The 42334-nt window shown below is 71.2% G+C and carries 36 protein-coding genes (1 of these 36 only partly in view); 11 read left to right on the top strand and 25 right to left on the bottom strand.

Annotated elements, in window-relative coordinates; all coding sequences use genetic code 11:
- On the top strand, window positions 1-535 hold a 535-nt coding region (locus tag ACWGSR_RS17185), incomplete at its 5' end, for an ADP-ribosylglycohydrolase family protein (protein WP_453567219.1).
- A gap of 108 nt (window positions 536-643) precedes the next feature.
- Here the strand turns inward: ACWGSR_RS17185 and ACWGSR_RS17180 are convergent.
- The 12 genes from ACWGSR_RS17180 to ACWGSR_RS17125 form a co-directional block, all read right to left on the bottom strand.
- Window positions 644-2104: a cytochrome P450 gene (locus ACWGSR_RS17180; RefSeq protein ID WP_453567217.1), complete on the bottom strand. Its 1461-nt coding sequence runs from the start codon at window positions 2102-2104 to the stop codon at window positions 644-646.
- A 184-nt stretch (window positions 2105-2288) separates the two neighbouring features.
- Window positions 2289-5117, bottom strand: a complete 2829-nt coding sequence (locus ACWGSR_RS17175) for a DEAD/DEAH box helicase (protein ID WP_453567215.1) — start codon at window positions 5115-5117, stop codon at window positions 2289-2291.
- Window positions 5118-5369: 252 nt separating this feature from the next.
- The gene (gene tatC, locus ACWGSR_RS17170) at window positions 5370-6269 is read right to left on the bottom strand and encodes a twin-arginine translocase subunit TatC (protein WP_376242656.1); all 900 of its coding nucleotides are present in this window, start codon (window positions 6267-6269) and stop codon (window positions 5370-5372) included.
- 105 nt (window positions 6270-6374) lie between these two features.
- Complete coding sequence (tatA, locus tag ACWGSR_RS17165; protein WP_376242619.1) at window positions 6375-6668, bottom strand: Sec-independent protein translocase subunit TatA; 294 nt, start codon at window positions 6666-6668, stop codon at window positions 6375-6377.
- A 184-nt stretch (window positions 6669-6852) separates the two neighbouring features.
- Window positions 6853-7050 carry a hypothetical protein gene (locus tag ACWGSR_RS17160; RefSeq protein WP_453567212.1) on the bottom strand — a complete coding sequence of 66 codons (198 nt, stop codon included), beginning with the start codon at window positions 7048-7050 and terminating at the stop codon, window positions 6853-6855.
- 32 nt (window positions 7051-7082) lie between these two features.
- The gene (locus tag ACWGSR_RS17155) at window positions 7083-7346 is read right to left on the bottom strand and encodes a CpXC domain-containing protein (protein WP_125659056.1); all 264 of its coding nucleotides are present in this window, start codon (window positions 7344-7346) and stop codon (window positions 7083-7085) included.
- Window positions 7347-7515: 169 nt separating this feature from the next.
- Entirely contained in the window at window positions 7516-8469 is a 954-nt protein-coding gene (locus ACWGSR_RS17150; RefSeq protein WP_366377507.1) for a helix-turn-helix transcriptional regulator, read from the bottom strand.
- Between the two features lie 15 nt (window positions 8470-8484).
- Entirely contained in the window at window positions 8485-9441 is a 957-nt protein-coding gene (locus tag ACWGSR_RS17145; protein WP_376242622.1) for a helix-turn-helix transcriptional regulator, read from the bottom strand.
- A gap of 152 nt (window positions 9442-9593) precedes the next feature.
- Window positions 9594-9974, bottom strand: a complete 381-nt coding sequence (locus ACWGSR_RS17140) for an FKBP-type peptidyl-prolyl cis-trans isomerase (protein WP_376242624.1) — start codon at window positions 9972-9974, stop codon at window positions 9594-9596.
- Window positions 9975-10042: 68 nt separating this feature from the next.
- Window positions 10043-11026: an FKBP-type peptidyl-prolyl cis-trans isomerase gene (locus tag ACWGSR_RS17135; protein WP_453567209.1), complete on the bottom strand. Its 984-nt coding sequence runs from the start codon at window positions 11024-11026 to the stop codon at window positions 10043-10045.
- Between the two features lie 194 nt (window positions 11027-11220).
- On the bottom strand, window positions 11221-12582 hold the full coding sequence (gene pafA, locus ACWGSR_RS17130; RefSeq protein WP_376242628.1) for a Pup--protein ligase: 1362 nt from the start codon (window positions 12580-12582) through the stop codon (window positions 11221-11223).
- A 69-nt stretch (window positions 12583-12651) separates the two neighbouring features.
- Window positions 12652-13932 (bottom strand): MFS transporter, encoded by a 1281-nt coding sequence (locus ACWGSR_RS17125; RefSeq protein WP_376242630.1) that lies wholly within the window; start codon window positions 13930-13932, stop codon window positions 12652-12654.
- A gap of 123 nt (window positions 13933-14055) precedes the next feature.
- On the opposite strand from ACWGSR_RS17125, the gene ACWGSR_RS17120 reads away from it, so the two are divergent.
- Window positions 14056-15075, top strand: coding sequence for a LacI family DNA-binding transcriptional regulator (locus tag ACWGSR_RS17120; protein ID WP_376242632.1), 1020 nt, complete (start codon window positions 14056-14058; stop codon window positions 15073-15075).
- 82 nt (window positions 15076-15157) lie between these two features.
- Here ACWGSR_RS17120 and prcA read toward each other — a convergent pair whose 3' ends face one another.
- The 5 genes from prcA to arc all read right to left on the bottom strand — a co-directional run bounded on the left by prcA (window position 15158) and on the right by arc (window position 20790).
- Window positions 15158-15910: a proteasome subunit alpha gene (gene prcA / locus ACWGSR_RS17115; protein WP_376242634.1), complete on the bottom strand. Its 753-nt coding sequence runs from the start codon at window positions 15908-15910 to the stop codon at window positions 15158-15160.
- 44 nt (window positions 15911-15954) lie between these two features.
- Window positions 15955-16794 carry a proteasome subunit beta gene (gene prcB, locus ACWGSR_RS17110; protein WP_376242636.1) on the bottom strand — a complete coding sequence of 280 codons (840 nt, stop codon included), beginning with the start codon at window positions 16792-16794 and terminating at the stop codon, window positions 15955-15957.
- Between the two features lie 161 nt (window positions 16795-16955).
- Window positions 16956-17168 carry a ubiquitin-like protein Pup gene (locus ACWGSR_RS17105; RefSeq protein ID WP_030213091.1) on the bottom strand — a complete coding sequence of 71 codons (213 nt, stop codon included), beginning with the start codon at window positions 17166-17168 and terminating at the stop codon, window positions 16956-16958.
- Between the two features lie 160 nt (window positions 17169-17328).
- Window positions 17329-18840, bottom strand: coding sequence for a depupylase/deamidase Dop (gene dop, locus ACWGSR_RS17100; RefSeq protein WP_453567205.1), 1512 nt, complete (start codon window positions 18838-18840; stop codon window positions 17329-17331).
- 183 nt (window positions 18841-19023) lie between these two features.
- Entirely contained in the window at window positions 19024-20790 is a 1767-nt protein-coding gene (gene arc / locus ACWGSR_RS17095) for a proteasome ATPase (RefSeq protein WP_121828662.1), read from the bottom strand.
- 240 nt (window positions 20791-21030) lie between these two features.
- On the opposite strand from arc, the gene ACWGSR_RS17090 reads away from it, so the two are divergent.
- Complete coding sequence (locus ACWGSR_RS17090) at window positions 21031-21342, top strand: ferredoxin (RefSeq protein ID WP_053640233.1); 312 nt, start codon at window positions 21031-21033, stop codon at window positions 21340-21342.
- A 4-nt stretch (window positions 21343-21346) separates the two neighbouring features.
- Here ACWGSR_RS17090 and ACWGSR_RS17085 read toward each other — a convergent pair whose 3' ends face one another.
- The 3 genes from ACWGSR_RS17085 to ACWGSR_RS17075 form a co-directional block, all read right to left on the bottom strand.
- Window positions 21347-21928 carry a hypothetical protein gene (locus tag ACWGSR_RS17085; RefSeq protein ID WP_376242642.1) on the bottom strand — a complete coding sequence of 194 codons (582 nt, stop codon included), beginning with the start codon at window positions 21926-21928 and terminating at the stop codon, window positions 21347-21349.
- A gap of 264 nt (window positions 21929-22192) precedes the next feature.
- Complete coding sequence (locus ACWGSR_RS17080) at window positions 22193-23080, bottom strand: tRNA (adenine-N1)-methyltransferase (RefSeq protein ID WP_015032448.1); 888 nt, start codon at window positions 23078-23080, stop codon at window positions 22193-22195.
- A gap of 48 nt (window positions 23081-23128) precedes the next feature.
- Entirely contained in the window at window positions 23129-24262 is a 1134-nt protein-coding gene (locus ACWGSR_RS17075; RefSeq protein WP_376242658.1) for a site-2 protease family protein, read from the bottom strand.
- Between the two features lie 181 nt (window positions 24263-24443).
- Between ACWGSR_RS17075 and ACWGSR_RS17070 the strand changes: the two genes are divergently transcribed.
- Complete coding sequence (locus ACWGSR_RS17070; RefSeq protein WP_376242644.1) at window positions 24444-25346, top strand: RecB family exonuclease; 903 nt, start codon at window positions 24444-24446, stop codon at window positions 25344-25346.
- A gap of 83 nt (window positions 25347-25429) precedes the next feature.
- Window positions 25430-26104, top strand: coding sequence for a response regulator (locus tag ACWGSR_RS17065; protein WP_030213079.1), 675 nt, complete (start codon window positions 25430-25432; stop codon window positions 26102-26104).
- A 76-nt stretch (window positions 26105-26180) separates the two neighbouring features.
- On the opposite strand, the gene ACWGSR_RS17060 is transcribed toward ACWGSR_RS17065, so the two are convergent.
- The 4 genes from ACWGSR_RS17060 to metH all read right to left on the bottom strand — a co-directional run bounded on the left by ACWGSR_RS17060 (window position 26181) and on the right by metH (window position 34236).
- On the bottom strand, window positions 26181-27764 hold the full coding sequence (locus ACWGSR_RS17060) for an ABC transporter substrate-binding protein (RefSeq protein WP_453567201.1): 1584 nt from the start codon (window positions 27762-27764) through the stop codon (window positions 26181-26183).
- 65 nt (window positions 27765-27829) lie between these two features.
- Complete coding sequence (locus tag ACWGSR_RS17055; RefSeq protein ID WP_376242649.1) at window positions 27830-29419, bottom strand: ABC transporter substrate-binding protein; 1590 nt, start codon at window positions 29417-29419, stop codon at window positions 27830-27832.
- A 443-nt stretch (window positions 29420-29862) separates the two neighbouring features.
- Window positions 29863-30561, bottom strand: coding sequence for an HAD family hydrolase (locus tag ACWGSR_RS17050; RefSeq protein WP_453567199.1), 699 nt, complete (start codon window positions 30559-30561; stop codon window positions 29863-29865).
- A gap of 147 nt (window positions 30562-30708) precedes the next feature.
- Window positions 30709-34236, bottom strand: coding sequence for a methionine synthase (metH, locus tag ACWGSR_RS17045; protein ID WP_453567197.1), 3528 nt, complete (start codon window positions 34234-34236; stop codon window positions 30709-30711).
- Window positions 34237-34479: 243 nt separating this feature from the next.
- Between metH and ACWGSR_RS17040 the strand changes: the two genes are divergently transcribed.
- The 6 genes from ACWGSR_RS17040 (at window position 34480) to ACWGSR_RS17015 (ending at window position 42192) form a co-directional block, all read left to right on the top strand.
- The gene (locus ACWGSR_RS17040; RefSeq protein ID WP_376244998.1) at window positions 34480-35244 is read left to right on the top strand and encodes an IclR family transcriptional regulator; all 765 of its coding nucleotides are present in this window, start codon (window positions 34480-34482) and stop codon (window positions 35242-35244) included.
- A gap of 425 nt (window positions 35245-35669) precedes the next feature.
- Complete coding sequence (locus ACWGSR_RS17035; RefSeq protein WP_376244995.1) at window positions 35670-36428, top strand: MIP/aquaporin family protein; 759 nt, start codon at window positions 35670-35672, stop codon at window positions 36426-36428.
- Between the two features lie 35 nt (window positions 36429-36463).
- Window positions 36464-37999, top strand: coding sequence for a glycerol kinase GlpK (gene glpK / locus ACWGSR_RS17030; protein ID WP_376244993.1), 1536 nt, complete (start codon window positions 36464-36466; stop codon window positions 37997-37999).
- 27 nt (window positions 38000-38026) lie between these two features.
- Entirely contained in the window at window positions 38027-39631 is a 1605-nt protein-coding gene (locus ACWGSR_RS17025; protein ID WP_376244990.1) for a glycerol-3-phosphate dehydrogenase/oxidase, read from the top strand.
- A 119-nt stretch (window positions 39632-39750) separates the two neighbouring features.
- Window positions 39751-40812 carry an LLM class flavin-dependent oxidoreductase gene (locus tag ACWGSR_RS17020; protein WP_376244987.1) on the top strand — a complete coding sequence of 354 codons (1062 nt, stop codon included), beginning with the start codon at window positions 39751-39753 and terminating at the stop codon, window positions 40810-40812.
- Window positions 40813-40953: 141 nt separating this feature from the next.
- Window positions 40954-42192, top strand: coding sequence for a PAC2 family protein (locus ACWGSR_RS17015; protein ID WP_453567193.1), 1239 nt, complete (start codon window positions 40954-40956; stop codon window positions 42190-42192).
- Window positions 42193-42278: 86 nt separating this feature from the next.
- On the opposite strand, the gene mshC is transcribed toward ACWGSR_RS17015, so the two are convergent.
- Window positions 42279-42334, bottom strand: partial view of a cysteine--1-D-myo-inosityl 2-amino-2-deoxy-alpha-D-glucopyranoside ligase gene (mshC, locus tag ACWGSR_RS17010; RefSeq protein ID WP_376244981.1) — the end only. 1174 nt of this gene lie beyond the right edge of the window; the window shows 56 of its 1230 coding nt (coding positions 1175-1230); the start codon falls outside the window, past its right edge; it ends in the stop codon at window positions 42279-42281.

Below are 42334 nucleotides of genomic sequence, written 5' to 3'. Positions count from 1 at the left end.
TTTTTTTGTGTGGGGTGGGGGGGGGGGGGGGGGGGGGGCCCCCTGGGCCCCCCCCCGCCGCATCGCCGCCCTGACGCACGGCGACGGCGCGGCCTGGGAGGGCACGGCGGTCCTCCACGAGCTGGTCCGGGTCGCCCTCCTCGGCGAGGACCCGCTCGCCGCCCTGTCCGCCACCCTCGCCGAAGTGGACCCCGCCCACCGGGAACGGTGGGCGAAGGTGCTCGCCCCGGACTGGCACCCGGACGACGCGACCGAGTTCAACGGCGCGGTCTGGCCCTGCCTCGGCTCGGCGGTGTGGGCGCTGCGCACCACCCGCTCCTTCGAGGAGGCCCTCGCCGCGGCCGTCGACCTGGGCGGCGACACCGACACGGTGGCGGCGGTGACCGGCGCGCTCGCGGGCGCGGTGTACGGCTCCGCCGCCGTCCCCGCCCGCTGGCTGCCGGCCCTCCACGTCCCCCTTCCCGGCTTCGGCGGCCGCGTCCTGCGCGCCGACGACCTGCGGGACCTGGCGAGGGCCCTGGCCTCGGCCGGCTGAAGACATCCGGCGGCCCCGACCCAGTCCCGGTCCCGGTCCCGACCCCAGTCCCGACCCAGTCCCGGTCCCGGTCCCGACCCGGTCCCGACCCCGTTCTCCGGCCCTGCCTCAGCCTCTGGAGTCTCTGGCGCGGACCGTCGCCAGGACGTCGCGGTCCGGCTGGAGGGTGAGGCTGGGGACCGGGCGTATTCCGTCGGCGGTGACGTCCAGGTGGAAGCGGCGGGCGAGGACCGCGAGGACGAGGACCGCCTCGACGAGGGCGAAGCGGGTGCCGAGGCACACGCGGGGACCGCCCCCGAACGGGAACCAGGCGTACTCGGGTATTTCCTCGGCCGTCCCGTCGGCCGTCCCCTCGGCCGGTTCTCCATCCTTCCTCCCCTCCTGCTCTCCGGTCAGCCAGCGTTCGGGCCGGAAGGCCTCGGGGTCGCCGTACCAGCGGGGGTCGCGGTGGGTGGCCCACTGGCTTGACCAGACGCGGGTGCCGACGGGGACGGATGTGCCTCCGATGGTGGCGCCCTCCTTCGCGAGGCCGGTGATGAGCCAGATGGTGGGGTAGAGCCGGAGGGTCTCCTTGACGACGGCCTGGGTGTAGGTGAGGGCGGCGTAGTCGTCGTATCCCGGTTCGTGGTCGGCGAGGACCCGGTCGAGTTCTTCGGTGAGGGCGTCCCGGACCCGGGGGTTGCGGGAGAGCAGGTGCCAGGCCCAGACGAGGGTGGAGCTGGTGGTCTCGTGGCCGCCGATGTAGAGGGTGACCGTCTCGTCGCGTATCTCCCGGTCGGAGAGGCGGGCGCCGGTCTCGTCCCGGGCGGCGAGGAGCCGACTGAGCAGGTCGGGGCGTTCGGTGTCGCCGTCGCGGTGGCGGGAGACGATCCGGGAGACCTCGGCGTCGATGACGGCCGTGGCGCGTTTGATGCGGGCGCGTCCGGGGGTGGGGATCCAGTCGGGCAGCAGGGCTCCGATGCCGCTGAACTCGGCTCCGATCTCCTTCTGCGCGACGTCCATCGCCCGGCCGATGGACTCGGCGTCGGCGGCCGTGTCGACGCCGAAGATGGTGCGGACGGCGATGAGCTGGGTGAGGGCGGCCATCTCCTTCTTGATGTCGATCCGTTGTCCGTCGGTCCACCGGTCGGCGAGGCCGACGGCGCATTCGGCCATGGTCGCCGCGTAGGAGCGGACCTGTTTGGGGCGGACGGAGGGCTGGACGAGGGAGCGCTTGCGCCGCCAGTCGGCGCCCTTGGCGACGACGACGCCGTTGCCGAGGAGGGTGCGGAAGGCGATGCCGAGGTCGGGCTGGTCGAAGGTGCGCTCGACCTCCGTGAGGAGTTCGCCGATGTTGTCGGGGTGGGCGATGAAGAGGGCGCGGCTGCGGCCGAAGCGCCAGCGGACGAAGTCTCCCCGGTCCCGGAGCTGTTCGAAGAAGGCGAGGGGGTCCTTGCCGAAGGCGGGCAGGTTGCCGAGGAGGGGCACGCCCCGTGGTCCTTCCACGAAGGCCACCGGCCCCCGGAGCGGCGTTCCCGTCGGTCGCTCCTCGTCGCGCGTCCCGGCATCCGGACCGGTGTGCATGGTCATCCGTTTCCCCTCCCCAACTGCCCTTCCCTGCATGTGAGTCCATGCAAGCGGAAGGGCCGGGCTCCGCGCCACCCCTGTGGACGACGGCCTGTGGACAACGGCGGTGAGAACACGACAAAGGCCGGGGCCCATGGCGTGATCGCCATGGGCCCCGGCCGGAACTCACCCGATGGGGTGAGGAAGGTCAGCCCACCGAGCTGTAGGCGACGACGCCCCGCAGCAGCGAGTCGACCGCCTTGCGCGCGTTCTTGGCGACGGTGCTGTCCTCCCTGGGCGCGGCGGCGGCGATCTGTCCGAGGACGTCGATCACCTGCTTGCACCAGCGGACGAAGTCGCCGGCGGGCATCTCCGCCTCGCGGAGCACCTGGTCGAGGCTCTTGTCGGAGGCCCACTGGTAGGCGGCCCAGGCGAATCCGAGGTCGGGCTCGCGCTGGCCCACCCCCTCCGCCTGGTTGATCTTGAACTCCTCTTCGAGGGCGTCGAGGCGTCCCCAGATCCGGACCATCTCGCCGAGCGCCGCCTTGGCGTTGCCGGTGGGCAGCTTGGGCGCGACGGCGTCGTCGGCCTGGCGGGACTCGTACACGAGCGCGGAGACGCAGGCGGCGAGTTCGGGCGGGGTGAGGCCCTCCCAGACCCGGTCGCGGAGGCATTCGCTGGCCAGCAGGTCGAGTTCGCCGTAGAGCCGGGCGAGCCGCTTGCCGTTGTCCGTGACCTCGTCGCCGCGCAGGTAGTCGAGCTCGGTGAGGAGCGCGACGATCCGGTCGAAGGTGCGGGCGATGGTGTTGGTGCGGCCCTCGATGCGCCGCTCCAGCTGCCGGGTGTCGCGCTGGAGGCGGTGGTAGCGCTCGGCCCAGCGAGCGTGGTCCTCGCGCTCGTCGCAGCCGTGGCAGGGGTGCGCGCGGATCGCGGTGCGCAGCCGGGCGATCTCGCGGTCGTCGGCTGCGGCGGAGCGGTTCTTGCCGTGCCGCTCGGGGTTGATGTGGCCGGCCTTGCTGCGCAGTGCGGAGGCGAGGTCGCGGCGGGACTGCGGGGAGCGCGGGTTGAAGGACTTGGGGATCCTCATGCGCTCCAGCGCCTCGACCGGGACGGGGAAGTCGATGGAGGCGAGCCTCTTGACCTGCCGCTCGGCGGTGAGGACGAGCGGGCGGGGCCCGTCGTGGTGCTCGAAGCCGCGGTGTCCGTTGGTGCGGCCCGCCGGGATGCCGGGGTCGAGGACGAGGGCGAGGCCGGCGAACTTGCCGGTGGGGACGTGGATGACGTCGCCGGGCTTCAGCTTCTCCAGGGAGTTCGCCGCCTGGGCGCGGCGCTGGGCGGCGCCCTGCCGGGCCAGTTCCGTCTCGCGGTCCTTGAGGTCGCGGCGGAGCAGCGCGTACTCCTCGAAGTCCCCGAGGTGGCAGGTCATGCCCTCGCGGTAGCCCTCCAGGCCCTCTTCGTTCTTCTGGACCTGGCGGGAGATCCCGACGACGGAGCGGTCGGCCTGGAACTGCGCGAACGAGGTTTCGAGGAGTTCGCGGGACCGGTGCCGGCCGAACTGGTCGACGAGGTTGACCGCCATGTTGTACGAGGGCTTGAAGCTGGAGCGCAGCGGGTACGTGCGCGTGCCGGCGAGTCCGGCGAGGTGGCCGGGGTCGAGGCCGCGCTGCCAGAGGACGACGGCGTGTCCCTCGACGTCGATGCCGCGGCGTCCGGCGCGGCCGGTGAGCTGCGTGTACTCGCCGGGGGTGATGTCGGCGTGCTGCTCGCCGTTCCACTTGACCAGCTTTTCGAGCACGACGGACCGGGCGGGCATGTTGATGCCGAGGGCGAGGGTCTCGGTGGCGAAGACCGCCTTGACGAGGCCGCGGACGAACAGCTCCTCGACGACCTCCTTGAAGGTCGGGAGCATGCCGGCGTGGTGGGCGGCGATGCCCCGCTCCAGGGCTTCGAGCCACTCGTAGTAGCCGAGGACGTGGAGGTCCTCGGCGGGGATGGAGGCGGTGCGCGCCTCGACGATCTCGCGGACCCGCTGGCGGGCCTCGTCGTCGTTGAGGCGGAGTCCCGCGTAGAGGCACTGCTGGACGGCGGCCTCGCAGCCGGCGCGGCTGAAGATGAAGGTGATGGCGGGCAGGAGCCCCTCGGCGTCGAGGCGGTCGATGACCTCGGGCCGGCCGGGGGTCCAGATGCGGGAGCGCTGGCGGCGCTCGCGCTCGCGGTCGGCCTCGCGGACCATCTTGCCGCGCCGCCGGTCGCGCGGGTTGTACGTGCGCGTGTTCTCGGTGCGGGCGAGGCGGAGGAGGTCGGGGTTGACCTCGCGGCGGGAGGCGCCGCGGCCGCCGTGGTCGGTCTCCTCCTCGAAGAGGTCGTACATCCGGCGTCCGGCGAGGACGTGCTGCCAGAGCGGCACGGGGCGGCTCTCGGAGACGATGACCTCGGTGTCGCCGCGGACGGTGTCGAGCCAGTCGCCGAACTCCTCGGCGTTGGAGACGGTCGCGGAGAGTGAGACGAGGGTGACGGACTCGGGGAGGTGGATGATCACTTCCTCCCAGACGGCGCCGCGGAAGCGGTCCGAGAGGTAGTGCACCTCGTCCATGACGACGTAGCCGAGGCCGGAGAGGGCCTGGGAGCCAGCGTAGAGCATGTTGCGGAGGACTTCGGTGGTCATGACGACGATCGGGGCGTCGCCGTTGACGCTGTTGTCCCCGGTGAGCAGGCCGACCTTGTCGGCCCCGTACCGCTTGACGAGGTCGGCGTACTTCTGGTTCGACAGCGCCTTGATGGGGGTCGTGTAGAAGCACTTGCGGCCCTGGGTGAGGGCGAGGTGGACGGCGAACTCGCCGACGATGGTCTTGCCGGAGCCCGTGGGCGCGGCGACCAGTACCCCCTTGCCCGCTTCGAGGGCCTTGCACGCCTCGATCTGGAAGGGGTCCAGGTCGAAGTCGTACATCTCGCGGAAGGGGTGCAGCGCGGTGGCCCGCTCGGCGTTGCGGGCGCGGGCGGCCGCGTACGCCTCGGCTGGTGTGAGGTCCTCTGTCATCTTGTTGTCGAGCCTACCCGCCACCTCTGACGGTGACGCGATCTTTATCGCGCGATGTGGACCGCGGGAGCGGGTCGTCCGGAGTGGATCAGCGGGGCGGGACGGGGGCGTCCGGTGCGAGGACGCGCAGGGCTCCGGGTGTGCGCTCCACGGCGAGGGGCGGCGGGCCGCGCGCCCCGGCCCGCGGCGGGTGACGAAGAGGGTGATGCCGCTGGTCGTGAGGGCCCCCGGACGAGTCCGGGGGCCTACGAGTCAGGTGATGTCGTCGTAACCGTTGAGGCGCCGCACTCCGGTGCCGGGCTCCCCGGTGGCCTGCTCGGGCAGGGCGCGGGGGGCGCTCACGGACTCGACGGCGCCGACCGTCTCGGGGGTGAGGTCGAGCACGGAGGCCTCGTCGTCGTCGAGCTCGGCGTCGGGGTTGCCGCGCCGGCGCCGCCGGTCGTTGAGGAGGGAGAAGCCGACGGCCCCGAAGTACAGGACGGTGATGGGCCCGGCGAGGGCGATCATGCCGATGGGGTCGGTGGTGGGGGTGATGACGGCGCCGAAGACGAAGACGCCCATGATCACGCCGCGCCACCAGCCGGCCATGCGGCGGCCGGTGAGGACGCCGGTGAGGTTGAGCATCACCAGGACGAGCGGGAGCTCGAAGGCGAGGCCGAAGACGAGCACCATGCGCAGGGTGAAGTCGAGGACGTCACCGAGCGAGAGGATGTTCGCGGAGCCCTCGGGCGTGAGGCTGATGAGGACCTTCACGCTGATGGGGAGGATGAGGTACGCGAGGTAGGCGCCGGCGGCGAAGAGCGGCACGGCCGCGCCGACGAAGGCGTACGTGTACTTCTTCTCGTTCCTGTGCAGTCCGGGCGCGACGAAGGCCCACAGCTGGTACAGCCAGATCGGGCTGGCGACGACGAGGCCCGTCGTCAGCGACAGCTGGATCGTCGTGCTGAACGGGGCCATCAGCGTGTTGAAGGAGACGATCGCGCAGTTTCCGCCGTTGCTGGTGACGTCCGGTGCGCAGGTGGGCACCGATTTCGTCAGGAACTGCATCAGCTCCTCGCTGTACACGAGGGCGACGATCGTCACCGCGGCGACGGCGAGGAGACCCTTCGCCAGTCGGTTGCGGAGTTCGCGGAGGTGCTCCACGAGGGGCATCCGGCCCTCGGGATCCTTCTCCTGTTTGCGGGCAGACTTGGGCAACCCACGTCCTCATCTCGTGCGGCAGGCCGCCGCCCGGTGCGGCGGCCGCGGCGGACCGGGTCAGCGCTTGGTGGTGTCCGTGGGCTCGGTCACGGGGCGCGCGCTGGTCACGTCGCCGGGAGCGGCCTGGATGGTGCGCGGGGCGGCGGGCTGGTCCGGCGCCGCGGTTCCGGCGTGCGGCGGATCGGCGGGCGCGCTCTGCTGGTCGTCGGACTTCATCGCCTTGGCCTCGCTCTTGAGGATGCGGGCCGACTTGCCGAGCGAGCGGGCCATGTCCGGGAGCTTCTTGGCGCCGAACAGCAGGATGATGACGACGAGAATGAGGATGATCTCGGTGGGGCCGAGCCTACCCATAGCTGTTTACCTTCTTCACCGAGGCGACATGGTGTGCGTACCGGCGGGTCGGACAGGTGTCCGGCCACCGCGCTGTCTGCGATCGTAACCCGCAGGAGTAAACGGGGGGCAATGCCCGTGCGTACTCCCGATTGCGTCCCGCGTGCCCCGGCCGGGGCCGCTTCCCGCAGCGTACGGCACGGGTTCAGCGGAGCGTCTCGCCGGTTCGGGCGAGGTCGGTGGCGGCGTCCTCCAGTTCCTCGGCGGCCCGGGTGATCCGCTCCGTGGTGCGGGCCACTTGGCGGCCGAGGCTCTGGACCTCCAGGAAGACCTTGACGGCGAGGACGCCGAGGACGGCGATGCCGAGGAAGCCGAGGGCGATGGCGAGCATGGGCCAGAACATGGGGCGAGCCTAGACGGTGGGCGGCGGGGGGTTCAGACGGTGGTGTGGAGGCGCAGCGTCCGGACGCCGCCCCCGGTGAGGAGTTCGACGATGCGCTCGCCGGCGGGCTTGCGGACGGAGCTTCCGCACTCGGGGCAGGTGAAGGAGTAGAAGGTGGTGCGGCGGCTGGCCCCGATGGCGAGGCGCAGGGCGTTCGCCGAGAGTTCGAAGCGGGAACGGCAGTCGGGGCAGGCGGCCTTGAAGAGCACCGGGGCCACCGTCGCCGCAAAACCGTGCATCACGGACATTTCCCTCATCTCCCTAGACCCCGACCGTTCATCTCTCCGGTCCCTGGCGACTCGTCGCTGTCCCAGGTCGCCCGTCCCCGACGTCCTGTCCCCCGCGCTCCCGGTCCCCCGTCCCCGGCGTCCCGGCGCCCGTCGCCGCCCCGCGTCGGGGAGGACCGTGCGCGTCCGCCGGCGCGTCTCACTCGCTCTCGTACGCGGCGAGCGCGGCCGCGGCCGCCGTCCTGGCGCTGTCGGCGAGCTCGGCCGGCGCGACGATGCGCCCGTCGCTGCCGAGCCGGAGCGCGAGCCTGCGCAGCGAGGCGGGGTCCGGCGTCCGCAGGGTGATCCGCAGACCGCCGTCGGGCAGCTCGTCGGCCCTGTCGTGCGGGTAGTACTCGGCGACCCAGCGGCCGCCGGGGCCGACCTCGACCACGACCTCGGGGTCGTCGGCGGAGGGCTGGACCAGGTTCTCGGAAAGGTCCCGCAGCTCCAGCTCCGGCGGCGCGGCGGGCTCGTCGAGGAGGCGGATCTCCGCGACCCGGTCGAGCCGGAAGGTGCGGCGCGCCTCGGAGAGGCGGCACCACGCCTCCATGTAGGTGTGGCCGACGGCGAAGAGCCGGATCGGGTCGACCTCGCGCTCGGTGAGCTCGTCGCGCGCGGGCGAGTAGTAGCGCACCCAGAGCCGGCGGCGCTCGGAGATCGCCCGGTCGACCTCGGCGAACACCCCGCCCTCGGCCTCGAAGGTCACCGAGAGCCGGGAGCTGGCCCCGGCGGCCTCGCCGGCCGCGGCCTCCAGCTTGGCGGTGGCGCGGAGCAGGGCCTCCCGGTCGCTCTCGCGGAGCCCCGGCAGGGTGGCGACGGCGCGGGCGGCGACGAGCAGGGCGGTCGCCTCGTCGGCGGCGAGCCGCAGCGGGGCGGCGACGTCGTCGGGGTTGTGCCACCAGATCCGGTCGCCGTCGGTGTCGATGTCGAGGAGGTCCCCGCCCCGGAAGCTGGTGCCGCACATGGGCAGCACGTCCAGGTCGGAGATCAGCTCGTCCTCGGTGATGCCGAAGGCGCGGGCCACGTCGGCGACGTGGGCGCCGGGGCGCTCGCGGAGGTAGGTGACGAGGGAGAGCATCCGCCTCGTCTGGTCGATCGCGTTGGCAGCCATGCGTCCGTCTTCCCCTCAGCCCTTGGCCACGGCGCGCAGCCGGTCCAGCACGTCGGCCCGCAGATCGGCCGGTTCCAGTACGACGACGTCGGGGCCGAACTCGACGAGCCAGGCGTCGAGGCCGTGCCCGTACGGGATCTCCAGCTCGTCCCAGCCGTCGGCGCCCTCCCGTACGGACTGGGCGCGGGCCCGCAGCGGATAGCCGGCGCCGGCCCGGAGCCGGATGCGGGCGGAGCGGGTGGCGGTCTCTCCGGCCCAGCTCTCGACGGTCTCCCGGACGGTGACGACGTCGGGCACGGGCGCGGTGAAGGCACCGGCCCGGGAGCGGACCTTGCCGGTGATCCGGGAGAGGCGGAAGACGCGCTCGGCGCCGCGGTCGCGGTCCCAGCCCGCGAGGTACCAGTGGCCGCGCCAGCACTCGAGGGTCCAGGGCTCGACGTGGCGGGTCCCGGGCCGGGCGGCGTTGGCCTTGCGGTAGTCGAAGACGACGGGCCGCCGGTCGCGGCAGGCCAGCATGAGGGGCTCGAAGGCGGCCTCGCGGACCGGGATGCGCGGTTCGAGGGCGCTGGGCTGGACGTCGTACGAGTCCTCCGCCTCCGGCATGCCGGCGGCGCGGAGCTTCTGGAGGGCGCCGCTGGCGGCCCCGGCGAGGCGGGCCTGCTGCCAGACCTTGGCGGCGAGGCCGAGCGCGGCGGCCTCCTCGGCGTCCAGGGTGATGGGCGGCAGCCGGTTGGAGTCGCGGCGGGCCAGGTAGCCGGTCTCGCCCTCCAGGTTCTCGACGGTCTCGATGACGAGGCCGAGCTCGCGGAGGTCGTCCTTGTCGCGCTCGAACATGCGGTTGAAGGCGTCCTCGCCGCTCGCTTCGAGGTAGGCCTCGATGGAGCCGCGGAGCTCGCGCTTGCTGAGCGGGCGGCGCGTCCCGAGCAGGCACAGCGCGAGATTCATCAGCCGCTCGGACTTGGCAATCGCCATCGACGCCCTGCACCTCTTCCGCCTGTTCCACTTCCCGGACGTCCGACCGTACCGTCCCGGGGTCCGGGGACAAAAGCCGAGGGCCCCCGCCGTGGACGGCGGGGGCCCTCGGGGCCTCACCGGTCGGGACCGCGCCCGTCCGGACGGGCGGGTCAGCGCTTGCCGACGGCCACGAGGTCGCAGACGAAGATCAGCGTCTCGCCCGGGGCGATGGCCCTGCCGGCACCGCGGTCGCCGTAGGCGAGGTGCGCGGGGATGACCAGCTGGCGGCGGCCGCCGACCTTCATGCCCTGGACGCCCTGGTCCCAGCCCGCGATGACCTGGCCGATGCCGAGCTGGAAGCCGAGCGGGGTGCCGCGGTTCCAGGAGGCGTCGAACTCCTCGCCGGTGGAGAAGGCCACGCCCACGTAGTGGACCTGCACGGCGTCGCCGGCCGCGGCGACCTCGCCGTCACCCTCCCAGATGTCCTTGATCTCCAGGTCCTTCGGCGGCTCGCCACCCGGGAAGTCGACCTCGGGCTTCTCGATGCTCACTGCTGTGTGCTCCTTCGTGTGGTGCGTCGATCCGGAACAGTCTCACAGATCGGTGATCGGGACGGGGATCAGGCGACGCCCAGGATGTCGACGGAGAAGACCAGCGTGTTCTTCGCCAGCTCGCTGCTCGGGTTGGCTCCGTAGCCCAGGGCCGGCGGGATCACCAGGAGCACGCGGTCGCCGACGTTCTTGCCGACCAGGCCCTTGTCCCAGCCCTGGACCACCGATCCGGTGCCGATCTGGAAGGCGGTGGCGCCGCCGTGGTCCCAGGAGGAGTCGAACTTCTTGCCGTCCTCCCACTTCACGCCGGTGTACTGGGCGATGAGTCCCTGGCCCGCCTCGACCTTGGGGCCCGTGCCCTTGATGAGCACCTGCTCCTTGAGCTCGGTGGGGGCCTTCTCGCCCTTGGGAATGGTGATCGTCGCGGCGGCCTGGGAGGGGGCCTTCACCTCCGGCATTCCGGCCGCGGGCGCCGCCTGGGCGCCCTTGACCTCGGCCTTGGAGTCGACCGTGGCCGCTCCCGCGACGTCGACGACCCAGACCAGGGTGTCGGTGGCCTTCAGGCCCGACTGCGGGTTCAGGTTCTCGCCGACCAGATCGCCCGCGGTCCCCTGGACGAGGATGCGGGAGCCGGCCTTCTTGCCCTCCACCGCGTTGAGGACCTTCTCCGGAAGCTGCTGGCTCGGCTGGCCGAGCCGCTCGACGGACTGCGGGTGCGCTCCCTTGGCGGCGGGCGTCTGCTGCTGGGCCCACGTGCCGCCGAGCGGCTTGTCGTCCTGCCACTTCTCGACGGTCCAGTCCAGCCTGACGAAGTCGCCCTTCTTGACCGTCGCCCCACTGCCCTCCGTGACGGTCTCGATCACCGTCTTGCCGGCGGCCTTGGCGTCCTTGGGGACGACGACGTCGGGCTGGGCGCCGAACTCCCCCTTGACCTCGGCCACCGCGCCGTCCGAGGAACCGCCCTTCTCCGAGTCCGAACCGCACGCGGCGGTGATCAGCAGGACGGGCACGGCGAGGAGCGCGGCGATACGTCGCTTCGTGTTGTAGTTCATCAGTCCAACTGGGAGTCGGGGCCATGGGAACGTCCACACTCTACGGTGCGGCCCATGTCCCGCAGGGGTTCCGCCGTACTCGGCCGGCAGAACCGGGGCCGCGCCCCCGGAGGGGCGCGGCCTTCGGCGTACGAGGTGGGAGCCGGGGTGCGGGTCAGCCCGCGTACGCCGCGTTCACCCGTGCGGTGGTCCCGTCACATTCCGGCGATCAGCTTCTCCACCCGGTCGTCGACGGAGCGGAACGGGTCCTTGCACAGGACCGTGCGCTGCGCCTGGTCGTTGAGCTTGAGGTGGACCCAGTCGACGGTGAAGTCCCGCCGCTGCTCCTGGGCGCGGCGGATGAAGTCGCCGCGGAGGCGGGCCCGGGTGGTCTGCGGGGGCACGGACTTGCCCTCGAAGATCTTCAGGTCGTTGCAGATCCGGGCCGCCTGACCGTTCTTCTGCAGCAGGTAGTACAGCCCGCGGCGACGGTGGATGTCGTGGTAGGCGAGGTCTATCTGCGCGACCCTCGGGTTCGACATGGTCATGTTGTGCTTGGCCCGGTACCGCTCGATGAGCTTGTACTTCATGACCCAGTCGATCTCGGTCTCGATGCGGTCCAGCCGCTCGGCCTCGATCGCGTCGAGCGTGCGGCCCCACAGCTCCAGGACCTGGGCGACGGTGCCGCTGCGGATGCCGCGGCGGTCGACGAAGTCCACGGCCTTCTCGTAGTACTCGCGCTGGACCTCCAGGGCGGAGGCCTCGCGGCCGCTGGCGAGGCGGACCTTGCGCTGGCCGGTGATGTCGTGGCTGACCTCGCGGATGGCCCGGATCGGGTTCTCCAGGGTCAGGTCGCGCATCACGGTGCCGGCCTCGATCATGCGGAGCACGAGGTCGGTGGCGCCGACCTTGAGCAGCATGGTCGTCTCGGACATGTTCGAGTCGCCGACGATGACGTGGAGCCTGCGGTAGCGCTCGGCGTCGGCGTGCGGCTCGTCCCTGGTGTTGATGATGGGCCGCGAGCGGGTGGTGGCGGAGCTGACGCCCTCCCAGATGTGCTCGGCGCGCTGGGAGACGCAGTAGACCGCGCCGCGCGGGGTCTGGAGGACCTTCCCCGCACCGCAGATGAGCTGTCGGGTGACGAGGAACGGAATGAGGATGTCCGCGAGCCGGGAGAACTCCCCGTGGCGGGCGACGAGATAGTTCTCGTGGCAGCCGTAGGAGTTTCCGGCCGAGTCGGTGTTGTTCTTGAAGAGGTAGACGTCGCCCGCGATTCCCTCCTCGTGCAGGCGGCGTTCGGCGTCGACGAGCAGGCCTTCGAGAATGCGCTCGCCGGCCTTGTCGTGGGTGACCAGTTCGGTCACGTTGTCGCATTCCGGTGTTGCGTATTCCGGATGCGAACCCACGTCGAGGTAGAGGCGGGCGCCGTTCCGCAGGAAGACGTTGCTGCTGCGGCCCCATGACACGACACGGCGGAAGAGGTAGCGCGCCACTTCGTCAGGAGACAGTCGGCGCTGTCCCCTGAACGTGCACGTGACGCCGTACTCGTTCTCCAGCCCGAAAATGCGGCGGTCCATGACTGAACATTACGCCTGAGGGCCTGTGCTGAAACCGGGTTGGACACTCACGTTCGGATCATTTTCCGATCAGGGCGTGTTCTTTTCGGCGTGCGCGGCGGCGGGGGCGTCCGCGCCGACGGTGTGTCGCGCCTTCGCGGCGGGGGCGTCGGGGGCCTTCGGGGCGTCCAGGACACGAGTGGTGGCGAGGAGGACGACGAAGGCGACGATGCCGCCCGCTCCGGCGACGGCGAAGCCGGACGCCGTCCCGGCGAGTTCGACGGCGGGGCCGGCGGCGGCGGAGCCGAGGGCCGAGCCGACGCCGAAGGTGGTGACGAGCCAGGAGAAGGCCTCGGTGACGGTGCCGCGCGGCGCGTGCCGGTCGACGACGAGGAAGGCGCAGGCGAGGGCGGGGGCCAGGAAGACGCCGGAGAGGACCGAGAGGCCCGTCATGGCCGCGGGGCCCGGCACGAGGACCAGCGGCAGGTAGCAGACCGCGAGGAGGAGCACGAGGACGCGCAGGCGCCGTTCGGGGGCTCCGGCCCACTGCCGGGCGCCGTAGGCGACGCCGCCTAGGAGCGCGCCGAGGCCGAGGGCGGCCATCAGCCAGCCGTAGACGGCGGGCGCGCCCCGGTCGTCGGCGTAGGCGACGGCGGCGACGGTGATGGAGCCGAGGGCGAGGCCGACGAAGAAGAAGGAGCCGAGGAGGGCGAGGAGGCCGGGCGAGCGCAGGGCGCCCAGCCAGTGGGCCTCGCGGGGCGCGGAGCGCCAGGTGCGGGAGGGCTCGGAGAGGACGACGGCGAGGGCGCCGAGGACGCCGAGGGCGTTGACGACGACGAGCGCGGCGGCGGGCGACCACAGGGCGACCAGGAGGGTCAGGAGCAGGGGCCCGACGGTGAACATGACCTCCTGGGCGACCGCGTCGAGGGCGTACGCGCGGTGGACCCGGTCCTCGCGGCCGAGGACGCTCGGCCACAGGGCCCGCAGTCCGCCCTCCAGGGGCGGGGTGAAGAGGCCCGCGAGGACGACGGCCGCGTAGGCGAGGCCGAGGTGGCCGATGCCGGTGAGGGCGAGCAGGGCCGCGCCGAGGGCGGAGAGGACCGCGGCGGGCAGTTGCACCCGGGGCTGGCCCTTGAGGTCGACGGCCCGGCCGAGGAGGGGCTGGCCGAGGGCGGTGGCGACGCCGTACGCGGCGATGAGGCCGCCGGCGAGGGTGTAGCTGCCGCCCTGGTCGCGGACGAAGAGGGTGAGGGCGACGGGGCCGACGGCGTTGGGCAGGCGCCCCACGAGGGTCCCGGCGAGCAGCCGGGCCGCGTGCGGCGCCCGGAGTATGTCGAGATAGCCCCCGCGTGCCGGTGCCTCGGTGGCCATGTCGGTCTCCCCTCACCCGGATCCCTCCGGGGTTTTACGTATAACGTCCGACGTCATACGTACCATGTCGGCTGTGCGCGGGTCCACCCCGCGCCCCTGGGACCGTCCGACGCGGAGGCTTGTGTGCAGACCCCGGAGCCGCTCGGCGGCACCCGCCCGACCAGCCGGGACGTCGCCCGGGTCGCGGGCGTCTCGCAGGCCACCGTCTCCCTGGTGCTCGGCGACAAGTGGCGCGGCCGGGTCTCCGAGCGCACCGCGGGCGCCGTGCGGGAGGCCGCCCGGGACCTCGGCTACCGGCCCAACCTGGCCGCCCGCAACCTCCGGCTCGGCCGCACCAGGACGGCCCTGCTCGTCGTCCCGGCCCTCACCAACGAGTTCTTCGCCCACGTCTACACGGGCGCCGCCGCCGCGGCGGCCCGGCACGGCTTCGGCGTGGTCCTCTACCCCTCCCCCGACGGCCTGGGACCGGCCCGGGACCCCTTCGCCTCGGCGCAGGCCGCCCTCGACGGCGTGATCGCCTCCTCCATGGCGACCGACGCCCTGGAGGCCTTCCGGGGCACCGACCTCCCGCTGGTCATGCTCGACAGCGACCCGGCCGGCACCGGCGCCGCCGCCCATGTGAACCTCGACGTCGCGGACGGGATGCGCCGGGTGACCGGGCACCTGCTCGGCCTCGGCCACCGCCGCTTCCTGCACCTGGCGTCCGGGGCGCCGTCCTGGACCTTCGACGTCCGGGCCGACGCGCTCGCCCGGGCCCTGCGCGGGACGGAGGTCCGCACCGTGCGGTCGCCGCTGAACGTCGCGGACGCGCGGGAGATCGCGCACCGGGCCCTCGCCGCCCCGGGGCCCCGCCCCACGGCGGTGGTCTGCGACGACGACATCCTCGCGGCCGGGGTCTACAAGGCCGCGCGCCGGCTCGGGCTGCGCGTCCCCGAGGACCTGTCGGTCACCGGCTTCGACGACATGTCCCTGGCCACGGTGGTCGAGCCCGAGCTCACCACCGTCCGGCTGCCCGCCGAGGAGTTCGGCCGGCGGGGCATGGAGGCCCTCCTCGCCGTCCTGGCGGGCGAACCGCCCCGCCCGGAGACCCTTCCCGTCGCCCTGGTCCCCCGGGGCTCCTCGGGGCCCGCACCGGCCTCCTGAGGCCCCTCCGGGCTCCCCCGGAGGGAGACGCGAGGAGGGGCCCCGGCCGCTCGCGCGCGCCGGGGCCCCTCGTCGGTCCGTCCTACTCCTCGGGAGCCTCGTCGGAGGGCTCGTCCGTCTTGGTCACCGCCGCGTTGTCCGCCTCCAGGAGGCGGGAGAGCTGCCGGCCGACGATCCGCTTGAACTTGCGCTGCTGCGGACGCGTGCGGTCCAGGACCGCCACCTCCAGGCGCTCGGCGGGGATGTCCCGCTCGCTGCCGTTGGTGTCCCGCGAGAGCGCCTGCACGGCCAGCTTCAGGGCCTCGGCCAGGGACATGCCGTCCCGGTGCCGCTGGTCGAGGAAGGAGCTGATCTGCTCCGCGTTCCCGCCGACCGCGACCGAGCCGTGCTCGTCGACGATCGAGCCGTCGTGGGGCAGCCGGTAGATCTGGTCGCCCTCCGGCTCGGCGCCGACCTCGGCGACGACCAGCTCCACCTCGTACGGCTTCTCCCCCGCGCTGGAGAAGATGGTGCCGAGCGTCTGCGCGTAGACGTTGGCCAGGCCGCGCGCGGTGACGTCGTCCCGGTCGTAGGTGTAGCCCCGCAGGTCGGCGTAGCGCACGCCACCGATGCGCAGGTTCTCGTACTCGTTGTACTTGCCGGCGGCCGCGAAGCCGATCCGGTCGTAGATCTCGCTGAACTTGTGGAGGGCCCGGGACGGGTTCTCGCCGACGAAGACGATGCCGTCGGTGTACTGGAGGACGACGAGGCTGCGGCCCCGGGCGATGCCCTTGCGGGCGTACTCGGCCCGGTCGGCCATGGCCTGCTGGGGTGAGACGTAGAACGGAGTGGACACCGGCGGTCCGTCCCTTTCTTCTGGGCTTCTGGAGCGACGAGTGGTCAGAGCAGGGCGGCGCGCGGCCCGTCGGGCTGCTCGAGCCGTCGCTCGGTGATCGACCGGGCGAGCTCGGAGGACTCGGCCTCGCTGAGCCTGCGGAAGCCCTCGTCGGTGATGACGGTGACGATCGGGAAGATCCGCCGGGCCAGGTCCGGGCCGCCGGTCGCGGAGTCGTCGTCCGCCGCGTCGTACAGCGCCTGCACGACCAGCGTGGTGGCCTGCTGCTCGGTCAGGTCGTCGCGGTAGAGCTTCTTCATCGAGCCGCGCGCGAAGATCGAGCCCGATCCGGTGGCGGCGAAGCCGTGCTCCTCGGAGCGACCGCCGGTCACGTCGTAGGAGAAGATCCGGCCCTTCTCCTTGCCCTCGTCCCATCCCGCGAAGAGCGGCACGACGGCGAGGCCCTGCATGGCCATGCCGAGGTTGCCGCGGATCATGGTGGACAGGCGGTTCGCCTTGCCCTCCAGGGAGAGCGTCGCGCCCTCCACCTTCTCGAAGTGCTCCAGCTCCAGCTGGAAGAGCTTGACCATCTCCACCGCCAGGCCGGCGGTGCCGGCGATGCCGACCGCGGAGTACTCGTCGGCCGGGAACACCTTCTCGATGTCCCGCTGCGCGATCATGTTGCCCATGGTGGCGCGGCGGTCACCGGCGAGGACGACTCCCCCGGGGAACGTGGCGGCCACGATGGTCGTGCCGTGGGGGGCCTCGACGACGCCCTCCGGAAGCTTCCGGTTGCCGGGGAGTACATCCGGCGAGTGCGCGGACAGGAAGTCCATGAACGAGGACGAGCCCGGCGTCAGGAAGGCCGCCGGCAGACGCCCGGTGCTACGAGGGTTGGCTTCCACGCGATTCCTTCCGGGTGGGAGAGTCGGCCCGCCGTGGGAAGCGCGGGCCGATCTTGCTTGCTGTGCACGGACCTTACCCGTGCCACGGCCTGTCACCCGTCCCCGGACCCACGGCTTTCTCCGGGGCTCCGGGGACGGAGGACGACGGGTGCGCGAGGCGGCTACTCGCCGCCCTTCTGCACGAACGATCGAACGAAGTCCTCGGCGTTCTCCTCCAGGACGTCGTCGATCTCGTCCAGGACGGAGTCCACGTCCTCGCTCAGCTTCTCCTGGCGCTCCTGGAGGTCGGAGCTCGCCTCCGTGGTGGTCTCCTCGACCTCCTCCGTGGAGCGCGTCGCCTTCTGCTGTCCGCCGCCGGTGTCCTTGGTCGCCATATCCCTCACCCCGCTCGAATCGGCCCGCTCGGTTGAGTCCTTGCAAGATCAGACCCTATAGGTCGGGTCCGACTTCGGCCTCGTGGTTTCCACAACGCCCGGGCACTGGTTCCATGATTCCCAGCGCCGGGGCATTTCAGGCTTGTGCCGGGCTCCCGGTTCAGTCGCCGGAGAGCACGCGCACCAGCTCCTCCGCCGTCCGACAGCGGTCCAGGAGCGATTTCACGTGCGCCTTGGTGCCCCGGAGGGGCTCCAGGGTCGGGACGCGCTGGAGCGAGTCCCGGCCCGGCAGGTCGAAGATCACCGAGTCCCAGGAGGCCGCGGCCACGTCGTCGGCGTACTGCTCCAGACAGCGGCCCCGGAAGTAGGCCCGGGTGTCCTCCGGAGGCGCCGTCTCGGCCCGCTCCACCTCGGCCTCGTCCAGGAGCCGCTTCATGCGCCCGCGGGCCGCCAGACGGTTGTAGAGGCCCTTGTCGGGGCGCACGTCCGCGTACTGGAGGTCCACCAGGTGCAGCCGGGCGGCGTCCCAGTCCAGGCCGTCGCGGCGCCGGTAGCCCTCCATGAGCTTCCGCTTGGCGATCCAGTCGAGCTCGCCGGCCAGGCTCATGGGGTCGTTCTCCAGCCGGTTGAGGGTGTCCTCCCAGCGCGTCAGGACGTCCTTGGTCTGCTCGTCCGCGTCCGTGCCGTACCGCTCGTCGACGTACTTCCTGGCCAGCTCGAAGTACTCCATCTGGAGCTGCACCGCGGTGAGCGTCCGGCCGCTGCGGAGCGTGACCAGGTACTGGAGGGAGGGGTCGTGCGAGACGTGGTGGAGGGTGCGCACCGGCTGGTCGACGGCGAGGTCGACGGTGATGAAGCCGTCCTCGATCATCGACAGGACCAGCGCGGTGGTGCCCAGCTTGAGGTAGGTCGAGATCTCCGAGAGGTTCGCGTCGCCGATGATCACGTGCAGCCGGCGGTAGCGCTCGGCGTCGGCGTGCGGCTCGTCCCGGGTGTTGATGATGGGCCGTTTGAGGGTGGTCTCCAGGCCCACCTCGACCTCGAAGTAGTCGGCGCGCTGGCTGATCTGGAAGCCGTGCTCCCGCCCGTCCTGGCCGATGCCGACCCGTCCCGCGCCGGTCACGACCTGGCGGGAGACGAAGAAGGGGGTGAGGTGGCGCACGATGTCCGAGAAGGGGGTCTCCCGCTTCATCAGGTAGTTCTCGTGCGTGCCGTAGGACGCGCCCTTGTTGTCGGTGTTGTTCTTGTACAGGTGGATGGGCTGGGCCCCGGGGAGCTGGGCGGCGCGCTCGGCGGCCTCCGCCATGATCCGCTCGCCGGCCTTGTCCCAGAGGACGGCGTCGCGGGGATTGGTGATCTCCGGGGAGCTGTACTCCGGGTGGGCGTGGTCCACGTAGAGACGGGCCCCGTTGGTGAGGATCACGTTGGCGAGGCCGATGTCCTCGTCGGTGAGCTGGCTGGAGTCGGCCACCTCGCGGGCGAGGTCGAAGCCGCGGGCGTCCCGCAGCGGGTTCTCCTCCTCGAAGTCCCAGCGGGCGCGGCGCGCCCGGTGCATCGCCGCCGCGTAGGCGTTGACGATCTGGGACGAGGTGAGCATGGCATTGGCGTTCGGGTGTCCCGGGACGGAGATCCCGTACTCCGTCTCGATGCCCATTACTCGCCGTACGGTCATGCGGCCCTCCTTGCCCGGCGGCGCTCACTGTGCGCGACTCGGCGGTACCGAAGAGCCTAGATCGGCTCCACGCTGGTGGGGAGACAAGATGCGGTATTTCCCCGTGGTGCCGGGGGAAATACCGGGTGGAATGCGTCGGCTGCGGATGCCCGGGTTTCCGGACATCCGCAGCCGGTGGGCGTTCTACAGGTACTGACCGGTATTGGCCACCGTGTCGATGGAGCGTCCGGTGTCCGCGCCCTGCTTTCCGGTGACGAGCGTGCGGATGAACACGATCCGCTCGCCCTTCTTTCCGGAGATACGGGCCCAGTCGTCGGGGTTGGTGGTGTTGGGCAGGTCCTCGTTCTCCTTGAACTCGTCCACGCAGGCCTGGAGGAGGTGGGAGACCCGGATGCCCTTCTGGTTGTGGTCGAGGAAGGCCTTGATGGCCATCTTCTTGGCCCGGTCGACGATGTTCTGGATCATCGCGCCGGAGTTGAAGTCCTTGAAGTAGAGGACTTCCTTGTCGCCGTTGGCGTACGTGACTTCGAGGAAGCGGTTCTCCTCGGATTCCGCGTACATCTGCTCGACGACGGACTGGATCATTCCGTGGGCGGCGGCGGCCTTGGAGCCGGCGTGCTCGGAGACGTCGTCCTCGTGCAGCGGCAGGTTGCCCGTGAGGTACTTCGCGAAGATGTCCTTCGCCGCCTCCGCGTCCGGACGCTCGATCTTGATCTTGACGTCGAGCCGGCCGGGCCGCAGGATCGCGGGGTCGATCATGTCCTCGCGGTTGGAGGCGCCGATGACGATGACGTTCTCCAGGCCCTCCACGCCGTCGATCTCGGCGAGCAGCTGCGGGACGATGGTGTTCTCCACGTCCGAGCTGACACCGGATCCGCGGGTGCGGAAGAGGGATTCCATCTCGTCGAAGAAGACGATGACGGGGGTGCCCTCGCTCGCCTTCTCCCGCGCACGCTGGAAGACGAGGCGGATGTGCCGCTCGGTCTCGCCGACGTACTTGTTGAGGAGCTCGGGTCCCTTGATGTTGAGGAAGTAGGACTTCCCCGCGGGCTGACCGGTCACCTCGGCGACCTTCTTGGCCAGGGAGTTGGCCACGGCCTTCGCGATCAGCGTCTTGCCGCAGCCGGGCGGGCCGTAGAGCAGGATGCCCTTCGGCGGCCGCAGTTCGTGCTCCTTGAAGAGGTCCGGGTAGAGGTACGGGAGCTCGACCGCGTCGCGGATCAGCTCGATCTGGTTGCCCAGGCCGCCGATCTTCTCGTAGTCGACGTCCGGGACCTCTTCGAGGACGAGCTCTTCGACCTCGCTCTTGGGGACCACCTCGTAGACGTAGCCGGACCTGGGGTCGAGCAGCAGGGCGTCGCCGGAGCGGATGGTGACGTCCAGCAGGGGCTCGGCGAGCCTCACCACCCTCTCCTCGTCCGTGTGCCCGACCACCAGGGCGCGCTCGCCGTCCTCGAGGATCTCCTTGAGGGTGACGATGTCGCCGGCGCGCTCGAACTCCATGGCCTCGACCACGTTGAGCGCTTCGTTGAGCATGACCTCCTGGCCGCGCCGGAGCTCTTCGAGCTCGATGCTCGGGCTGACGTTCACCCGGAGCTTGCGGCCGCCTGTGAAGATGTCGCACGTGCCGTCCTCGTTGGCCTGCAGGAAGACACCGAAGCCGGCCGGCGGCTGCGCGAGCCGGTCGACCTCCTCCTTGAGGGCCACGATCTGGTCGCGGGCCTCACGGAGCGTGTTCGCCAGACGTTCGTTCTGCGCGGACACGCCGGCCAGGTTGGTCTGCAGCTCGACGATCCGCTCTTCGAGAATCCTCGTGTGGCGCGGAGAGTCGGCGAGCTTGCGGCGCAGGACGGCGATTTCCTGCTCGAGATAGGCAACCTGACCGGCGGGGTCTTCAGACCCTCGTCCCGGCCGGATGCCGCGGTTGATGTCGTCGTCGTGGGCTGCCACGGTCCTCACCTCCTCCAAGGGGAGCTGGACGCTTCCTGACCCTACCTGCGTGGGTGGTGATTGAAACCCCTAGATCAAAAAGACTCCGGGGTGTGTCCGATCTTCACCCTTGCGCTTCCCCTCTCGCCAGGGGAATACCCACCCTTCACCGTCTGAAAGCGGGCGGTTGTATCGTCGTCATTGGCCAACACCCGCCAAGGGTGGCCCGACTTAACGCGCGAAGCAGAAACGGCAGGAGATATGACCGTGCAGGACGAGGCCCCGGCGACGGGCGCCGGCGAGGCCCTGGAGGTCTGGATCGACCAGGACCTGTGCACCGGGGACGGGATCTGCGCGCAGTACGCTCCCGAGGTCTTCGAGCTGGACATCGACGGGCTCGCTTATGTGAAGAGCGCCGACGACGAGCTCCTCCAGGACACGGGCGCCACCACCCCGGTGCCGCTGCCGCTGCTCCAGGACGTGGTGGACTCCGCGAAGGAGTGCCCGGGCGACTGCATCCACGTGCGCCGGGTCGCGGACAAGGTCGAGGTGTACGGCCCCGACGCGGAGTGACGGGTCAGGCGCTCCGCGCCTCGTCCTGGCCTGCGCGGACGAAGGCTCCGCCCCGCCAGCGCCAGCTGACCTGCTCCTTCTCGTCCGGGCAGCAGCGGGGCACGTCGAAGGACGAGTAGCCGAGGAGGGTGGCGAGCACCGCCCCCTCGCGTACGGCGAGCTCGGTGACGTTCTTGTGCTGCTCCGGTGCGACGAGCGTGGCGACCACGCGCGCGGGTGCGTCCGTCCCCTTGCCGCGGGTGAGGACGTAGACGCCGCTCGGCGGGGTGCCGGAGCCGGCTTCGCAGTGCACGACCGCAACGGTCTCGGGGTTCCCGTCGCCGTCGAGGTCCCCGGAGACCCTTCTGGCGACCGTGTGGGGGCCTCCCGCGCACTCCAGGGGGTAGGAGGCCGACGCGGCCTCGGGGGCGGCCGCCGGGCGCGGGGCGGCGGCGGTCGCGGTGGCGGTGGTTCCGGCGGGGCCGGGCTGGAGGAGTCCCGCGAGGGCGACGACCGCGGCGGTCGCGGTGGCGGTGGCCAGCCAGTGCATCGGCCCGGCGTGGGTGTGCGCGAGGTCGGTGAGGTCCGGGGCGGCGGGGAGCTGCACGCGAGACGTCTCCTGTGGGGTGGTGCGGCGGCGGGGGTTTCCGGCATCGTGCCACACGTCACAGGGGGACGGAACACGTGGGGGTGAGCGGCGGACGGCCGCCCCTCCGGGACCCCGGGCCGTTTCCCCGGGGCATCGGACCGCTTCCCCGGAAGACCCGAACGCCTTCCCGGAGGAGTCGAACGCCTCGAACGCGAGGACGCCGCCGCCGAGTTCCTCCCGCGGGCGGGAACTCGGCGGCGGCGTGCCGCGGATGTCGGGACGTCAGCCCTTGTTGGGGCCCTCGTAGTCCTCGCCGTAGGCGCCCTTGGCGGGGCGGCGGCGGCGCATCGGGGGCTCGACCCCGTCCGCGAGGCGGCGGGCGGTGACGAGGAAGCCGGTGTGGCCGATCATGCGGTGGTCCGGGCGGACGGCGAGGCCCTCGACGTGCCAGTTGCGGATCATGGACTCCCAGGGCTGCGGCTCGGCGTAGCAGCCGAACTCGCGGATGGACTCCACGGTGCGCGCGAGCTGGGTGGTCGTCGCCACGTAGCAGCAGAGGATGCCGCCGGGGACGAGGGCCTTGGAGACGGCCTCCAGGCACTCCCAGGGGGCGAGCATGTCCAGGATGACGCGGTCGACGTCGGTGTCGGACAGGTTGTCCTGGAGGTCGCCGACGGTGAGCTGCCACGCGGGGTGGGGGCCGCCGAAGTAGCGCTCGACGTTGCCCTTCGCGATCTCGGCGAAGTCCTCGCGGCGCTCGTAGGAGTGCAGCATGCCGCTGTCTCCGATGGCGCGCAGGAGGAAGCTGCTCAGCGATCCCGAGCCCACCCCGGCCTCCACGACGCGTGCGCCGGGGAAGATGTCGGCGAAGGCCAGGATCTGCCCCGCGTCCTTGGGGTAGACCACGGCGGCGCCGCGGGGCATGGACAGGACGTAGTCGGGGAGCAGGGGGCGCAGCGCGAGGTAGGCGACGTTTCCGGTGGTGCGGACAACGCTGCCCTCGGGGGCGCCGATCAGTTCGTCGTGCGGGAAAGAACCCTTGTGGGTGTGGAAGTTCTTTCCCTCTTCGAGCGTGAACGTGTAGTGACGGCCCTTGGGGTCGGTCAGCTGAACCTGGTCCCCGACCTTGAAGGGCCCGCGTCGGCGGGCGGCACCGGTCGGTTCGGACATACGAGCACCTTATCAAGGGCTTCCGGGCCGGAGAGCCGCGTACCGGGGTCAGGAACCGGGGCGGGCCATGGCCTTCACGAAGGCCCGTTCGACGTCCGCCGTGGAGAGGACGCCGTAGATCTCGCCGGTCTCCTCGACGACCAGGTACTCGGTGGCCGGGCTGGCGCGGAGGTGGTCGAGGAGGGGCTGTCCGGTGAGCTCGGCCGGGACCCGCATGCCGTCGGCGAGGTCCTGGGCGAGGGTGCTGACCGCCACCCAGGGGCGCCGGTGCTGGGGCACGGCGGCGATGGCGGCCTCGCGGACGATGCCGGTGGGCTCGCCGGTGCCGTCGACGACGACCAGGGCGCGGGCGCCCGATTCGTTGGCCCTGCGGAGGGCCTCGGAGAGCGGGGTGACGGGCTCCACGGGGATGGCGCGCCGGGTGAGGGAGCGGGCGCCGAGCTCGGGCAGGTGCTCGCGCAGCCGGGCCATGCGGAGGCTGTTGCCGGCGCCGGTCCAGATGATCGCGGCGAGGATCGCGGCGAGCAGGGCGTCGGTGACGGTGTCGAAGCCGCTGATGTCCTCGGTGGAGTTGCCGAGGAGCCCGGTGCGGGTCAGCAGGGGCAGGCCGACGAGGACGAGGACGGCGAGGGCGCGGCCGACCCAGGCGGCGGCGACGGTGCCGCTCATGGGCTTGCCGGTGATCTTCCAGATGACGGCGCGGAGCATCCGGCCGCCGTCGAGCGGGAGGCCGGGGAGCAGGTTGAAGACGGCGACGATCAGGTTGGAGATCATCAGGCCGGCGAGGAGGACGCCGGGGACGGTGCCGGGTTCGACGGCGTACAGGGAGAGGTAGAACAGGCCGGCGAGGACGAGGGAGAGGAGGGGGCCGACGAAGGCGAGGACGAACTCGCGGCCGGGGGTCTCGCTCTCCTTCTCGATCTCGGAGACGCCGCCGAAGAACTGGAGCTGGATGCGGCGCACGGGCAGCTTGAAGCGGAGCGCGGCGATCGTGTGGGCCAGCTCGTGGACGAGCACGGAGGCGTAGAAGGCCACCGCGAAGAAGAGCGAGACGAGGTAGCGGGCGGCGCCGAGCTCGGGCAGGACGCGTTCGATCTGGTCGCCGAAGACCCAGGTGATGAGGGCGGCGACCAGGAACCAGCTGGGGGCGACGTAGACGGGCACGCCGAAGGGGCGGCCCATGAGGATGCCTCCGCCGGGCTCCTCGGTCCGCTGCGGCTTGGGCTCGTCCTGGTTCACGGGTTCCTTTCGTCGCGCCGGTGTGACCCGCGTCGGTGCGTCACGGTTCGATCATGCAGTGCGACGGGGTCCCGGGTCGATGGTATTCGGCCGGTTGTCGGTGGCGGGTCGTAGGGTCGGGGTCATGAGTACGAGCGAGCGGGTGCCGGCGGAGCCGAGGCCGCCCATGTCGTTGTCGCCCTCGCGGGCGAGCGATTTCATGCAGTGTCCGCTGCTGTACCGGTTCCGGGTGATCGACCGGCTGCCGGAGAAGCCGAGTCCGGCGGCGACCCGGGGCACGCTGGTGCACGCCGTGCTCGAGCGGCTCTTCGACGATCCGGCGGCGGAGCGGACGGCGCCGCGGGCGAAGGCGATGGTGCCGGGGCAGTGGGAGCGGCTCCTGGCGTCGAAGCCGGAGCTGGGCGAGCTGTTCGCGGAGGATCCGGACGGGGAGCGGCTCGCGGGCTGGCTGGGCGAGGCGGAGCGGCTGGTCGAGCGGTGGTTCACGCTGGAGGACCCGACGCGTCTGGAGCCGGCCGAGCGCGAGCTGTTCGTGGAGACGGAGCTGGACTCGGGGCTGCGGCTGCGCGGGGTGATCGACCGGATCGACGTGGCGCCCTCGGGCGACGTGCGGATCGTCGACTACAAGACGGGCAAGGCTCCCCGGCCGGAGTACCGGGACGGCGCGCTGTTCCAGATGACCTTCTACGCGCTCGTGGTCCGGCGGCTGAAGGGCGTGGTCCCGAGGCGGCTCCAGCTGGTGTACCTGGGCAGCGGGGAGGTGCTGACGTACGACCCGGTGGAGGCGGACCTGCTGCGGGTGGAGCGGAAGCTGCTCGCGCTGTGGGAGGCGATCCGGCTGGCGACGGAGACGGGCGACTGGCGTCCGCGGCCGACGAAGCTGTGCGGCTGGTGCGACCACCAGGCGGTCTGTCCGGAGTTCGGCGGGACTCCCCCGGTCTATCCGCTGGAGATCGTCTCGGTGCGGCCGCCGGAGCCGGGCGAATCCGGGCAGGGCAGAATGGACCCGGCCCCGCCCGCACCGTAGGGGTCCGCCCGCACCTCGGGGCCGGCCCGCTCCGCGGGTCCGGCCCGTGAACATCGTGAGCCCAGCCCCGTGAAGGAGCCCCTGTGACGATCCGCGTCCTCCTGGTCGACGATCAGCCGCTGCTGCGCACCGGCTTCCGGATGATTCTGGAGGCGGAGCAGGACATCGCGGTGGTGGGTGAGGCCGGGGACGGTCTCCAGGCGCAGGAGCAGGTGCGCGCCCTCCAGCCGGACGTGGTGCTGATGGACATCCGGATGCCGCGGATGGACGGGGTGGAGGCGACCCGGCAGATCACGGGTCCGGGCCGGGACGGTCCGGCGAAGGTCCTCGTCCTGACCACCTTCGACCTGGACGAGTACGTGGTGGAGGCGCTGCGGGCCGGTGCGAGCGGCTTCCTCCTGAAGGACGCCCCGGCGAACGAGCTGGTGCAGGCGATTCGGGTGGTGGCCGCGGGCGAGGCGATGCTGGCGCCGTCGATCACGCGCCGGCTGCTCGACAAGTACTCGGCGCACCTGCCGACGGGCGAGGAGCAGGTTCCGGACACGCTCGGCACCCTGACCGACCGCGAGGTGGAGGTGCTGAAGCTGGTGGCGCGCGGCCTGTCGAACGCGGAGATCGCGGCGGACCTGTTCGTCAGCGAGACGACGGTGAAGACCCACGTGGGGCACGTGCTGACGAAGCTGCGGCTGCGGGACCGGGTGCAGGCGGCGGTGTACGCGTACGAGAGCGGTCTGGTGCGGCCCGGCGGCAACCAGTAGCGGCCGGAGGAGCGACAGAGGGGCCCGGCGCGGGTGCGCCGGGCCCCTCTCGTCGTGGGGGAGGGACGTCGCCGCGTCAGCTCTTGCGGAGCTCCCAGAAGCGGAAGACGGTCGAGGCGTCGAGGGTCCATTCGAGGCCGGTGACGCCGGTGCGGGCGACGGCGTACTGCTTGCCCTGCCAGAGCGGGAGCATGGGCAGCTCCTCGGCGACGATGTTCTGGATCTTCACGTACTCGTCGGCGGTGCCGGCGCGGTCGGCCGCGGCGGCCGTCTTCGGGAGGAGGTCGCCGGTGACGGTTTTGTTCTCGTAGTGGTTGCCGAGGACGTTGCCCTCGCCGAAGAAGGGGGCGGTGAAGTTGTCGGCGTCGGGGTAGTCGGGGACCCAGCCCTTGACGTAGACGCCGTACTTGCCGGCCGCGATGTCCTTCTCGTACTCCTCGAAGGCGACGGACTTGACGTCGGCGTCGAAGAGGCCGCTGGCGTTGAGCTGGCCGGCGATGGCCTTGAGCTCCTGGTCGGTGGCCGGGCCGTAGCGGCTGGGGGTGGACCAGAGGGTGAGCTTCACCTTGTCGGTGACGCCGGCCCCGCGCAGGGCCTTCTTCGCCTTGGCCACGTCGGGGGAGCCGTAGGTGTCGTAGAAGGCGGTGTTGTGGCCGTTGATGCCGGCCGGGACGATCGAGTAGAGCGGGCTGGCGGTCGACTTGTAGACGTCCTCGACGAGCGCCTCGCGGTCGACGAGGTGGGCGATGGCCTGCCGGACGCCGAGCTTGCCGACGACCGGGTCCTTCATGTTGAAGACGAGGTGCTGGACCTCGGCGCTGCTGCCCTGGACGACGTCGATGCCCCGGTCGTCGGTGGTGTCGGAGGTCTCCAGGGTGGCGATGTCGTCGGCGGAGAGGCCTCGGTAGGCCACGTCGATCTGGCCGTCGCCGAGGGCCTTGGAGAGGGCGGAGCGGTCGCCTCGGTAGAGCTTGAGGGTGACGGCGTCGCTCTTGCGCTTGGCGTTGCCGTGGTAGCCGGAGTTGGCGGAGAAGGTGGCCTCGGTGTCGCTGAGGGAGTCCAGCTTGTACGGGCCGGAGCCGGTCGCCTTGCCGTCGGTGCGCAGGGCGTCGGCGGGGTACTCGCGGTGGTCGACGATGGAGCCGGCGCCGGAGGCGATCTTGCTCGGGAAGGTGGCGTCGGGGACCTTGAGGCGGAAGACGACGGTCTTCTCGTCGGGGGTCTCGATGGCGGCGATGGTGGAGAGCAGGGGCGCCGGGCCGTTCGGGTCGGCGATCTTGATGGCCCGCTCGAAGGAGTACTTGACGTCCTCCGAGGTGAGCTTGTTGCCGTTGGAGAAGGTCAGGCCGTCCCGCAGGGTGCAGGTGTAGACCTTGCTGCCGGCGGAGAAGGCGCACTCGTCGGCGGCCTCGGGCTCGGGTTCGAGGCCGCCCTTGGGGAAGGCGAGGAGCGACTGGAAGACGTTGTTGAAGAGCAGCCAGGAGCCGGGGTCGTAGCCGGCCGCCGGGTCGGTGGCGAGGATCTCGTCGGACATGCCGACGCGTATGCCGTCACCGGAGCCGCCGGAGCCGCCGCCCTGTTCGGTGCCGCAGCCGCTGAGGAGGGCGGCGGACAGGCCGGCGGCGAGCGGTGCCGTCAGCCACTTGTTGTGTGCCTTCACAGTCGTGCCTCTTGATCTCTTGCCATGACCGGCCGCGCGGGCGCGCGGCCGGGACAACGAAGGGGTCAGGCGGTGCCGCGACCCAGTTCCCAGAGCAGCAGGTCGGAGGAGGTGTTGAGCGCGTACTCGACTCCGCTGAGGTCGTTGCGGGCGGCAACGTACTGCTTGCCCTGCCACAGGGGCAGGACGGGGACGTCCTCGGCGACGATCTTCTGGATCTGCGCGTAGACGGGGGCCGCGGCGGTGCGGTCGGCCTGGCGGCGCGAGCGCGGGATGAGCTGGTCGCGGACGACCTTGTTCACGTACGGGGTGTTGAGGAAGTTGTCGCTGTCCAGGAAGGGCGCGATGTAGTTGTCCGGGTCCGGGTAGTCGGGGAACCAGCCGAGGCCGTAGACGGCGTAGTCGCCGCGCTTCTGGGCGGTGCGGAAGGTGGACCACTCGGCGCCCTTGAGGGTGACGTCGAAGAGCTCGCTGGCGGTGAGCTGCTTGCCGAGCGCCTCGAACTCCTGGGCGGTCTCGGCGCCGTAGTGGTCGGTGGTGTAGTTCAGGGTCACCTTGACCGGGGTCTTGATGCCCGCCTTCTTGAGGATCTGGGCGGCCCGGTCGGCGTCGGGCTCGCCGTACGCGTCGAAGAAGGGGGTGGCGTGGCCGGTGATGCTGGAGGGGATCAGCGAGTAGAGCGGCTGGGCGGTGGGGCCGTAGACGAGGTTGACCAGGGCGCCCCGGTCGACGACGGCGGCCATCGCCTGGCGCACGGCCTTCTGCTCGACGGAGGGGGCCTTGGTGTTGAAGCCGAGGTAGCGGATCTCCAGACCGGGGACCTCGACCATCTTGATGCCCTCCTTGGGCGTCTCGGCGAGGTCCTTGATCTGCTTCTGCGACAGGGAGCGGGCCATCATGTCGATGTCCTTGCTCTCCAGGGCCTTGCCCATCTCGGTCGAGTCGGCGAAGGGGCGCAGTTCGACCCTGTCGTTGCGCAGGGTGATGTCGCCCTTGTACTTCGGGTTCTTGGTGAAGACGAAGCGGCCGGCCTTCTCGCCCTCGCGCTCGACCTTCATGGTGTACGGGCCCGAGCCGTCGACGTCGAAGCCGTCGCGGAGCCCGTCGGCGGCGTACTTGTCCTTGCTGAGGATGCCGGCGACCGGGGTGGAGAGCTTGTACGGGAAGGTGGCGTCGGGGGTCTTGAGGTGGAAGACGATCCCGTCGGTGCCCTGGGTCTCGACGGTGTCGATGTTCGAGAGGAGGGCGGCCGTTCCGTTGTCCGACTTGATCTTCAGGACGCGCTCGATGGAGTACTTGACGTCCTCGGCGGTGATCGGGGTGCCGTCGGCGAAGGTGAGGCCGGAGCGGAGCGTGCAGCGGTAGCTCTCGCTGGCCTTGTCGGAGAAGCCGCAGCTCTCGGCCGCCTCGGGGACGGGCTCGCCGCCCTCGCGGGGCACGTGCAGCAGGGTCTGGACGGTCTGCCGCAGGATGTTCCAGGCGCCGGTGTCGTAGGCGTAGGCCGGGTCGAGCGGGGCGGGGGCGTCCTCGGTGGCGATGAACTGGTCCGTGGTGCCGACCACGATGGCCCGGTCGCCCTCGGATCCGCCGCAGGCGGCGAGAAGGGGGGCGAGCAGGCCGGCCACGGCCGGGAGCACCAGGGTCTTGCGGTTCATCAGGGACGATCTCCTCATCCGGCACTGGGTTGCAGCGTTCAGTGACACTCCGCCGCCTGCCGCCCGGTCGGGGCGGGAGCGATCGGGCCGGGTGTTGCGATCGGTCCTGTGTTCACGGCGACTTGGGTGTGCGCCGGTGCACGCGGTTATGCGGCGAAGTACTCGCGAAAGATTAGTGGGCCGCACCCCTATTGCCCGACCACCGCCGGGGGGAGGGGTAATCGCACAGTGATCATGAATGCGTGCGGCTCGATAGTCATGCGCCGGACGATGCGGACGGTCGCGAGCGAATCGGGGCACATGGGGACGTCGAAAAGCGCGCATTCCGGACGAGGGACGAAGACAGGCCACCCACCGTCCGGCACTCTGGGTGACCAAGGTCACGCGGAGGCCTTTTCGGCAAATGGCCTGATCGGTTTCCTGCGGGAAAGCTCAGTGAAAGCTCAGATTCCCGTGATCAATGTACGGAGAAAGGGCACGTCGACCTCTTCGAGCGAGCGCACGACGACCCGGCCCGGAGAAGGGGCGATCGGGGCCACGGAGGGCACGGCGACGACCCGGCAGCCCGCCGCCTCCGCCGCCGCGACACCGGTCGCCGTGTCCTCGATGACGGCGCAGAGCGCGGGATCGGCCCCGACCCCCTGGGCGGCCGTCAGGTACGGCTCGGGGTGCGGCTTGGTCCGTACGACCTCGTCGCCCGCGACGGTGAGGGAGAAGCGGTCGTGGCCGAGCGAGGCGAGGACCCGGTCGATGATCCGGCGGTGCGAGGCGGAGACCAGGGCCGTGGGGATGGAGTGCCGGGCCAGCTCGGAGAGGAGCCGCTCGGCGCCGGGCATGAGCGGGACACCCCGCTCGATGCGCCGCTCGAACTTCTCGTTGAGGAGGACGGTCAGCTCCGGGAGGGTGATGTCGGCGCCGGTGGACTCGATGAGGTAGCCGGCGCTGCGGGTCATCGGCCCGCCGACCACCACGTCCCGCCAGGCCTCGTCGAGCCGGTGCCCGAGGTCGGCGAAGACCTCGACCTCCGCGTCCCACCAGAAGCCCTCCGTGTCGACGAGGGTCCCGTCCATGTCGAGGAAGACCGCCTGCAGGGCGGAGCTGCCGTTCGTACGGAACAAGGACGCGGGAACCGTACTGGTCATCCGGCACACCTCCATGAAGGGACGAGAAGGCCGGTCATCCTCGCCGTACGGGAGGATGACCGGCCTGCTGGACGGACAAGTGTACGTCCCGATCACCGGAAACGCGCCCCTTTACGCGCCGGTCGACGACGCTGGGTCAGCTCGCGGTCACCGCGCGTTGAAGTACTTCGCCTCCGGGTGGTGGAGGACGATGGCGTCGGTGGACTGTTCGGGGTGGAGCTGGAACTCCTCGGAGAGGTGGACGCCGATGCGTTCGGGCTTGAGGAGGTCGGCGATCTTGGCGCGGTCCTCCAGGTCGGGGCAGGCCCCGTAGCCCAGCGAGAAACGCGCGCCGCGGTACTTGAGGGCGAACATGTCCTCGACGTCGGTGGGGTCCTCGCCGGCGTAGCCGAGTTCGGAGCGGACCCGGGCGTGCCAGTACTCGGCCAGGGCCTCGGCGAGCTGGACCGAGAGGCCGTGGAGTTCGAGGTAGTCGCGGTAGGAGTCGGCGGCGAAGAGCTCGGCGGTGGCTTCGCCGATCTTCGAGCCGACGGTGACGACCTGGAGGCCGACGACGTCGGTCTGGCCGGACTCCTCCGGGCGGAAGAAGTCGGCCAGGCAGAGCCGGCGGCCGCGGCGCTGGCGGGGGAAGGTGAAGCGGGTGCGTTCGTTGCCGGCCTCGTCCAGGATGATCAGGTCGTCGCCCTTGGCCACGCAGGGGAAGTAGCCGTGCACGACGGCGGCTTCCAGCAGGTTGTCGGTGTGCAGCTTCTGCAACAGCCCGCGCAGCCGGGGCCGGCCCTCGCTCTCCACCAGCTCCTCGTACGTGGCACCACCCGCACGGGCCTGCTTCAGGCCCCACTGGCCCTTGAACAGGGCGCCCTCGTCCAGCCAGGACGCGTAGTCCTTCAAAGGGATGCCCTTGACCACCCGGGTGCCCCAGAACGGCGGGGTGGGCACCGGATTGTCGACGGCCACATCGGAGCGGCCGCCGGGCTCGGGCTCGGTGACCTGCAAAGCCTCGGTGTCCCGCTTGGCCACCCGGCGCTGCTTCAGCTCCGGCAGGGCGGCGCCGGGCACGCCGCGTTTGACGGCGATCAGGGCGTCCATCAGGCGCAGGCCCTCGAAGGCGTCGCGGGCGTAGCGGACCTCGCCCTGGTAGATCTCGTGCAGGTCCTGCTCGACGTAGGCGCGGGTCAGGGCCGCGCCGCCCAGGATGACGGGGTAGCGGGCGGCCAGTTCGCGCTGGTTGAGCTCCTCCAGGTTCTCCTTCATGATCACCGTGGACTTCACCAGCAGCCCGGACATGCCGATCACGTCGGCGTTGTGTTCCTCGGCGGCCTCCAGGATCGCCGAGACCGGCTGCTTGATGCCGATGTTGACGACGTTGTAGCCGTTGTTGGACAGGATGATGTCCACCAGGTTCTTGCCGATGTCATGCACATCACCCCGGACGGTGGCCAGGACGATGGTGCCCTTGCCCTCCGCGTCGGACTTCTCCATGTGCGGCTCCAGGTGGGCAACCGCGGTCTTCATCACCTCGGCGGACTGGAGCACGAACGGCAGCTGCATCTGGCCGGAGCCGAACAGCTCGCCGACCACCTTCATGCCGTCGAGCAGGATGTTGTTGACGATGTCCAGGGCCGGGGTGGTGGTCAGGGCCTCGTCGAGGTCCGTCTCCAGGCCGTTCTTCTCGCCGTCGATGATCCGCCGCTTGAGGCGCTTGTCCAGGGGCAGGGCGAGGAGTTCCTCGGTCTTGCCGGCCTTCATCGACTTGGTGGTCGCCCCTTCGAAGAGCGCCATCAGCTTCTGCAGCGGGTCGTAGCCCTCCGCGCGCCGGTCGTAGATCAGGTCCAGCGCGGTGCTGACCTGCTCGTCGTCGAACCGGGCGATGGGGAGGATCTTGGAGGCGTGCACGATCGCCGAGTCCAGCCCGGCCTTCACGCACTCGTCGAGGAAGACGGAGTTGAGCAGGATGCGGGCGGCGGGGTTGAGGCCGAAGGAGATGTTCGACAATCCGAGGGTGGTCTGCACCTCGGGGTGGCGGCGCTTGAGTTCGCGGATCGCCTCGATGGTGGCGATGCCGTCGCCCCGGGATTCCTCCTGGCCGGTGCAGATCGTGAAGGTCAGGGTGTCGATGAGGATGTCCGACTCGTGGATCCCCCAGTTCCCGGTCAGATCGCCGATCAGGCGTTCGGCGATGGCGACCTTGTGCTCGACCGTGCGGGCCTGGCCCTCCTCGTCGATGGTCAGCGCGATCAGCGCCGCACCATGCTCTTGGGCCAGCCGGGTGACCTTGGCGAAGCGGGACTCCGGCCCGTCGCCGTCCTCGTAGTTCACCGAGTTGATCACCGCCCGGCCGCCGAGCTTCTCCAGCCCGGCCCGGATCACCTCCACCTCGGTGGAGTCGAGGACGATCGGGAGGGTGGAGGCGGTGGCGAAGCGGCCGGCCAGCTCCTCCATGTCCGCGACGCCGTCCCGGCCGACGTAGTCCACGCACAGGTCGAGCATGTGCGCGCCCTCACGGATCTGATCCCGCGCCATCTCCACACAGTCGTCCCAGCGGGCCTCCAGCATCGCCTCGCGGAACTTCTTCGACCCGTTCGCGTTCGTCCGCTCACCGATCGCCATGTAGGAGGTGTCCTGCCGGAACGGCACCGTCTGGTAGAGCGAGGCGGCGCCGGGCTCGGGGCGCGGTTCGCGGACGGCGGGCGTGAGGTCCCGGACCCGCTCGACGACCTGGCGCAGGTGCTCCGGGGTCGTACCGCAGCAGCCGCCGATGAGGGAGAGGCCGTAGTCCCGGACGAAGGTCTCCTGGGCGTCGGCCAGCTCGGCCGGCGACAGCGGGTAGTGGGCGCCGTCGGAGGTCAGGACCGGCAGGCCGGCGTTGGGCATGCAGGAGAGCGGGACCCGGGAGTGGCGGGCGAGGTAGCGCAGGTGCTCGCTCATCTCGGCCGGACCCGTGGCGCAGTTGAGGCCGATCATGTCGATGCCGAGCGGCTCCAGGGCCGTCAGGGCGGCGCCGATCTCGGAGCCGAGGAGCATGGTGCCGGTGGTCTCGACGGTGACGGACACGATCAGCGGTACGTCGGCGCCCAGGGCGTCCAGGGCGCGGCGGGCGCCGATCACGGAGGCCTTGGTCTGGAGGAGGTCCTGCGTCGTCTCCACGAGCAGCGCGTCGGCGCCGCCGGCGAGCAGGCCCTCGGCGTTCCGCTGGTAGGCGTCGCGCAGGAGGGTGTACGGGGCGTGGCCCAGGGTCGGCAGCTTGGTGCCGGGGCCGATCGAGCCGAGGACCCAGCGCTGGCGGCCGGTGGAGGCGGTGAACTCGTCGGCGACCTCGCGGGCGATCCGGGCACCTGCCTCGGAGAGCTCGTGGACGCGCTCGGGGATGTCGTACTCGCCCAGGGCCGCGTGGTTGGCGCCGAAGGTGTTGGTCTCGACGCAGTCGACGCCCGCCGCGAAGTACTCCTGATGGACCGAGCGGACGATGTCGGGCCGGGTGACGTTCAGGATCTCGTTGCAGCCCTCGAGGTTCTGGAAGTCCTCCAGGGTCGGATCCTGGGCCTGGAGCATGGTTCCCATGGCTCCGTCGGCGACTACCACGCGGGTCGCGAGGGCCTCGCGGAGGGCGGCGGCTCGGTTCCGGTCGTCTCCGGAAGCGGAGGCGGAGGCGGAAGGGGACGGCAGCGGGGCCATGGGCGATCTCCCTGGAATGCGACGGCTGTCGGCTTTGCGCCCTCGGTGGAGGGGGCACGGAGTCAGCGTAACCGCGCCGGGGCCGGGGTGGACACGGTGTCCCACGAGGCGGACGGCATCCTTTGTCCGGGGACTCCCGGTCCTGCCCCTCCTTGACCGACACTGTGGGATGTGACGCAAGGTCGGCATCGACCGATAGTGTTCAGCATTGTCGAACAGTGTGAGAGGAATAGGGGCCGGCCGATGGCTAAGAACATCCAGTCGCTTGAAAGAGCGGCGGCCATGCTGCGACTGCTCGCGGGCGGCGAGCGCCGGCTCGGTCTTTCCGACATCGCGTCCTCGCTCGGGCTCGCCAAGGGAACGGCCCACGGGATCCTGCGCACCCTCCAGGCGGAGGGCTTCGTGGAGCAGGAGGCGGCCTCGGGCCGCTACCAGCTGGGCGCGGAGCTGCTGCGGCTCGGCAACAGCTACCTGGACGTGCACGAGCTGCGGGCGCGGGCCCTGGTCTGGACGGACGACCTGGCCCGGTCCAGCGGCGAGAGCGTGCACCTGGGGGTGCTGCACCAGCGGGGCGTGCTGATCGTGCACCACGTCTTCCGGCCGGACGACAGCCGCCAGGTCCTGGAGGTGGGGGCCATGCAGCCGCTGCACTCCACGGCCCTGGGCAAGGTCCTCTCGGCGTACGACCCGGTGGCGCACAGCGAGGCGCTCGAGGTCGAGCGGGAGGCGCTCACGCCCCGGACGACGACGGAGCTCGGGGACTTCGAGACGCTGCTCGACACGGTGCGGGCCAGGGGCTGGGCGGCGGACGTGGAGGAGACCTGGGAGGGCGTGGCGTCGGTGGCGGCGCCGATCCACGACCGGCGGCGGATGCCGGTGGGGGCGGTGGCGGTGACGGGCGCCGTGGAGCGGCTCTGCCCGGACGGCGAGCTGCGTCCGGAGCTGGTGGCGGCGGTGCGGGACTGCGCCCGCGCGGTCTCCCGGGATCTGGGGGCCGGCCGCTTCTGAGGCCTCCGCGCGGTCTCCCGAGGCCTGGAGGCCGGCCGCTTCCGAGGCCTCCGCGCGGCCTCCCGAGGCCTGGAGGCCGGCCGCTTCCGAGGCCTCCGCACGGTCTCCCGGGGCCTGGAGGCCGGCTGCTTCCGAGGCCTCCGGGGCGCCCTGCCTCCGTACCCCTTCGCCCTCTGTCGACACCCCTTCCAACCCGCCGGTAACGATCGCGTTATCGGCGGGTTTTTCACTTCCCAGACCCTTGACGCGCTGTTAACCCGGGGGCAAAACTTCCGTTCACCGGTCGGCATTGCCGAACACCTAACGGCAATACGCGCTAGAGTGTGGCAGTGCCAAGGGCCGGAAACGCCCTCAACACGAGGGTGCGGACCATCGGAGGGACCCGTGGTTCGCCTTCCCCTGGACGAAGGACAAAGGAGTCGCGGGTGTCCAGCTCCGACATCTTCCTCGGCGAGACCATCGGTACCGCCGTACTCATCCTGCTCGGCGGTGGCGTGTGCGCCGCCGTCACGCTCAAGAGCTCCAAGGCCCGTGGCGCGGGCTGGCTCGCGATCACCTTCGGGTGGGGCTTCGCCGTCATGACGGCCGTCTACATGACGGCTTCCCTCTCCGGCGCCCATCTGAACCCCGCCGTCACGGTCGGAATCGCGATCAAGGACGGAGCCTGGGGCGACGTGCCCGTCTACTTCGCCGGTCAGATGATCGGCGCGATGATCGGCGCGGCGCTGGTCTGGGTGGCCTACTACGGCCAGTTCCGGGCCCACCTCACGGACCCGGAGACCATCGGCGAGAAGCCGATCGAGGGCCCCGGCCCGGTGCTCGGCATCTTCTCCACGGGCCCCGAGATCAGGAACACCTGGCAGAACCTGGCCACCGAGGTCATCGGCACCGTCGTGCTCGTGCTCGCCGTGCTCACCCAGGGCCTCAACGACAGCGGCAAGGGCCTCGGCGTCATAGGCGCCCTGATCACCGCCTTCGTCGTGGTCTCCATCGGCCTCTCGCTCGGCGGCCCGACCGGCTACGCCATCAACCCGGCCCGCGACCTCGGCCCGCGCATCGTGCACTCCCTGCTGCCGCTGCCGAACAAGGGCGGCTCCGACTGGAGCTACGCCTGGATCCCGGTCGCCGGTCCGCTGATCGGCGGCGCCCTCGCCGCGGGTATCTACACCATCGCGTTCGCCTGAGCCGTCCTTCTTCCAGACTTCCCTTGGAGCACACCGTGACCGACGCCCACACCTCCGGCCCCTTCATCGCCGCGATCGACCAGGGCACCACCTCCTCCCGCTGCATCGTCTTCGACAAGGACGGCCGGATCGTCTCCGTCGACCAGAAGGAGCACGAGCAGATCTTCCCGAAGCCGGGCTGGGTGGAGCACGACGCCGCCGAGATCTGGACCAACGTCCAGGAGGTCGTCGCCGGCGCCCTGGAGAAGGGGGGGATCACCGCCGCCGACGTCAAGGCCATCGGCATCACCAACCAGCGCGAGACCACGCTGCTGTGGGACAAGAACACCGGCGAGCCGGTCCACAACGCCCTCGTCTGGCAGGACACCCGCACCGACGCCCTCTGCCGGGAGCTCGGCCGCAACGTCGGCCAGGACCGCTTCCGCCGCGAGACCGGCCTGCCCCTCGCCTCGTACTTCTCCGGTCCGAAGGTCCGCTGGCTGCTCGACAACGTCGAGGGGCTGCGCGAGCGCGCCGAGCGCGGCGACATCCTCTTCGGCACCATGGACTCCTGGGTCATCTGGAACCTGACCGGCGGCGTCGACGGCGGCGTGCACGTCACCGACGTCACCAACGCCTCCCGCACCATGCTGATGAACCTCCACGAGATGGCGTGGGACGAGCGCATCCTGCAGTCCATGGAGGTCCCGGCCGCCGTGCTGCCGGAGATCCGCTCCTCCGCCGAGGTGTACGGCACGGTCAAGGGCGGCGTCCTCGACGGCGTCCCGGTCGCCTCCGCGCTCGGCGACCAGCAGGCCGCCCTGTTCGGCCAGACGTGTTTCGCCGAGGGCGAGGCCAAGTCCACGTACGGCACCGGCACCTTCATGCTGATGAACACCGGTGAGAAGATCATCAACTCCTACAGCGGCCTGCTGACCACGGTCGGCTACCGGATCGGCGACGAGAAGCCGGTCTACGCCCTGGAGGGCTCGATCGCCGTCACCGGCTCCCTGGTGCAGTGGATGCGCGACCAGATGGGCCTGATCAAGTCCGCCGCCGAGATCGAGACCCTCGCGTCCTCGGTCGAGGACAACGGCGGCGCCTACTTCGTCCCGGCCTTCTCCGGCCTGTTCGCCCCGTACTGGCGCTCCGACGCGCGCGGTGTCATCGCCGGCCTCACCCGGTACGTCACCAAGGCGCACATCGCCCGCGCCGTCCTGGAGGCCACCGCCTGGCAGACCCGCGAGATCACCGACGCCATGACGAAGGACTCCGGCGTCGAGCTGACCGCGCTCAAGGTCGACGGCGGCATGACCTCCAACAACCTGCTGATGCAGACCCTCTCGGACTTCCTGGACGCGCCCGTCGTGCGCCCCATGGTCGCCGAGACCACCTGCCTCGGCGCCGCCTACGCCGCCGGCCTGGCCGTCGGCTTCTGGCCCGACACCGACGCGCTGCGCGCCAACTGGCGCCGCGCCGCCGAATGGACCCCGCGCATGGACGCCGACAAGCGCGACCGCGAGTACAAGAGCTGGCTGAAGGCCGTCGAGCGCTCCATGGGCTGGCTCGAAGACGAATCCGACGAGCAGTAAGAGCGAGCAGTAAGAGGAGTAAGCGACATGACCACCCTGCAGAGCGTTCCCGCCCTGGGGACGCGCCCGGCTGCCGGTTCCCTGCCGAGCCGCGCCGAGACCCGGGAACAGCTCTCCAAGGCGACGTACGACCTCCTGGTGATCGGCGGCGGCATCCTGGGCATCTCCACCGCCTGGCACGCCGCGCAGTCGGGCCTGCGGGTGGCCCTGGTGGACGCCGGCGACTTCGCCGGCGCCACCTCCTCCGCCTCCTCGAAGCTGCTCCACGGCGGCCTGCGCTACCTGCAGACCGGTGCGGTGAAGCTGGTGGCGGAGAACCACTTCGAGCGGCGCGCGGTCTCCCGCCAGGTGGCCCCGCACCTCGCCAACCCGCTCACCTTCTACCTGCCCGTCTACAAGGGCGGCCCGCACGGCGCGGCCAAGCTGGGCGCCGGCGTCTTCGCGTACTCCGCGCTCTCGGCGTTCGGCGACGGCGTCGGCCACCTGCTCTCCCCGGCCAAGGCCGCGCAGGACGTGCCGGAGCTGCGGACCGAGGACCTGAAGGCGGTGGCCGTCTACGGCGACGACCAGATGAACGACGCCCGGATGGCGCTGATGACGGTCCGCGCCGCGGTCGACGCCGGTGCCACCGTGCTCAACCACGCCGAGGTCACCGGTCTGCGCTTCACCCGCGGCCGGGTCACCGGCGCCGAGCTGAAGGACCGCACCAGCGGCGACGAGTTCGGCGTGAACGCCCGTCTGGTCCTGAACGCGACCGGCCCGTGGGTCGACCACCTGCGGAAGATGGAGGACCCGAACGCGGCCCCCTCCATCCGCCTCTCCAAGGGCGCGCACCTGGTCCTCAAGCGGACCTCGCCGTGGAAGGCCGCGCTCGCCACCCCGATCGACAAGTACCGCATCACCTTCGCCCTCCCCTGGGAGGACATGCTGCTGCTCGGCACCACCGACGAGGAGTACGAGGGCGACCCCGGCCAGGTCGAGGTCACCGAGAAGGACACCGCCCAGATCCTGGACGAGGCCGCGTTCTCCATCCGCGACCAGCAGCTGTCGCGCGACCTCATCACGTACGCCTTCGCCGGTCTGCGGGTGCTCCCCGGCGGCCCCGGCGACACCTCCAAGGCCAAGCGCGAGACGGTCGTGACCGAGGGCCGCGGCGGGATGCTGTCGGTGGCCGGCGGCAAGTGGACGACCTTCCGCCACATCGGCCGCACGGTCATGAAGAAGCTGGAGCAGCTGCCCGGCCACCCGCTCGGCGAGGACTACGAGCCGGTGTCGGCGCTGCCGAAGCGGCTGCCGCTGCCCGGCATAGCCAACCCGAACGCGGTCGCCCACCGGCTGCTCGTCGACGGCCCGGCGCCCGGTCCGCGCATGGCCGCCGACACCGCCAAGCACCTGGCGACCCACTACGGCTCGCTCTCCTTCGAGATCGCCCGCATGGCGAACGAGAACCCGGAGCTCGCCCGCCGCGTCCACCCGGACGCGCCGGAGATCTGGGCGCAGGTCGCCTACGCCCGCGACCACGAGTGGGCCGAGACGGCCGACGACGTGCTGCGCCGCCGCACGACGCTGACCATCCGCGGTCTGGCGACGGACGAGGTCCGCGCCGGGGTCGAGTCGATGCTGCGCAAGTAGGTCGACGACGGGCGAGCAACTCGCCCGCGTGCAGGGGCGGTTCCTCTTCGGGGGGCCGCCCCTTCGGCGTGCCACACTCCGTCCACACGCCCGCAACACTCCGCGCGCAGAGTTGAAGCATGAAGTTTCAGGTGCTCACGATCGTCCACCACTCCCCTCACCCGCTCACCGGCGAACTGCTGTCCGCCGCCGACCGGTTGGAGCAGGTCGTCACGCTCGGCGAGACCGCCGAGCGGCTGGGCTTCGACGCGTACGCGGTCGGCGAGCGGCACGCGGGCCCGTTCCTCTCCTCGGCCCCGACCGTGCTGCTCGCCGCGCTCGCCGCCCGCACCACCCGGATCCGGCTCCTCACCGGCGTGACCGTGGTCGCGATCCTGGACCCCGTCCGGGTCGCCGAGGACTACGCCACCCTCGACCAGCTCTCCCGGGGCCGGCTCGAACTCGTCGTCGGCAAGGGCGCGGAGGCCGGCCACTTCGACCTCTTCGGCCTGGACGAGGAGCGGCAGTGGGACCTCCAGAAGGAGAAGTACGAGCTGCTCCGCCGGCTCTGGACCGAGGAGGGCGTCGACTGGGAGGGCGAGTTCCGGCCCGCCTTGAAGAACGTGACCACGGTCCCGCGCCCGTACGCCGGTCCGCCCCGGATCTGGCACGGCTCGGCCACCAGCCTCAACTCCCCCGAACTCGCGGCGAAGCACGGCGACCCGCTCTTCACCGCCAACGCGATCCAGCCCCGCGAGGCGTACGCGAGGCTCATCGCCCACTACCGCGAGAAGTTCGAGGAGTACGGGCACGACCCGGCCCACGCGCGCGTGGCGGCCGGTTCCGGCGGCCTACTCATCGCCGACACCCCCGAGCAGGCGGTCGCACGCTACAAGGACCTGTACGAGGCGAAGGTCCGCCAGAGCTTCCGGCCGCACCTGGAGGGGAAGGCCGGCTACAACACCCCGTTCCGCACGATCGAGGACGCCATCGCGGGCGGACCCCAGCTGATCGGCTCGCCGCAGCAGATCATCGACAAGATCCTCGGCTACCACGAGCACTACGGACACGACCTCCAGTCCGTCACGGTCGACACCTTCGGGCAGTCGACGGCCGAGCAGGCAGAGACGCTCCAGCGCTTCGCCGAGGAGATCGCGCCGGTGGTCCGGAGGGAGGCGCCCAGCACCCTCTGGGAGGAGTGACCCCGCCGTGTGCGGAGGCGAGTTCCTGGGTAGTCGATCAAGGCCGCACGGGTTTTCGGGGATGTCCGGGGGCTGCGGACGGACCGCCGGAAAGCCGTAAGGTTGGTCCGTACGACAGGAACTTCGAGAAGGAGGCGCTGGGTGATCGAGCTCGAGGGGGTGCCCGAGCTGATCGACCCGGTCATGGTGGCCGCGTTCGAGGGCTGGAACGACGCCGGGGACGCCGCCTCCACCGCGGTCGCCCATCTGGACCGGGAGTGGAAGGGCGAGGTGTTCGCGGCGCTCGACGCCGAGGACTACTACGACTTCCAGGTGAACCGGCCCACGGTCTTCCTGGACAACGGCGTGCGGAAGATCACCTGGCCGACGACCAGACTCTCCGTGGTCCGGGTGGGCGGCGACAAGCCCCGTGACCTGGTGCTCGTGCGCGGCATCGAGCCCTCGATGCGCTGGCGCTCCTTCTGCAACGAGCTGCTCGCCTTCGCGCACGAGCTGGGCGTGGAGATGGTGGTGATCCTGGGTGCGCTGCTCGGCGACACCCCGCACACCCGGCCGGTCCCGGTCAGCGGAGTGACCTCCGACCCGGACCTGGCGCGCACGATGGACCTGGAGGAGACCCGGTACGAGGGCCCGACGGGCATCGTGGGCATCCTCCAGGAGGCGTGCACGCACGCGGGCGTGCCGGCCGTGAGCCTGTGGGCGGCGGTGCCGCACTACGTGTCGCAGCCGCCGAACCCGAAGGCGACGCTGGCCCTGCTGAACCGCCTGGAGGACCTGATCGGGCTGCGCATCCCGCTGGGCGAGCTGCCCGAGGACGCGCGGGCCTGGCAGGTGGGCGTGGACCAGCTGGCGGCCGAGGACAGCGAGGTCGCCGAGTACGTGCAGACCCTGGAGGAGGCCCGGGACACCGCGGAGCTCCCGGAGGCGTCGGGCGAGGCGATCGCCCGCGAGTTCGAGCGGTACCTGCGGCGGCGCGAGCCGGGCGCGGGCCCCGGTCCGGGGGTGGCGACGGAGGGCGGGGACTCCCCGTTCCTGCGCGACCCCGGCAGCGGCCGCACCCGCCCGCCGAAGCCGGAGCAGCCGGGACCGGAGTCGGTTCCGGGGACGGAGTCGGTTCCGGGGACGGAGTCGGTTCCGGACGCGGAGGCGGTTCCGGAGCCGGAAGCGGATGCGCAGGACGGCGGGTCCGTTCCGGACGGGGGCGCCACGGGCGAGAACCCGCCCGGCAAGAGCCCGTCCGGTGAGAACCCGCCCAGCGAGAGCCCGTCCGGCAAGAACCCGTCCGGCGAGGGTCCGTCCGACGAGGGACCGGATGCCGGTGGCCCGAACGGCGAGGGACCGAAGGACGACGAGGGCCCGGGCGACGACTCCGGCAAGTGACGAGCGGTGAGCGGTGAGGGAGGGGCGCCCGGTTACGGGCGCCCCTCCCTCGTGTCGTCGTGTGCCGTGCGGAACCCTCCGGCGTCCTACAGGGCGACGCCCAGGAGCGCGTCGACCGTGCGGGAGGCGAGGCCGGGGGCGG

Source organism: Streptomyces sp. NPDC055632 (assembly GCF_053618675.1).
Note: the sequence above shows the minus strand (reverse complement) of the source record. Positions and strands in the feature narration are given on the sequence as shown.

Bases quoted from the DNA above. Each gene is read 5' to 3' on its own strand.
- ACWGSR_RS17145 (WP_376242622.1), bottom strand. From the start codon at position 9,441: ATGGCGATTGCCAAGTCCGAGCGGCTGATGAATCTCGCGCTGTGCCTG.
- pafA (WP_376242628.1), bottom strand. From the start codon at position 12,582: ATGGACCGCCGCATTTTCGGGCTGGAGAACGAGTACGGCGTCACGTGC.
- ACWGSR_RS17180 (WP_453567217.1), bottom strand. From the start codon at position 2,104: ATGACCATGCACACCGGTCCGGATGCCGGGACGCGCGACGAGGAGCGA.
- ACWGSR_RS17025 (WP_376244990.1), top strand. From the start codon at position 38,027: ATGACCACCCTGCAGAGCGTTCCCGCCCTGGGGACGCGCCCGGCTGCC.
- ACWGSR_RS17090 (WP_053640233.1), top strand. From the start codon at position 21,031: ATGACCGTGCAGGACGAGGCCCCGGCGACGGGCGCCGGCGAGGCCCTG.
- tatA (WP_376242619.1), bottom strand. From the start codon at position 6,668: ATGGGTAGGCTCGGCCCCACCGAGATCATCCTCATTCTCGTCGTCATC.
- ACWGSR_RS17155 (WP_125659056.1), bottom strand. From the start codon at position 7,346: ATGAGGGAAATGTCCGTGATGCACGGTTTTGCGGCGACGGTGGCCCCG.
- dop (WP_453567205.1), bottom strand. From the start codon at position 18,840: ATGACCGTACGGCGAGTAATGGGCATCGAGACGGAGTACGGGATCTCC.
- tatC (WP_376242656.1), bottom strand. From the start codon at position 6,269: ATGCCCCTCGTGGAGCACCTCCGCGAACTCCGCAACCGACTGGCGAAG.
- ACWGSR_RS17105 (WP_030213091.1), bottom strand. From the start codon at position 17,168: ATGGCGACCAAGGACACCGGCGGCGGACAGCAGAAGGCGACGCGCTCC.
- metH (WP_453567197.1), bottom strand. From the start codon at position 34,236: ATGGCCCCGCTGCCGTCCCCTTCCGCCTCCGCCTCCGCTTCCGGAGAC.
- ACWGSR_RS17020 (WP_376244987.1), top strand. From the start codon at position 39,751: ATGAAGTTTCAGGTGCTCACGATCGTCCACCACTCCCCTCACCCGCTC.
- ACWGSR_RS17125 (WP_376242630.1), bottom strand. From the start codon at position 13,932: ATGGCCACCGAGGCACCGGCACGCGGGGGCTATCTCGACATACTCCGG.
- ACWGSR_RS17150 (WP_366377507.1), bottom strand. From the start codon at position 8,469: ATGGCTGCCAACGCGATCGACCAGACGAGGCGGATGCTCTCCCTCGTC.
- ACWGSR_RS17080 (WP_015032448.1), bottom strand. From the start codon at position 23,080: ATGTCCGAACCGACCGGTGCCGCCCGCCGACGCGGGCCCTTCAAGGTC.
- ACWGSR_RS17070 (WP_376242644.1), top strand. From the start codon at position 24,444: ATGAGTACGAGCGAGCGGGTGCCGGCGGAGCCGAGGCCGCCCATGTCG.
- ACWGSR_RS17075 (WP_376242658.1), bottom strand. From the start codon at position 24,262: ATGGGCCGCCCCTTCGGCGTGCCCGTCTACGTCGCCCCCAGCTGGTTC.
- ACWGSR_RS17135 (WP_453567209.1), bottom strand. From the start codon at position 11,026: ATGAACTACAACACGAAGCGACGTATCGCCGCGCTCCTCGCCGTGCCC.
- ACWGSR_RS17040 (WP_376244998.1), top strand. From the start codon at position 34,480: ATGGCTAAGAACATCCAGTCGCTTGAAAGAGCGGCGGCCATGCTGCGA.
- ACWGSR_RS17160 (WP_453567212.1), bottom strand. From the start codon at position 7,050: ATGTTCTGGCCCATGCTCGCCATCGCCCTCGGCTTCCTCGGCATCGCC.
- ACWGSR_RS17050 (WP_453567199.1), bottom strand. From the start codon at position 30,561: ATGACCAGTACGGTTCCCGCGTCCTTGTTCCGTACGAACGGCAGCTCC.
- ACWGSR_RS17055 (WP_376242649.1), bottom strand. From the start codon at position 29,419: ATGAACCGCAAGACCCTGGTGCTCCCGGCCGTGGCCGGCCTGCTCGCC.
- ACWGSR_RS17175 (WP_453567215.1), bottom strand. From the start codon at position 5,117: ATGACAGAGGACCTCACACCAGCCGAGGCGTACGCGGCCGCCCGCGCC.